This window comes from Streptomyces sp. NPDC058751 (genome assembly GCF_042746485.1).
Lineage (GTDB): Bacteria > Actinomycetota > Actinomycetes > Streptomycetales > Streptomycetaceae > Streptomyces.
Map to the genome: position 1 here is coordinate 12434 of NZ_JBHYPZ010000044.1, position 57671 is coordinate 70104.

Here is a 57671-nt window from a genome sequence, read left to right on the forward strand (position 1 = left end):
GCCCGGCCCGGCGCCGCCGCCCCCCCCGTCAACCGGGTGGGGGCGCGCGACGGCACGGGACACCACGCCATCAGGGAAGAGGCAACGTCATCGCGCGGTGACACCTGCCTGCGAGAAGCCCCAAGAGAAGGAACGGATGCGCTCGTGTACGGAGCACTCGACATCGGTGGTACCAAGATCGCCGGAGGAATCGTCGACGCCGACGGTCACCTGGTGGCCCGGTCGCAGTGCGCCACGCCCGCCCACGGCACGGCCGAGGACATGATGGCCGCGATCGGCGAGGTCCTGGACGACCTGGCCGTTCACCCGGAGTGGGCGTCACTCTCCCGCCTCGGCATCGCCAGCGCGGGCCCGGTCGACACCGCGGCCGGGACGGTCAGCCCGGTCAACATTCCGGCCTGGCACACCTTCCCGCTCGTCGACCGGGTGCGCGCGCATCCCCGCGCCCCCCGCGGCGTCGAGCCCGTCGTGGTGGGGGACGCGGTCGCGATGGCCGCCGGTGAGCACTGGACGGGCGCCGCCGGAGGAGTCGACAACGCCCTGGGCGTGGTGGTCTCCACCGGCATCGGCGGCGGCTTGATCCTCAACGGGACGTTGCATGCCGGCCCGTCGGGCAACGCCGGACACATCGGCCATGTCAGCGTCGACCACACCGCAGGGCCCGAGTGCCGGTGCGGGGCGCGCGGCTGCGTGGAACAGTTCGCCAGCGGCACCGCGATCGCCGCCCACGCCGTGGGATCCGGCTGGGTGCCGCCCACCGGTGTCGCCCCGACGGCCGCAGCGGTCGCGCATGCCGCCCGCGCCGGTGATCCGCGAGCCGTTGCGGCGTACGACCGTGCCGGACGGGCCCTTGCCGCCGCGATCGCCGCCACGGCCGCCCTCGTCGAGCTCGACCTGGTCGTCATCGGCGGCGGTGTCGCCCAGGCCGGTGGAACACTGTTCGAGCCCCTCCGACGCCACCTTGCCGACTACGCCTCCCTGGATTTCACCCGCGACCTGCCCGTCGTGCCCGCCGAGCTCGGGACGGACGCGGGACTCATCGGAGCGGCCGCCGTAGCCGGGCTGAAGCATTCCGGACGCGGGGCGCCCCGGCCGTCCGCTGTCCATCCGTAGCCGACCGGAGCCAGGATCTCGTGGATCTGCTCACCACCACCATCCAGCCCTACGCCTGGGGCTCCACCACCGCCCTCGCGGAGTTCATGGGTCTACCGCCCACCGGCGAACCCCAGGCCGAACTGTGGCTGGGCGCCCACCCCGCCGCCCCGTCCCGCATCGACCGGGGGCGAGGGCCCCTCGCCCTCGACAAGCTGCTCGCCGCCAGTCCGTTGCCGGAACTGGGGCCTGCCCTCACGCGCCGGTTCGGCCCACGGCTCCCGTTCCTGCTGAAGGTACTGGCCGTCGATGCCCCCCTGTCGGTCCAGGTGCACCCCGACCAGGCCCAGGCAGCCGCCGGCTTCGCGCGGGAGAACGCCCAGGGGATCCCTCTCGAGGCTCCGCATCGCACGTACCGCGACGACCAGCACAAACCCGAGATGATCGTCGCCCTGACCCCGTTCCGGGCCCTGTGCGGCTTCCGGTCTCCCGAACGCTGCGGCGACCTCCTGGAATTCCTCGACGTTCCCGGCCTCGGGCAGTATGCCGCGCTGCTTCGCTCCCACCCGGGAGAGACCGCCCTCCGACAGGTCTTCACCGCATTCCTTTCACCGCCGTGCGGCCTCCTCACCGCCGTCACCGAGGCCGTGCGGCGGGCGTCCGCACGCGGCGGGCCGTTCGAGGCGGACCTTGCCGCGTACGCCGCCATCACTGACGCTCACCCGGACGACCCCGGCCTGCTACCCGCCCTCATGCTGAATCACGTGGAGCTGGAACCCGGGCAGGCGCTGTTCCTCGGCGCGGGCATCGCACACGCCTGTCTGTCCGGCCTCGGCGTGGAGATCATGGCGAGTTCCGACGACGTCCTGCGCTGCGGACTGACATCGAAGCACGTGGACACGGCCGAACTCCTGAAGACCGTACGTTTCACCACGCGCCCGGTCCGAGCCGTCGCCGCACGACGGGACGCGGAGAGCGGCGAGCACGTATACCCGGCGCCTGTCGACGACTTCAGACTCTCGCGGTTCGATCTCGTACGAACAGACGCGCCACACACGCTCACGGCCGCCGCGCCGCAGATCGTGTTGTGCGTCCGCGGTGAAGCGACCACCGCTTCGGAAGGGCGCTCGGTGAAACTCGGTCCAGGCCGCGCCGTATACGCCCCCGCAGGCGACGCCCTCCGACTCGGCGGAGAGGCAGTGGTGTTCCGCGCCACGGTCGGACCCGCTCGCCCGACCGCCTGAGGACCCGGCCCGCGCTCCAGCCGCGCACCTGCAGTGACATAACCCCTGAGAAAGGACATCGAAGGCGGAAGGGTCGGACTGGACGCTCCTGCCCTGCACTTTCGAGACGGCCGTCTCCCGGCCATTTCGGTCACCCAAGGGCTTGCCCCTGGTCGTCTGCTCCCCGGCCGCGCTCCGGTATGCGCCTGACCTGCGAAGAAGTGCACCACGTGTGCTTTGTGGTGGAACTTCATCGGCCGCGCCCAGGAGGAGATCGAGCAGGCCCGCGACGCCTGGGCCAAGGGCGCGCGCTTCGGTGAGGTGAAGGGGTACGACGGCCCGCCGCTGTCCGCGCCGGAACTGCCTCCGCTGCCGCTGAAGCCGCGCGGAAGGGTGCGCTGACCGAGGCCGTCCGGGTGGGGCGGTGAGAGGCTCAGCGGGCCCCCACACCCTGGGCGAAGCCGAAGAACCCGTACGGATCGTGCGTGGCCTTGACCGCCGCGAGCCGTGGGTAGTTCTCGGCGTACCAGGACTGCTTCCAGTCCTCCAGGTCGGGGTCCGTCCAGTTCTGGTAGCTCTCTCCGTTGGACAGCGGGTCCACGGTGGCGAAACCGTTGTCCACCCAGGTCCTGGCCGCCGCCCTGCCTTCGGGGGTGGCGTGCTCCGGGGCGTCGATGAACACCCGGTAGTTGACGGAGAAGAGCGAGGCGCGGTGCACGTACGCCGTGTCGGTACGGGCCGGATCGTTCGCCGCACCGCCGAACATGTGCAGGTCCAGGAAGCGGGCCTGGCCTGCTCGGCGGTCGGAGTCGAAGGCGGTCATCACGTCCGCCCAGCCACCGGCAGGGAACGGGGTGCTGCCCAGCCGCGTGCGCTCCAGCGCGTGGGCGGGCCGCGGGAGCCGTCCGCCGGGTGTCTTGCCCGCGCGACGGCACTGGTCCTCGGTGAGCCTGCCGCCGCCGAAGACGAGCGTCATCAGTTCCCGGTAGGTCAGCCGGGCGTCCTGTCGGGTCGTGGGCGCTCCGGTCAGCGCGAGAAGCCGGCCGGCCTCGGCGGTCAGCTCGTCACCGGTGCCGCGCGAGGCGAGCATCACGTTGAGCGTCGGGACGGTGCCCGGTGCGGCGTCGGGCTGCGTCACGTAGGCTCCGCCGCCGATGGTCCGCGGGGCGTCCACGAGCCAGTCGGCGACACCGCCCAGCACCTCGGGCGCCTTGTCGTAGGCGAAGACCAGATTGGCCATCACCATCTGATCACCGGTGTGCGGCGTGACCGTGTAGCGCGTCACGACGCCGAAGTTGCCGCCGCCCCCACCGCGTATCGCCCAGAACAGGTCACTGTCGACCGTCGCCGAGACGGTGACGGTCCTGCCGTCGGCGAGCACCATCTCGGCGGATTCGAGGGCGTCGCACGCCATGCCCGTCGGCCGGGTCAGGAAGCCGAAGCCGCCCCCCTGCAGGAACCCGCCCGCGGCCACGGTGGGGCAGCCGCCCTGGCTGACCACGAGGTGGTGGGGTGCCAGCACGCTCAGGATGTCGACGTTCATCGCACCGGGACCGATGTCCACGGTGCCGCGGCCGACGCTCACCGCGTTCAGCCGCGAGACGTCGATGACCAGGCCCGGTCCGGTGGAGTAGCCGCCGTAGCCGTGCCCGCCGCTGCGCACCGCCACCGGCAGCGCGTTGTCCTGGGCGAAGCGGATCGCCAGCGACACGTCCCGCGCCCCGGCGCAGTAGGCGACCCCCTGCGGGGTCACGTCGTCGAAGTTGCCCAGTTCGAGCTGCCGGGCCATGGCGTAGGAGGGGTCGTCGGGGAGCACGAGCCGTCCCGCGAGGCCATGGGCCAGCCGTGACCAGGGTGTGTGCGAGTTCCGGCCGGTCAATCGAGCTCCTTCGGTGGTTCGGACCGTGGGCCGGACCGCGGGAACCGGTCCGTTCGGGATCGGCGCCGGGCCCGGGCCGCCCGGGGGAAGGGCACGGCAGGGGCCCGGCGCCGAGTCGTGAGCGCGGCAGCCGGGGAGTTACGTCGCCTTCTTGCCGCGCAGACCGGATTTGACGATGCCGGAGACCATGGCCCGCCCCAGTTCCTTCATCTCCGAAGGAGCCTGTGTGTTGCACCACCACAGGAACTTGATCATGGTGGGTGTCGTGGCCCGGTAGAAGCGGTGCTCCTCGCCGTCCTTCCAGCCGAAGGGGGTGTTGACCGACTCGCAGTCGCGAATCGCCTCGAAGAGGATGTCGGCGGCCTTGTCCCCGTCGATCACGCCGGCCTCGTACTTCTCGCAGGTCTCGGTGGTGACGTCGAGCAGGTGCTTGAAGGCGTGGCTGTCGGGCCACCACAGCCCCGGGTAGGCCGACTTCTCCATGTCCCTGAAGACCTGGTCGTCCTTGCCGCGCAGCAGGTAGTCCTGCCGGGCCTGGAGCAGCCGGATGGTGGCCGGGGTGGTGAAGCAGGCCCACACCCGGAACACCGCGTTCCACAGCCGGAAGTGCGAGAAGGAGATGTAGGAGCTGTTGACCATCTTGTCGTTGTAGTCGAGCAGACCCTGTTCCAGGCGCTCGACGTACTCGTAGCGCTCCACCGAGAAGTCGTCGTCCCGCAGGGACTCCAACACCCGCCAGGCGAGCGCGTCGACGACTTCGAAGGTGTTGGAGAGACCGCGCGAGTACAGGGGGTCGACGAAGCCGGCCGCGTGGGACATCAGGCACCAGCGGTGCCCGACCGTCTGCTTGGAGGAGTACTGGATGCGGTCGGTCGACACCCATTCGCGCACCCGGCTCGCACCCTCGAACTGCCGCTTGACGGCCGGATACATGTCGAGGAACCTGTCGAACTCCTCGTCGGGCGTCATGTCCTTCGGCCGGGGGTACAGCCGCTCGTCCATGGTCAGGCCGACGCTGCACACGGGGTTCCTGGAGTCCTGGTGGTTGTCGAACGGGATGATCCAGAACCAGCCGCGTTCGATCAGGTGGTGCAGGGTGCCGCCGTGGAACGGTGCCTCGGCCGGCGCCCCCAGCCCCTCGGGGTAGTTGTGCACGTCGTCGTACGGCTTGATGCCCACGTAATGGGTGAACATCGACCGGGCGTGGTGCTTGAGCCGGCTGGGCTGCTCGCGCAGGTCGAACTTCTCGGCCAGGGGAGAGCGGAAGCCGGACGCGTCGATGAAGTACTTCGCCCGGAACACCTCGCCGTTGTGACCGGTGACGGTCACCCCGTCGTCGTCGAAGTCCAGGTCGGTGGCGCGCCAGTCCTGGCGGACGGTGCAGCCGTACTTGGCCGCGACGTTGACGTAGAAGGAGTCGGTGTCCTGGCGGAACATGTGGGTGGCTTCGGTGAGCATCTTGGGGATGACGAACATCGTCGCCTCGCGCGGGTCCGGCTCACGGTTCGGCCGGTGTTTGACGAAGCCGAAGCTCTGCTTCCTGCCGTGATGCGGACCGATGTGCTTGGTCACCGCCTTGATGTCGAGGAGGTACTTCAGCTCCGGCACGTCGTAGCGGACGGCGAGGATGTGCAGCCACTCGACGAGCTGGGGGTTCTGCGACTCGCCGACCGCGAATCGTGGGTGGTGGCCGGCGTCGATGAGGACCACGTTCGCACCCTGCCGTGCCAGGATCGCGCCCGTGATCGAGCCGGCCAGGCCGGCGCCGAGGATGACCACGTCGCACTCGGTCCGTTCGTCCCGCCGGCCGGCCGCCTTGGTCTCCTGCTCCTTGGTTTCCTGGGCCTTGCTGGTCATGCGAGCACTCCTTCCTGCGTCGGGTCAGGCGGCGGTGACGGGTGCGCCGAACCAGCGGCTCAGCTCCCCGGTGAGCCCTTCGGGCGTTCCGTCGGTGGACACCCAGGCGACGTAGCCGTCCGGCCGGACCAGCAGGCTCGCGGCAGGTGCCGAGGGGTCGAGCCGGGAGGCGGTGACGATGTCCACGCGGTCGGACCAGCCGGCGGCGCTCGCGCGCACCTCGGCGCTGTCGTGCATGTCCAACAGGACCGCGCGTCCGGAACGCAGCAGTTCGAAGGTCGTGGTCTTGGCGTCGTCGACGGCCAGTTCCTGCTCCGGCAGCCGGCGGCCGAGCAGAGGGTGGCCGCCGTCCGCCCCGCCGCCGTAGACGATGTCCAGGCCGGTGACGGCTCCCACCAGTCGGCGCTGCACCTGGTCGAGCCGGATCAGGTCGCCGAACACCTCGCGCAGCGCCTGCATCTCCGGGCCCCCGAGGTACAGCGAGCGCTGGACCAGGGTGTTGGCCACGATGCCCGCGCCGACCGGGTGGCGCTCGGCGTGATAGGTGTCCAGCAGGCCCTTCGGAGCGTGGCCGTTGAGGGTCGCGGCGAGTTTCCAGCCGAGGTTGACGACGTCGCCGACGCCGGCGCTGATGCCCTGGGCGCCGATCGGCAGGTGGATGTGGGCCGCGTCGCCGGCCAGGAAGACCCGGTCCTTGCGGTAGGTCTCCGCCTGCCGGCTGGCGTCGGTGAAGTAGCTGGTCCAGATCGGCCGCCCGGCGTGGATGTCCTCGCCGGTCACCCGCTGGAAGGCGTCGGCCACCTCCTGGAAGGTGGGCGGCTCCTGGGTCGGGCGTACACCGGCGCCGCGTTCGAAGACCACCGCCCGGATCGCCTCGGGGCCCAGCGGCAGTACGACCACCATGCCCGCCTCGCCGACCTGGCCCGTGGGGCGGATCGGAACCCGCACCCCCGTGAAGTCGGCCATCTTCATCTCCATCGTGGCGTCGGTGCCGGGGAACTTGATCCCCGTCAGCCGGCGCACCGCGCTGCGCGCACCGTCGCAGCCGACCACGTAGCGGGCCCGCATCCGGACGCTGCCGGAGGGAGCGTCCACCTCGACCGTGACGCCGTCCTCGTCCTGTTCGAGGCCCACGATCTCGTGCGAGCGGCGCAGGTCCGCGCCGAGTCCGAGCGCCCAGTCGGTGAGTATCTTCTCGGTGAGCGACTGGGGAACGCCGCGGACCCCGAAATTCCCGCCTTCGATGATCCGGTAATCGAGCGGTATACCGCCGAAATGGCCCATCGGTATGGTGTCGAGTTCGCCGAATTTCGTGAGGAGACCCCGCTGGCCGAACTCTTCGAGGGTGCGGGCGGAAAAACCGAGCGCACGGGACTGCTGCATCGGTGCGGCGAGCCGGTCGACCATGACGACCGATATTCCCGCAAGTCGTAGTTCACCTGCCAGCATGAGTCCCGAAGGGCCCGCCCCTGCGATTAACACATCGGTGTCGAACGTGTCCATCGTCCCTCTTCCTGTCGGGGTTTTCTCCAGTATTCCGATGGAGTGTGCAGAACTGAACGGCATCCGCTACAGAACTCTGACAAGTTCTTCAGGATTTCCTCCGCCGCCACGGCGGAACTACTCGGTGCCGGGCAGGGAGCGCATCGAACCCCGGTAGAAGATCAGGGGAGCTGCGGCCGTGCCCGACTCGGGTTCGGGCACGCCGAGTTCGACCACCTCGCCGAGCACGATGAGGTGGTCACCGCCGTCGTACTCGGAGTCCAGCCGGCAGACCAGATGGCCGAGCGCGTCCTGGAGCACCGGCAGCCCCTCGGGCGTCCGGTGGTGCGGGACCTCCTCCACCCGCGCGGTGTCGCGGCCGGCGAAGGCCCAGGCCAGCTCCTGCTGGTGGTGTGTCAGGAAGTTCACGACGAAGCCGCCGGACTCGCGCAGCACCGGTTCGAGCCGTGACTGCCGGTGCAGGCAGAACAGGACGAGGGGCGGGTCGAGGGAGACGGAGGTGAAGGAGTTCACCGTCGTACCCTCGGCGCGGCCGGACACACCGGTCGCCGCGGTGATGACGGTGACTCCGGTGGCGAACGCGCCGCAGGCGTCACGCAGTGCCTTGCCGTCGACGGCCGGCCGCGGATACGGCACGGACGGGACGGCGGAGAACGGTGCGGGTATCACAGGAGGCCTTCCGTTCGTCGGACAGCGGATTCTGACTGTGCGGCCGGATGGGGGGTCACAGGCGGACGGCCTTCGGCTTCTCGGAGGTCACGGCGACCAGGGCGTCGCGGCCGGACAGCAGCGGCCCCGCCATCGCCGTGGTGACCAGTGCCATCACCACCATCATGGTGAACATTCGCACGTCCAGGACGCCGAGGGTCATCGCCGCGTTGAGGATGACCAGTTCGGTGAGCCCGCGGGTGTTCATCAGCAGCCCGAGGTCCTTCGACTCCCGCCACCCCAGCCCGGCCAGGCGGGCCGGAACGATCGCTCCCAGCAGCTTGCCGACGCAGGCCACGGCGATGATGAGCAGCATCGCCACGGTGTCCTCGGCGGTGAGGGCGCCGAGATCCACGTTCAGCCCGGTCACGACGAAGAAGACCGGAAGCAGGACCAGGTTCATGTCGTCCAGCGGCTTGCGGACGTGGGAGGTGAGGAGGGCGGCCGGTTCGCGCGGCGTGATGAAACCGAAGAGGAAGGCGCCGAAGATCGCGTGCACACCGATCCACGAGGTCAGCCAGGCCGAGACGAGCGCGCCGGCCGCGAGCACGGCGAGCAGCTGCCCCCAGCGTTCGGCCGCCGCCCACCGCCACACCAGTGCGTCCAGCAACGGCCGCACCACCAGCAGCATGCCCGCCGTGAACAGCAGCCCGAATCCGGCGACCCTGACGAGCTTGGCGTAGTCGCCGTCGGCGCTCACCATCGCCGAGACGTACGCCAGCAGGCACCACGCCAGCACGTCGTCGATGGCCGCGCTGGCCAGGGCCAGCGAGCCGACCCTGGTGTCGAGCAGTTTGTTGTCGTTGAGGATGCGGGCCAGTACCGGGAAGGCCGTCACCGACATCGCGGTGCCGAGGAAGACCGCGAAGGTGGCGAAGGAGACGTGGTGTCCGGCGACCGTCGAGTGCTGCGGGTGGAGGTAGACGGCCAGGGCGACTCCGAGGCCGAAGGCCACCGCGATCGACGACAGCGACACGCCCGCCGCCAGCCCGGCGTGCGGGCGCACCAGCCGCTTCTCGAACTCCCAGCCCACCACGAACATGAACAGCACCAGCGCGACCTGGGAGACTCCGTTCAGCAGCGGCCGGATGTCGGAGGGGAACAGGCGCTGCGTCAGATCGCCGGGCAACTGCCCCAGCACACTCGGTCCGAGTGCGATTCCCGCGGTGATCTCGCCGATCACCGCGGGCTGGCGTATCCGGCCGAAGAGACGGCCGAGAACCAGTCCCAGCAGGATGACGACGGCGATGTCGGCCAGCATGATGCCGGTGACCATGTCGGCGGAGCGGGCGGCCAGCGGAGTTCCTCCAGCGGTCTGACCGGACAGCAGCGGGGCTGCGGCCGCCGTCATCGCCGTGCCCCGGAGGGCGGGGGAGGCGTGCCCGTCGTCCACACCACACGGAACCGCAGGGTGCACAGGCGCCACCCGTCCGGTGTGCGCCGCGCTTCGCCGTTGACGAAGGTGCCGGTGGTGAAGAGCGGGTGCTCCCCGGCACCGGGATGATGGACATGGGTGGACTGCAGGTTGGCCCGCAACAGCAGTCGGTCCGGTTCGCCGTCCTCTCCGCCGGCGCGGTCCACCACCGCCGGACTGCCCAGGTGCTGGGTGCCGGCGAACGCGGACAGGGCGGCGCGGTGCCAGTCGGCCAGACCGCTCAGCCCGCGGTGCCGGCTCATGGGGAATTCGACGAGGGCGTCCTCGGTGAACAAAGACCGCGCCCACTCGTCGTCGATTTTCTGGTCGTCGAGGTCGATCAGATAGCGGTCGAGCAGCCCGGCCGCTTCCGCGGCCGCTGATTCGTATTCCATTGTCCGAGGATGGCAACCCGGGCGTCGGCAGACCAAGACTGCTTTTCACAGACCTGACGAAGCTGCTCAAGACTTGACGAAGCTCGGAAAGAGTTGACCAATCCGCAAGAAGTCCTGAACTGGCCCTACTTCCACGCTCGGTATCGGCAGAGTGATGCTGGTCGCAGCACGATCCGATCCGTCGTTCCCGAAATGGAAGGCAGTAACAAAATGCCGAAGATCGCAGCCGACGGTAAGTACCTGACCGTTCTCAACCTGTTCTCGACCGACGCGGCGGAAAAGCAGGACAGCCTGCTGGGGGCCATGCGTGAGATCGTCGACGCGGCCGCATACCCCGGCTGGATCTCCAGCACCGTGCACAGCGGGACGGACAGGTTCGGCACCGCCAACTTCATCCAGTGGCGCAGCACCGAGGACCTGGAGAAGCGCTACGCCGGCGAGGAGTTCAAGCACCGCACCCTGCCGCTGTTCTCCGAGATGACCACCGCGATCCGGCTGCTGCAGAACGAGGTGGTCCACACCCTGCAGGCGCCGGAGCTGGGTGGCGTCACCGAGATCTCACCGACCCGCGACGACCACACCGTCATCGAGGTGCTCAAGGTCGCCGAGGAGAACCAGGACGCCCTGATCGACGCGCTCGGACCGTCCCAGGAGTGGCTGCTGAAGGTGCCCGGTTTCCGCAGCCACACCGTACTGCGCGGCCTGCGGGCCCGAGGTCTGGACGGCACCTTCGTCGTCACCTACGCCCAGTGGGCCGACAAGGCTTCCTACGACGCCTTCAGGACGACTCCGCAGTCCGAACAGCCCGCCGACCGGCTCGCCTCGGAGGCCCGTGCCGACGCGCTGGTCGTCGAGCGGGACTCGAACACCTACCGGGTCGTGCACACCCGCACGTCCGCCGCCTAGGACCTGTCCGGTCGATCACGGTGGAGGAAACCGGCGGCTCCTGACTGATACCGGCGAGCGGGGTGTGGTGCGTGCGGCTGCAAGGCGGAGGAGGGAGTCGACGCGGTGGGGGCACCTCCCGGCCGAAGGCTGGGGGACGTCGTCGACCGACAACAACGCCGCTGGGGGTCCCCCCTGCTCGCAGAGCTCGGGGGAGTGCGTGCCACACCCCGCGTCTCCGCCGTGATCGACCGGACAGGTCCTCGCACCTTCCGGGCGGCGCACGGACGAGGGGGCCGGGTCACAGGGCTGTTCCTGACGGACCGATACGGAGCGAATCGTGAAGACGCGCGTTCTCGTGGTCGACCCGGACGAGGCGGCCGCCGCCGTGCTGGCCGAGCGGCTGGGGCGCAACGGCTACGAGGTCGACAGGGCGGCCGACGGCCAGGCCGCCCTGTCCGCCTGGGAGCGCGCCGACCTGGTGCTGCTCGACCTCGAACTGCCCGACGTGGACGCCTTGGAGGTGTGCGCGCAGATCCGTGCCCGGAGCGCCACCCCGGTGATCACGCTGGCAGCCGGCGACACCGAACTGGAGCGCGTCCTCAGCCTCCAGTCCGGTGCCGACGACTGCCTGATCAAGCCCTACGGGTACCGGGAACTGGTGGCTCGCATGCGGGCGGTCATGCGTCGGCTGACCACGCCGAACAGCGTCTCCGCGCTCTCCCACGGCGCCCTCCGGATCGACCCGCGGGGCCGGCAGGTACAGGTGGGGGACAGGGTCGTCCACGTCACCCGCAAGGAGTTCGACCTCCTGTACCTGCTGGTCCTGCTGCCGCAGACCGTGGTCTCCCGCCGGGACCTGATGGCCAAGGTCTGGGCGGACGAGTGGTCCGTCTCCAGCCGCACGGTGGACACCCACATCAGCACCCTGCGCCGCAAACTCGGGCCGGGCGACTGGATCGTGACCGTGCGGGGGGTCGGCTACCGGCTGGGATCGGGTGGCACCGCTTCCCGCTCCGAGGACGCGGGGCGCTGACGTCCGGGCCGGACTCACGGCGTCGCCTCCCGCACCTCGGCCCGTACGTAGGGGGAGACGGCGACGGCGTCGGCGACCACCGAGTCCCGCCCGGTCGGCTTCAGCCGGGCGGCCACCTCCGGTCTGGCCAGACCCGGCAGGAAGACCTGCCAGAACCCGGTGAGCGCGTTCTGCGCCCGCTTCTCCGTGCCGTCCTTGATCTGGAGCCCGATTCCGGTGGTCGCGGTGAGCACGGCGCAGGTGACCTCCGTGAGGCGTACATGGGCGGCCAGCTCGTCGTTGCGGGCCGCCTCTGTCAGCAGGCGTTCGACACAGGTGTGCCACTCCTGGTCGAGCGCCTGCTTTCGCGTCCGGCCGGTGTCCGTACCGAGCCGGAAACTCGCACGGGCGAGCACGTCCCATCGCAGCAGACGCGCGAACGCCTGTGACATGTCGGTGAGTGCCTGGAGGGCGTCGGCGTTGGCGCGGTAGGCGACACGTCCGGCCGACCAGAGGGTGTCCGCACCGGCCGTCTCGACGGCCGCGGCGACCGCCGCCTTGTTCTCGAAGTGGAAGTGGAGAGCTCCCGGGCTGACGCCGGCTCCGGCGCTGATGTCGTGCAGCTTGGTGACCGCGTAGCCGTACCGGTCGAAGAGGCAGGCCGCCGAATGGAGCAGGGCATGGCGGGTGCGGAGGGCGCGCTCCTGTCGTTCTGCCAGCATGTGATCTCTCCTTGGTCCGGCCCGCGCGTCCGGCGGCGAAAGCCCGCGGGAAGAGTCGTCGAGTGGTTTTCCGTGTCTGCGGTTCGTTCTTGTCGTGCGCTCTCGGTGTCAGGTCCTGCGGCGACGCACCGGATCGACGGTCCGTCAAGACGGACCAGCACCGCTCAGCGGTGCTGGTCCGAGGTACGTCACCCGCGATGCCGTGACCGGCTCAGGGCTGCCGGCCGTACCACGCCACGAGCTGGTCGATCGGCGCGGCGTCGGGCGCCACCTCGACGACCGGCCCGAACGGCACCGGGCCGCCGCGGGTCTCGGCCGGCACGGCGAACCGCATGGCCCCGATCGGAGGAGCGAGAACCTCCGCGTCCCAGGCCGGTTCCTGCCCGGTCGCCTTGGCGAGGTCCCAGGTGTGAAGGGTGATCTCGGTCGTGTACACCACGATCGCGGCCGCCCCCGGCAGGCTGACGAAGCCCAGCTCGATGGTCTTGCCCAGGATCGCCGGGTCCGACCAGACCGACTCCGCGTCGCGGACGGCGTTCTCCCACACCTTCGACCAGTCGTCGTTCGACACGTCGTCGGCGAAGGACTCCACGCTGAAGGGATGACCGCCACTGCCGGCGACGGAGACCCGCCGCAGTACGGAGATCAGGTGGCGCGCCAGCTGCTGGGCGCTGAAGTCGGGGCAGGGGCTGGCGGCGTCGTACTGGTCCGGCCGCACGGCGGCGATGGTCTCCCCGGCCAGGGCCACGGCCTTGAAGAATCCCGGACGCGGGTCGGCGGCGGAGTGGTTCTCGGTGTTGCTCATGATTTCCGTCCTTGGAAGCGGTATCGGTGCGGGGCCCGGCGGGCTTACCAGAGCCCCATGACGCGGTTCACTGCGATCTCGATGACGACCAGTCCCGGGAGGTTCGGCGGCGGCGCCGTGTACCGCTGGGCGTACCGGCGTACTCCTTCGGCCACGTGCTCCGGGTCCTTGGAGACGGTCGCGATGCCTTCGAGGGTGATCCAGTGGAACTGGACCGCCTGACAGATCGCCACGGGCCGGTCGGGGTTGGCCAGTACGTTCCTGGTCTTCGCCCGCGAGTCGGTCGTCATGACCCGGACCAGCCCGGACTCGTCGTCCCAGCTGAACCGGACCGGCGCGAGATGGGCCGAGCCGTCCGGTCTCAGGGTGGTGAGAACGCCGACGTGGGGTGCTGCCAGCAGGCGTTCGGCACCTGGCGGCAGGTGCCGGGCCCGCTGGGTCTCCTGCGCGTCCAACTGCCGGCTATCCCGCATTGGCGCCCGCTGCCTCGCTCGAGAGTTCACCGCTCGCGGGTGCGGGCTGGGCCTTCAGCATGGGAAGCAGCAGCGAGAGGGCGAGCGCGACCAGCATCAGGCAGTACCCGACCTGGAAGGCGTGGTGGAACACGTCCGTCAGGGTGTCCGCGATCCGCGTCGGGTTCCCCCCGGCGGCTGCGATCTTCTGGGGGAGGTCGTGCAGGGCGATGGTCGCGGCCACCGCCAGGCCGAGGGCACCACCCAGTTCCTGGCTGGTGTTGATCAGACCAGCCGCCACACCGGCCTGCTTCTCGGAGATTCCGATCTGAGCGGCGATCTGGAGGGGCACGAACGAGAAGCCCATGCCCAGCCCGAAGATCATGAACGCCGGCAGGACGTCGGTGAGGTAGCTGGCGTCGGAGCCGGCCCGCGACAGGAGGAAGAGGCTGAGGCTGCAGAGGAACAGGCCCGTGAGGAGCACGGGCTTCGCCGCGGTCTTGGTGACCAGCTGAGAAGCGACGCCCGCGCCGACGCCGGCCATCAACGCCTGCGGCACGTAGGCCATTCCGGTCTTGATCGGGCTGTAGCCCAGGACCTGCTGCATGTACAGGCTCGCGAAGTAGAACAGGCTCACCACGCCGCCGAGGAAGAACACGGTCGCCATGTTCGCCGTCCTGAGCGTGGGCGCCCGGAAGATGGCGAACGGCACGAGCGGGTCCCGCCTGCGCTGCTCGATCACGATGAAGGCGATCAGCAGGACACCGGAGGCGATGAGCGTGGGGAGGACCCGCGCGGAGCTCCACCCGTAGGTGATCGCCTCGTCGAGCGAGTAGATCAGCAGCATGAGACTGCTGGTGATGACGATGGCACCGGGGATGTCGAAGGGCCTGCGCTCGCCCCGGCTCTCGGGCAGGACCCTGGGTGCCAGGAGCACGGCGGCGGCGGCGATCGGCACGTTGATGAAGAAGATCCACCGCCAGCCCGGCCCCTCGGTGAGGAGCCCGCCGAAGACGACTCCGGCGATGGAGGCGATGCCGGCCAGCCCGCCCCAGATACCGAGCGCCTTGTTCCGGGCCTCGCCCTCGGCGAAGGTGACGGTCAGCAGGCTGAGGGCCGCCGGAGCGATCAGCGCGGCCCCGAACCCCTGGACGCCACGGCTCACGAAGAGCAGGACGGCGTCCTGAGACGCCCCTCCCACCAGCGAGGCCAGGCCGAAGAGCGCGAGTCCCACCTGGAGAATCCTGCGCCGTCCGTATTTGTCGGCCAGACGTGAACCCATAAGAAGGCAGCCGCCGAGAATTGTTCCGTATGCCGTCACCACGTAAGTGAGATCAGCCGCGGAGATTCCGAGGCCCTTTTGCAACGACGGCAGCGCGACGTTCACGATCGACACGTCGAGGAACACCATGAACTGGGCGACGCAGAGAAATGCCAGGATAAGGCCGGGACTCTTGGCAGTGGTGACGGCGGGTGCCGGCGCACCCGCGGATGAAGTGCTCATTGAGCGTCTCCTCAGACTGTTTCGGAGCGACGCCGCGACGCTAGCACCCGGCTACTCGTGGTTACCAAGCAGAAAGTGCCTGGCAGAGTCGGTTTCCGGTGGTGGTCGAGCGGGTCGGGTCGGCTCTCCGCGTGTCCGGGGACCCGAACGCGGGCCGCGTCGCGCCCCGGCCCGGGCCGCGCCGGCCGACGGCGACACAGACTTAACAAACTTGCGGGATTCCTGACACTGGAGATCTGTACCGGTCTCGGACGCGCCCGCAATGATGTGGATACGCGCTTTCCTCCTCACCCGGAGAGAGAAAGCCCCCCACGACTTCGTCCGGCGGCGCGGCAGCACGTTTTCCAAAGCCCGTCATGTCGTCGCGCTCCTCTCTCGACGTCACTTTCCTCGGGTGCTTCCCACGGACGGTGCGGCGAATCGCCGGAAAGCGCGGGGCCGGTGCGCTCAACAACAAAGGAGACACGAATGAGCGAGCAGCAAGGTGTGGACGTCGACCTCGGATCCGTCGACTTCAACATCGTGTACGACGGGGGCGAGCTGGTGCCCGGGCTGATCACCAAGGGTGTTCCCTGGGACATCGAGGAGGTCCAGCCGGGGGTCGTCGAGTTCGAGCGCCGGAACCGGTTCCGCGGTGCGGTTCTCGACGCCGGATGCGGTCTCGCCGACAACGCCGCCTATCTCGCCCAGCGCGGCCACAAGGTCGCGGCGTTCGATGCCTCGTCCTCCGCGATCAGGCAGGCGAAGGAGCGTCACCAGGGGATCGACATCGAGCTCTTCGTCGCGGACGCGACCAAGCTGACCGGGTACGAGAACCGTTTCGACACGGTGATGGACAGCGCGCTCTACCACGTCCTGGACGCCGACGACCGGCGGCTCTACCTCGAGGCGCTGCGCCGCGTCACCAAGGAGGGCGCCTGGCTCAACATGCTCGTCTTCGCGGACGTTCCGGGCGGGATGCCGGCCCCCATGTCCGTTCCGGAGGACACCCTGCGGGCGTCCATCGCCGACGGCGGATGGGAGATCACCAGCATGGAGATGGGCACCTTCTCGGGTGTGGAATCCATCATGGATGTTTTTCTCAAGCAGTTCGGTGTGGTCCCCAACACCGACGAGAAGGGCGTGATCCACGTACCGACCTGGCTGATCGAGACCAAGCGGGTCTGATTCCGGCCGATCGCGCGAAGCGCGCCCGCCCCCTGCCCACCGGTCACCGGTTCGGGCGGGGGGCGGGCGCGCTGTCGCGGGCCGGCCGCCTGCTACCGGGCCATGACGACCGGTCCCGCGGCCGGTCTCAGCGGCGCACGCGCACGAGGTCGCGGTCCTCGTAGTCGAGCCTGGCCTGCCGAACCTTGACCAGGTTCTCGCCGGACCAGTTCGCGAGCACCTCGAAAACCCCCGCCAGGCTGCTTCCCAGTTCGCTGATCTCGTACTCGACGCGCGCCGGTACGCCGGGGTGAGAGGTGCGCACCACCAGGCCGTCACGTTCCAGCTTCCGCAGCGTGTCGGTCAGCACCTTGGGTGTGATCGTCATGATCCGGCGTTCCAGTTCCCCGAAGCGCTGCCTGCCGCATGCGTGAAGTGTCCACAGGATCGGTGTGGTCCACCGGCTGAACACGATCTCGACCACCGGGCCGATCGGGCAGGCTTCCTCCGGACGCCCGACGTGAACTACCTCGACTTCACTGCTCATTGCTGTATCCCTCCCGGATCGCGAGCATCCCGATCGTAAGCGCCGAGCCTGCGCGGGTGTGAATGGGCGACTCCGGCACATCGGAGTCCTTGCTTGCCGGATGAGGCTAATTCCCTTGGGTGGGGCCCAATTTACCGTTGTCGGCTGAGCAGTGTCCATCGCGGACCTGCGGGCCGGCCGATGATTCGTTCCGACGGGCGCGTGACGACGCCGTGCGCCCGGGCGACGCGGGTGCGCCACCGCCGTCGAAGGCCCGTCGGCGCGCCGGGGCCGATTCCGGTACTGCCTCTTTTCGCCACGGATGGCTTGTTCCTTGCGGACCAGACACGCCGGTCGGCCACTATTCGTTGTCCGGCGCGGCCTCTGTTGATGGACTGCGTGTGCACCGGTGGCCATCGGGTGGACGGCAGAAATCTAGAAAAGCCCTGTCCGGCGAAGCTTTCCAGGAGGTAAGCATTACGCGCGGTGGTATACGGACTGCATAAGGAGTGTGACCCAGTTCACGCCGCTCCTGTGCTGTTCACCCTTGGCCAGTAATTTATTGACAAACCGATGAACATGTTTGTAAGGTTGCTTGCGTTGGCTTGAACTGTGCAATTGAACTGGGCAACCAATATGGGGGAGTAAATGGGTCACCGCACTACAACTTCCGAGCCCCACAGTCCAATCTCGCTGAGTTCTTCGGAGTCCTGGCGTGTCCTTGTCGTGGAGAAGGACAGAGGGGCCATGGAGACCCTGCGGGGAGACCTGAGTCGACACGGTCATCAGGTCGAGGGGGTCCATACGGGTGCGGCGGCGCTCCAGGCGTGCGAGGACGCCGACATCGTACTGATCGACTTCGACCTGCCGGACATCGACGGCCTGGAGGTCTGCCGCGGGATCCGCACGCTGTCGGACGTCGCGCTGATCGCGGTCACCTCGTGGGGAAGTGAGCTGGACCGGGTGCTCGGCCTGCAGGCCGGCGCCGACGACTACGTGGTCAAACCGTACGGCTGCCGGGAGTTGATCGCCCGGATGGAAGCCGTCATGCGTCGCGTCCAGGCCGGGCCGCAGACCGGCAAGGTCATTTCGCACGGACCGCTCCGGATCGACGTCAGTCTGCGCGAGGTGAGCCTGGAGGGCCGCGAGGTCGACGTCACGCGCAAGGAGTTCGACCTGCTCTGCCTGCTCGCCTCCCATCCGCGTACGGTGATCCCGCGCAAACGGATAATGCAGCAGGTGTGGGGCGACTCCTGGTCCCGGCGGACGGTCGACACGCACGTCAGCAGCCTCCGTACGAAACTCGGCGGAAGCGACTGGATCGTGACGGTCCGGGGCGTCGGATTTCGGATCGGCTACAACTGAAAGTCAGTCGAATTCCGGCGGAACCAGTGAATCGAGCGCTCGGAATTATCGGCACGGGGAACAGCGTGGAGAACATCGGCAGTAATGCGGACGGTAAGTCGCCGGAATGAGCGCAGACTGCCGCCGTCGATAATCGGTACGTCACCAGGGGCGGGCTCCGCAAAACGGAGCCCGCCTTTTCGTATTTGAATCCGGTGAGGGTGCCGGCTCGGCCGTCGTGGTGCCGCCTGACGGTTCCCTGACGTCTTCCTGGCGAAGTGCCGACAAAATGTCCCTGTCCCTGCAATTCCTGACCGAAGGCTGAATCGGAGCACCTTGAACGGTGTCCTGCCGGTGTCTGACCATGGATTCCACACCGATATTCCGTTCGGCAGGAGGGGGCCGTCGTGCGCAAGGTACTCATCGCCAACCGCGGTGAAATCGCGGTTCGCGTCGCCCGTGCCTGCAGGGACGCGGGGATCGCCGGCGTGGCGGTCTACGCGGACCCGGACCGGGACGCGCTGCACGTCCGTGTGGCCGACGAGGCCTACGCCCTGGGCGGCGACACACCGGCCACCAGCTATCTGGACACCCGCAGGGTGCTGTCGGCCGCCGCCGAATCCGGCGCCGACGCGCTCCACCCCGGTTACGGATTCCTCTCGGAGAACGCGGACTTCGCCCAGGCCGTCATCGACGCCGGTCTGACCTGGATCGGCCCGCCCCCACAGGCCATTCGCGAGCTGGGCGACAAAGTGGCGGCCCGTCGCATCGCCCGGCGCGCCGGCGCTCCCCTGGTCGCCGGAACCCCCGGCCCGGTCACCGGTGCCGAGCAGGTCGTGGCCTTCGCCGAGGAACACGGCCTGCCCGTCGCCATCAAGGCCGCTTTCGGCGGCGGCGGCCGCGGTCTGAAGGTCGCCCGCACCCTTGCCGAGATCCCCGACCTCTACGACTCCGCCGTCCGTGAGGCGATGACCGCCTTCGGCCGCGGCGAATGCTTCGTGGAGCGTTACCTCGACCGGCCCCGGCACGTGGAAACCCAGTGCCTGGCCGACACCCACGGCAACGTCGTGGTCGTCTCCACCCGTGACTGCTCCCTCCAGCGCCGCCACCAGAAACTGGTCGAGGAAGCCCCCGCGCCCTGGCTGACCCCCGAGCAGGACCGGCAGCTCCGCTCCGCCTCCAAGGCCATCCTCGGGGAGGCCGGCTACGTCGGGGCCGGTACCTGCGAGTTCCTCGTCGGCCAGGACGGCACCATCTCCTTCCTCGAGGTCAACACCCGTCTTCAGGTCGAACACCCCGTCACCGAGGAGGTCTCCGGCATCGACCTGGTCCGCGAGATGTTCCGCATCGCCGACGGCGAACCACTCGGCTACGACGACCCCCCGCTGCGTGGCCATTCCTTCGAGTTCCGTATCAACGGAGAGGACCCGGGACGGAACTTCCTGCCCGCCCCCGGCACCGTCACCCGCTTCGACCCGCCCTCCGGCCCCGGAGTGCGGCTGGACACCGGCGTGACCTCCGGCAGCGTCATCGGGCCGGCCTGGGACTCCCTGCTGGCCAAACTCGTCGTCACCGGAGCCACTCGCCGACAGGCCCTCCAGCGCGCCGCCCGCGCGCTGGACGAGTTCCGCGTCGAGGGCATGGCCACCGTCCTGCCCTTCCACCGCGCCGTCGTCACGGACTCCGCCTTCGCCCCCGAGCACGGACCGTTCACCGTCCACACCCGCTGGATCGAGACGGAGTTCACCCACACCATCCAGCCGTTCTCCGGACCGGCGTCCGACGAGGAGGAGGCGTCCGACAGGGAGACCGTCGTGGTCGAGGTCGGGGGGAAACGCCTGGAGGTGTCCCTGCCCTCGCGCCTGGGGGCCGTCCTGTCCCGCCCCGGCCCGGCCGTCGGCACCAGACCCACCCGCCGGGCCCCCGGCCGCGCGGGCGCCACCATCTCGGGCGACACCCTGCCCTCTCCCATGCAGGGGACCGTCGTCAAGGTCGCCGTGGAGGAGAACCAGCAGGTCGCCGAGGGGGACCTGATCGTGGTCCTGGAGGCGATGAAGATGGAACAGCCTCTCAACGCCCACCGCTCCGGCACCGTCATCGGCCTCACCGCGGAAGTGGGCTCCTCCATCTCCTCAGGCGCCGTCATCTGCGAGATCAAGAACTGACCGTCACCGCCGGACACCAGGCCACCGCACAGGACCGGCCCCACCGACAGCAGCCCCCACGGGCCCGAGAGCGCGAAGAACCCAAGGAGACAACCTCATGCACAGCACTCTGATCGTGGCCCGGATGCAGCCCGAATCGGAGGTGGACGTCGCACAGCTCTTCACCGACTTCGACCGGACCGAGATGCCCCGGCTGATGGGCACGCGCCGACGCCAGCTCTTCCACTACCGGGGCCTGTACTTCCACCTGCAGGACTTCGACGCCGACAACGGCGGCACCCTGATCGAGAAGGCCAGGACCGACGAGAGGTTCGTGCGGATCAGCGAGGACCTCAAGCCCTACATCGAGGCGTACGATCCGGCCACCTGGCGCTCCCCGGCCGATGCCATGGCCACCCGCTTCTACAACTGGGAGGCCGGCGCGTGACCGGCCGCCGCGTCGTGATCACCGGGATCGAGGTCCTGGCCCCCGGCGGGGTCGGAGCCGACGCCTTCTGGGACCTGATCAGCAACGGGCGCACCGCGACCCGGGGCATCACCTTCTTCGACCCGTCGCCCTTCCGCTCCCGGGTCGCCGCCGAGATCGACTTCGACCCGGAGGCCCACGGGCTCGGTCCCCAGGAGATCCGACGGATGGACCGGGCCGCGCAGTTCGCCGTGGTCGCCGCCCGGGGCGCGGTGAAGGACTCGGGCCTGGACCTCGCCGGGCTGGACCCCTACCGGGTCGGAGTGACCGTGGGCAGCGCGGTCGGCGCCACCATGGGCCTGGACGAGGAGTACCGCGTCGTCAGCGACGGCGGCCGACTGCACCTCGTCGACCACACCTATGCCGTGCCGCACCTCTACAACTACCTGGTGCCCAGCTCCTTCGCGGCCGAGGTGGCCTGGGCCGTCGACGCCCAGGGACCCAGCACGGTGGTCTCCACCGGCTGCACCTCCGGCATCGACTCGGTCGGCTACGCGGCCGACCTCATCCGCGAGGGAACGGCCGACGTCATGATCGCCGGATCGTCCGACGCGCCGATCTCCCCGATAACGCTCGCCTGCTTCGACGCGATCAAGGCGACCACCCCTCGTGACGACGATCCGGGCACCGCCTCCAGGCCCTTCGACGGTACCCGCAACGGCTTCGTACTCGGAGAGGGCGCCGCGGTGTTCGTCCTGGAGGAACTGGAGCGGGCACGGGCACGGGGCGCGCACATCTACACCGAGATCGCCGGCTACGCCACCCGCAGCAACGCCTACCACATGACCGGACTGCGCCCGGACGGCGCGGAGATGGCCGAGGCGATCCGGGTCGCGCTCGACGAGGCACACATGAATCCCGACCAGATCGACTACGTCAACGCCCACGGCTCGGGCACCAAGCAGAACGACCGGCACGAGACCTCCGCGTTCAAGAGGAGCCTCGGCGAACACGCCTACGACGTCCCGGTCAGCTCCATCAAATCGATGGTGGGCCACTCGCTGGGCGCGATCGGCTCCATCGAGATCGCCGCTTCCGCACTGGCGATGGAGCACTCGCTCGTGCCGCCGACCGCGAATCTGCACACCCCCGATCCCGAATGCGACCTGGACTACGTGCCGCTGACCGCGCGCGAGCAGCGCAGCGACGCCGTACTGACCGTCGGCAGCGGCTTCGGCGGCTTCCAGAGCGCGATGGTGCTCGCCCGGCCGGAGAGGAGCGCGGCATGACCGGGAAGGCGGTGGTGACCGGTCTGGGGATCGCGGCGCCCAACGGCCTGGGCACCGCGGACTTCTGGGACAGCACCCGAAGCGGCAAGTCCGGCATCGGTCTGATCACCCGGTTCGACCCGACGGGCTATCCGGCCCGGCTGGCCGGCGAGATACCCGGTTTCACCGCGGAGGACCACCTGCCCAGCCGGCTGATTCCGCAGACCGACCGCATGACCCGGCTGGCGCTGGTGGCGGCGGACTGGGCACTCGAGGACGCCGGGGTGCGCCCGGACGAACTGCCGCCCTTCGACATGGGTGTCGTCACCGCCAGTTCCTCGGGCGGATTCGAGTTCGGCCAGGGCGAGTTGCAGGCGCTGTGGAGCAGGGGCAGCCGGTATGTCAGCGCGTACCAGTCGTTCGCCTGGTTCTACGCCGTCAACAGCGGCCAGATCTCCATCCGCAACGGGATGAAGGGCCCCAGCAGCGTCGTCGTGAGCGACCAGGCCGGCGGTCTCGACGCGGTGGCCCAGGCCCGTCGGCAGATCCGGCGCGGTACCCGGCTGGTCGTCTCCGGCGCGATCGACGCGTCCATCTGCCCCTGGGGGTGGGTGGCCCAACTGGCCGGTGAGCGGCTGAGCACGAGCGAGTGCGTCAGCCGGGCGTACCTGCCCTTCGACGCGGCGGCCACCGGCCACGTGCCGGGCGAGGGCGGTGCGATCGTGGTGCTGGAGTCGGAGGAGTCCGCGCTCCGGCGCGGCGCCCGCCGCTACGGCGAGATCGCCGGCTACGGCGCCACCTTCGACCCTCGGCCCGGCAGCGGGCGGGAACCGGGCCTGCGCAAGGCGATCGAGCTGGCGCTCGCGGACGCGGACGCGGAGCCCGGTGACGTCGACGTGGTCTTCGCCGACGCCGCGGCCGTCCCCGAACTGGACCTGGTCGAGGCAGAGGCGATCAGCGCGGTGTTCGGACCGCGCGGGGTACCGGTCACCGCGCCCAAGACCATGACGGGCCGTCTGTACTCCGGAGCCGGGCCACTGGATCTGGCCACGGCGCTGCTGTCGATGGACGCCGGTCTCATCCCGCCGACGGTCAACGTCGACCCGGCGCCCGGATACGGCCTCGACCTCGTCGTCGAGCGGCGAACCGCGCGGGTGCGCTGCGCACTGGTGCTGGCCCGGGGCGAAGGCGGCTTCAACTCGGCGCTGCTGGTACGTGCGGCCTGACCCGGCCGTCCGCGGACCCCACACCTCGCGCACGGCCACCGGCACTTCCCGAACGGACCACCACGGACCCACGAAAGGCAGGGAACACCCCATGGAGACCCGACTCTTCACCCTCGACGACCTCAGGCGAATCCTGACGGAGGGCGCCGGCGCGGACGAGACCGTGGATCTCGACGGCGACATCCTCGACCTCGGCTTCGGCGACCTCGGCTACGAGTCGCTGGCACTGCTGGAGACCGGCAGCCGGATCGAGCGCGAGTACGGCATCACGCTCGACGACGACGAGCTCACCGACGGCGCCACCCCCCGGCGCCTCATCGACGCGGTGAACGCCCGGCTGTCGGTTCCGGCCGACGCCGCCTGACCCCCAACTCGCCGGGAGCGCACCGCGACGCCTCCCGCTCAGGACGACCCGCCGGGCGGGACACGCCCGGCGGCTCGCCCCTCCACGACCGCACGACACGTCACGACGCACACGGGAAAGCGGGTACCAGCATGTCTCGACAGCCACGGGTCGCTCTTGTCACCGGCGCCACCAGCGGCATAGGACTGGCCTCGGCCCGGCAACTCGCCGGACAGGGGCTGCGGGTGTACGTCGGCGCGCGCAGCGCGGACGGTGTGACCGCCACGGTCAAGGAGCTCCAGGCCGAGGGCGCCGACGTGGACGGCAGCACCCTGGACGTGCGTTCGGGGGACAGCGCACGCGGGTTCGTGCAGGCGGCGGTGGACCGTTTCGGCGGCGTCGACGTCCTCGTGAACAACGCCGGCCGCAGCGGTGGCGGCGTCACCGCCGACATCACCGACGAACTGTGGCTCGACGTCATCGAGACCAACCTCAACAGCGTCTTCCGCATGACCCGGGAAGTGCTCACGACCGGTGGTCTGCGGGACAGGCCGTGGGGCCGCATCATCAACATCGCCTCCACCGCCGGCAAGCAGGGCGTGGTGCTCGGCGCCCCCTACTCGGCGTCCAAGCACGGCGTGGTGGGCTTCACGAAGGCGCTCGGCAACGAGCTGGCCCCCACCGGTATCACCGTCAACGCGGTCTGCCCCGGCTACGTGGAGACGCCGATGGCGCAGCGCGTACGCCAGGGCTACGCCGCCGCCTACGACACCGACGAGGAGACGATCCTCGAGCGCTTCCAGGCCAAGATCCCACTGGGTCGCTACTCCACCCCCGAAGAGGTCGCCGGCATGGTCGGCTACCTGGCCTCCGACGCGGCCGGCTCGGTCACCTCCCAGGCGATCAACGTCTGCGGCGGCCTCGGCAACTTCTGACCGTTCCGCCGTGGAACCGTCCCCGCCCGGCGTCCGCCCGTCCCTCCTCCACAGCCAAGGAGTCAGAGCATGCCCACGCACGCCCCGCGCCAGGTCGAGCACACCATCACGGTGGCCGCTCCGCCCGAAGCCGTCTACGAGCTGATCGCCGACGTCCGCAACTGGCCGCGGATCTTCCCGCCGACCATCCACGTCGACTACACCCAGCGGGGAGAGCACGACGAGTACATCCGGATCTGGGCCACCGCCAACGGCACGGCCAAGAACTGGACCTCCCGCCGCATCCTCCAGCCCGAACAGCGCCGGATCAACTTCCAGCAGACCGTCTCGGCCCCGCCGGTGGCGTCGATGGGCGGAGCCTGGCTCATCGAGGAGCACGCCGACGGCTCTCTGGTGCGGCTCCTGCACGAGTACCGCTCCGTCGACGACGATCCGGAGGGCCTGGCCTGGATCGACCAGGCGGTCGACCGCAACTCCCGCTCCGAGCTGGCCGCCCTCAAGAAGAACGTGGAGACGGCGCACGCGGCCGGCGACCTCACGTTCTCCTTCGAGGACTCGGTGGACATCGAGGGCCGGGCCGAGGACGTGTTCGCCTTCGTCGACGAGGCCAACCTGTGGTCGGACCGGCTGCCGCACGTGGCCAAGGTCCGGTTGGAGGAGGTCGAGCAGGGCCTGCAGGTACTGGAGATGGACACCGTCGCCAAGGACGGCTCCACGCACACCACCAAGTCCTTCCGGGTCACCTTCCCCCACCACGGCATCGCCTACAAGCAGGTCACGCTGCCCGCGCTGCTGACGCTCCACACCGGCTACTGGACGTTCGCCGAGCGAGAGGGCGGCGGTGTCACCGCCACCTCGCAGCACACCGTCGTACTCGATCCCGACGCCGTCGCCGGTGTTCTCGGCCCGCAGGCCACGGTCGCGGATGCGCGCGCCTACGTGCGGACCGCGCTGAGCACCAACAGCCTGGCCACGCTCCGCCACGCCAAGGCGTACGCAGAGAAAGCCCGCTGACGATGCCCTCCGGCCCCGCACCGGCCCGGCCGCCCGCCGCCGAGGACGCACAGGTCGTCGTCGTGGGCGCCGGCCCGGTCGGGCTGATGCTCGCCGGCGAACTGCGCCTCGGCGGCGCCCAGGTGGTCGTCCTGGAGCGGCGGGAGACGCCGACCACCCAGTCACGCGCCTCGACACTGCACGCCCGCACGATGGAGATCTTCGACGCCCGCGGCCTGCTCGCCGATCTCGGCTCGCCGCCGAACGAGCCGCGCGGCCACTTCGGCGGCCTGCCGATGGACCTGACCCTGTCCTCCCCCCACCCGGGCCAGTGGAAGGTGCCGCAGACCAGGACCGAGGAACTGCTGCACAAGTGGGCGCTCTCCCTGGGCGCGGACCTGCGGCGCGGCTGGGAGGTCACCGAGCTCACCGACACGGGCGACGGGGTCGAGGCGGTGGCGGCCACCCCGGCCGGTGAGCGACGGCTGCGCGCGTCCTGGCTGGTCGCCTGCGACGGACAGGACAGCACGGTCCGCGCACTGCTCGGGGCGGACTTCCCCGGCACGGGCGCCGTCCGGGAGCTGCTGCGGGCCGACGTCGGCGGAATAGCCGTCGCCGACCGGCGCTTCGAGCGCCTGCGGAACGGCCTGGCGATCGCCTCCCGGATGCCGGGCGGGCTGACCCGGGTGATGGTGCACGCCTTCGGCCGCCCCGCCGGGCGGCGGACGGGCGCGCCCGGCTTCGCCGAGGTCGTCGAGGCGTGGAGGCACGTCACCGGCGAGGACATCGGCCACGGCCGACCGGTGTGGGTGAACGCCTTCGACGACGCCAACCGCCAGCTCGCCTCGTACCGTCACGGGCGGGTGCTGTTCGCCGGTGACGCCGCTCACGTGCAGATGCCCAGCGGAGGCCAGGCCCTCAACCTCGGGCTGCAGGACGCGGTCAACCTGGGCTGGAAGCTCGCCCTGGAAGTCGGCCCGCGGCCGGTCGACGGGCTGCTGGACACGTACCACGCCGAGCGTCACGCGGTCGGCGCCCGGGTGCTGGCCAACATCCGCGCACAGGGACTGCTGCTGCTGGGCGGCCCGGAGGTGCGGCCGGTCCGGGCGCTGCTGGCCGAGTTGCTCGCCGCCGAACCGGTCCGGACACATCTGGCCGGCATGATCACCGGCCTGGACGTCCGCTACCCGGTCGGTGCGGCGGCCGGCCATCCGCTGGCGGGTGCCCGCCTGCCGCATCTGGAGCTGGACACCGGCCGCGGCCCCGCCACCACCGCGGAGCTCATGCGGGCCGGCGGTGGGCTGCTGCTCGACCTGGCCGGCCGCAGCGACCTGCGCTGGACGGGGAAGCTGTGGTCGGACCGGGTCACCACCGTCGCCGTACGGCCGGGAGCCGCCGCCGCGGCCCTGGGCTCCGATGCCGTACTGGTCCGGCCCGACGGCTACGTGGCCTGGGCCGGCGGCGGGAAGGAGGCCGCGCTCGACGCACTCAGGCGGTGGTTCGGCCCGCCCGAGCCGGGGCTCTGAGCTCACTCCGGCGACGACGGGAGCGGAACGGAACGCACCACCGCAAGGCAATCAGGAAGGTGGAGGACGTATGGACCGCTTGGACACTGATGTGATCGTGATCGGCGCGGGTCCGGCCGGATTGATGGCCGCCGGCGAACTGCGCCTGGGGGGCGCCCGGGTGATCGTCCTGGAGCGCCTGGCACAGCCGACCGGACAGTCCCGCGGCCTGGGCTTCACCGCCCGGGCGATGGAGGTCTTCGACCAACGCGGGCTGCTTCCGGGGTTCGGCCCGCTGGAGCGGAGCCCGCTGGGCCACTTCGGCGGAGTGCGCTTCGACTACACGGTGCTGCCCGACGCCCACTTCGGGGCCCGGGGAGTGCCCCAGTACCAGACCGAGGCCGTACTTGAGGACTGGGCCACGGGGCTGGGCGCGGACCTGCGGCGCGGCTGGGAGGTCACCGCCCTCGCCGACAGGGGCGACGGGGTCGAGGTGGTGGCGGCCACCCCGGAGGGCGGGCGGCGGCTGCGCGCCTCGTGGGTGGTGGGCTGCGACGGCGGGCAGAGCACCGTCCGGCGCATGGCGGGCTTCACCTTCTCCGGGACGTCCGCCACCCGTGAGATGTACCTCGCGGACGTGGTCGGCGGCGGCATACGGCCCCGCTTCCTCGGCGAGCGGCTGCCCGGGGGCATGGTGATGGCCGCTCCGCTGCGCGAGGGCGTCGACCGGATCATCGTCTGCCCGCACGGCACCCCCGCCCGGGACCGCGCCGAGGCGGTCGGCTTCGCCGAGGTGGCCGCCGCCTGGGAGCGGATCACCGGCGAGTCCATCGCCGACCGCTCCGCGGAGTGGGTCAGCTCCTTCACCGACGCCTCGCGGCAGGCCGACGAGTACCGTCGCGGCCGGGTACTGCTCGCCGGCGACGCGGCCCACATCCATCTGCCGGCCGGTGGGCAGGGCCTGAGCACCGGAGTGCAGGACGCGGTGAACCTCGGCTGGAAGCTGGCCGCCGTCGTCCAGGGGTGGGCACCGGCAGAGCTGCTCGACACCTACGAGGCCGAGCGCCACCCCGTGGGCGCCCGGCTGCTGATGAACACCCGCGCGCAGAACCTGGTCTTCCTCGGCGGCGACGAGTCCGAGCCGCTGCGCGAGCTGTTCGCCGGGCTGATCGCCATCGACGACGTGAAACGGCATCTGGCCGGTGTGGTCAGCGGGCTCGACGTGGTCTACGACATGGGCGGCGACGCGGCGGCGGCAGGGCCGCTGTACGGGCGCCGCCTGCCGCCCCGCCAGCTGACCGCCGAGGGCGGGACGACCACCACCGCCCGCCTGCTCCACCCCGCTCAGGGAGTGCTGATCGACCTGGCCGACGACCCCGGGGTCCGGGCCGTCGCGGCCGGCTGGAAGGACCGGGTCGTGCTGACCACCGCCGAACCCGTGGAGCCGGACGCGCTCGACGGAGCCACCGCCCTCCTGGTGCGGCCGGACGGCTACGTCGCCTGGTCCCGGCCCGGGGCACCCGGCGGGACCGACGGCCCGGACGGGCTGGACGCGGCGCTGAGGCGCTGGTTCGGCGCCCCGACGGCGGGCTGACCGACCCGAGCGTCCGTGTCCGCGTCCACCGCATTCGACCAGAGGAAGGAGGGTGGGATGACCGTCACCGACCACGAGTCCGCGAGCCCGCCGCCCGGCCCCGGCTCACTGGAGGAGCTGCAGGCGATCCGGGAACTGGCGCGCAACGGCCCCGACGGCAAGGCCACCGAACGGCAGCACGCCAAGGGCAAACTCACCGCGCACGAGCGGATCGAGCTTCTGCTCGACAAGGACAGTTTCACCGAGATCGAGGCGCTGCGCCGGCACCGGGCCACCGGTTTCGGCCTGGAGGCCAAGCGCCCCTACACGGACGGCGTGATCACCGGGTGGGGGACGGTGCACGGGCGGACGGTGTTCGTGTACGCGCACGACTTCCGGATCTTCGGCGGCGCGCTGGGCGAGGCCCACGCCACGAAGATCCACAAGATCATGGACATGGCCATCGCGGCCGGCGCCCCGCTGGTGTCGCTGAACGACGGCGCCGGCGCCCGTATCCAGGAGGGCGTCTCCGCGCTCGCCGGCTACGGCGGCATCTTCCAGCGCAACACCAAGGCCTCCGGCGTCATCCCGCAGATCTCGGTGATGCTCGGCCCCTGTGCGGGCGGCGCGGCCTACAGCCCCGCCCTCACGGACTTCGTGTTCATGGTCCGCGAGACCTCGCAGATGTTCATCACCGGCCCCGACGTGGTGCAGGCGGTCACCGGCGAGGAGATCACCCAGAACGGCCTGGGCGGCGCCGACGTCCACGCGACCGTCTCCGGCGTGTGCCACTTCGTGTACGACGACGAGCGGGCCTGCCTGGAGGAGGTGCGCTACCTGCTGTCGCTGCTGCCGCAGAACAATCGCGAACTGCCGCCCCCCGCCGTCGCGTCGGACCCGGCGGACCGGGCCGTGGACGCGCTGCTCGACCTGGTGCCCGCCGACGGCAACCGCTCCTACGACGTCCGCGGTGTGATCGAGGAGGTCGTCGACGACGGCGAGCACATGGAGGTGCACGCCGGGTGGGCCCCCAACCTGGTGTGCTCGCTGGCCCGGATCGACGGCCACGTGGTCGGGATCGTGGCCAACCAGCCGGCCGCCACCGCCGGCGTGCTGGACATCAGGGCCAGCGAGAAGGGGGCGCGGTTCGTGCAGTTCTGCGACTCCTTCAACATCCCCCTGGTCACCCTCGTCGACGTGCCCGGCTTCCTGCCCGGTGTCGACCAGGAGCACGACGGGATCATCCGGCGCGGCGCCAAACTGCTCTACGCCTACTGCAACGCCACCGTGCCCCGGGTGTCGGTGGTACTGCGCAAGGCGTACGGCGGCGCGTACATCGTGATGGACTCCCGCTCCATCGGCGCCGACGTGTCGCTGGCCTGGCCGACCAACGAGATCGCCGTGATGGGGGCCGAGGGCGCGGCCAATGTCGTCTTCCGCCGGGAGATCGCCGCCGCCGCCGATCCGGAGGACATGCGGCGGCGCAAGATCGAGGAGTACCGCAAGGAGTTGGTCCACCCGTACTTCGCCGCAGAGCGCGGACTGGTGGACGACGTGATCGACCCCCGCGACACCCGGGCCGTGCTCGCCAGCGTCCTGGCGATGCTCACGGCCAAGTCCTCGGCGCTGCCCAGCCGCAAGCACGGCAACCCACCGCAGTGATCCGGCGCCGCGTCCGTGCCCGCGGCGTCCGTGCCCGTTCCACCCCGTGACGCGTCACGCCCAGCCGACCCGGAAGGACCTGCCCATGGACCCGTCGACCCCCCGTTCCGCCGGCGCTCTGCGCGTGCACCGGGGCCACGCGGACCCCGAGGACCTCGCCGCGCTCATGGCCGTGCTCCACGCACGCGCCGCCGCCTTCGACGCCGAGCCCCGTCCGCCCGCCGACGGGGTCCACCCGGCCGCGGGATGGCACCGCCCGGAGCGGCACACCCCCTACACGGACCCGCGCTCCTGGCACTCCCCCCGTCCCTGACCCACGCCCCGGTGCTCACGGTCCGGCACCCGCTCCTGTCGCGGTCCCGCCGGGCCGGCCGACGGCGCCCGGTCCCGTGCGCCGAGAGGAACCACCCCCGTCACCGCCGACAACCGGAGGAACGACATGTCCCGTCGCCCGTTCACCGCGCAAGGCCGCGGGGGTGTGAGGTGCGCGTAGCGGTCACCGGCTCGATCGCCACCGACCATCTGATGCGCTTCCCCGGCCGCTTCACCGACCAGCTCGTGCCGGAGGAGCTCGACCACGTGTCGCTCTCGTTCCTCGTGGACGACCTGCACGTACGCCGCGGCGGCGTGGCCGCGAACATCGCGTTCGGCCTCGGGTGCCTCGGCATGCGCCCCGTGCTCGTCGGGGCCGTGGGCCGCGACTTCGAGGAGTACGGTGACTGGCTCCGCCGCCATGGTGTGGACACCCGGTGGACGCACGTGTCGCAGACCCGGCACACCGCGCGGTTCCTGTGCACGACGGACGACGACGGCAACCAGATCGCCTCCTTCTACCCCGGCGCGATGGACGAGGCCGCCACGATCGACCTCGGCGCGGTGGCGGAACGTGTCGACGGCCTCGACCTCGTGGTGATCGGGGCGAACGCCCCGGAGGCGATGCTGCGGCACACACGGGACTGCCGTGCGGCGCGGCTGCCCTTCGTGGCCGATCCGTCCCAGCAGCTCGCACGACTCGGGGGAGAGGAGATCGAGGACCTGGTCGTCGGCGCCGACCACCTCTTCACGAACGAGTACGAGAGCGGCCTGCTGCTGCGCAAGACCGGGTGGACGACGGCCGACGTGCTCGCTCGCGTCGGCACCTGGGTCACGACACTGGGCGAGAAGGGCTGCCGGGTCCAGCGGACGGACGAGCCGCCCGTCGAGGTCGCGGCGGTGCCCGTCGCCGGACCGGGGGATCCCACCGGCGTCGGCGACGGGTTCCGCGCGGGTTTCCTCGCGGCGCTCGCATGGGGACTCACACCGACCCGGGCCGCCCAGCTCGGCTGCGCGGTGGCCGCGAACGTGCTGCGGGCGGTCGGGCCGCAGGAGTACCGGCTGCGGGGTGAGGAACTGCTGGCGCTGTGCGGCTCGGTCTACGGAACCGAGGCCGCCGACGACCTCGGTCGCCACCTGGTCCAGGAGCGCTGATCCGCGCCCGGCCGCTCCGGCCGGGCGCGTCCGTCACCCCTCGCCCACCAGGACCACCTCCAGGGTGCGCGGGCCGTGCACCCCCTCCACCCGGTCCAGTTCGATGTCGCTGGTGGCGGACGGGCCGGAGATCCAGGTCATCGGGCGCGCCGGGTCCAGACGTTCCAGCGCCCGGGGGACGGAGGCCACCACCTGCCCGGGGACGCGGACCACGCAGATGTGGTGGTCAGGGACCAGGGTGATCCGGCGGCGGCCCTGGTCCGGACCGCCGTCGAGGACGATCGTGCCGGTCTCGGCGACGGCGACGGCGCAGCCGGTCACCACGCTCTCCACCTCGTCGAGCTCACGGGGCGTGCTCGCGGCGCGGTCGTGGACCCGCACGCAGTCCGCCGCCGACATCCACGCGGGCGGGAGCCCCGGCGGCACGAGCACGCGCCGGGACCCGCGTTCGGCGAGCAACCGCTTCACGACGTACGGCAGTTCGCCCTCGGTGGTGCGGTGCACGACCGCCCGGTAGCCCGCCAGGTTCTCCGCGAGCAGGTCCACCGTCTCCGCGACGCTCCGCGTGCCGTGCTCCCGCAGATAATCCCGGCCGACCACCTGCTCGTACCGCGTGTCCCTCCCCGGCGGTCCGGGCACCGGGGGAGTGCCGTCCCGGGGCACGTCCGCGAGAGCCCGGCGCACCCGGCCGAGGACCAGATCCCTGCTGCTCACCCCGTCACGTCCTTTCCGCCCCGCGTGCGCTGCCACCACACGCGGAACGACTCCGCCGGGACCGCGGGCAGTTCGCGCGTCCCGCTCCACGCCCTGCCGGGGCCCGGCAGGGTCCGCGGATGGAAGCGGCGGGTCCCCGACGCCAGCCGCTGCCCGGCGCGCAGGACGCCGGGACGGCTGAACGCCCAGCGCGCCGCGCGCATCGCCGCCCGCTCGGCGGCGTGTCCCCCGGCCGGCTTCAGCACGACCGTGTCGCCCTCCCGGGTCGTCCGCCCGCCCTGCGCGACCCTCTCCCGCAGATGGACGAGCACTTCGGGGATGTCGATGGCGACCGGACAGACCTCGTAACAGGCCCCGCACAGCGAGGAGGCGTACGGCAGGGAGGCGTCGATCTCGCTCGCGGTGCCCCGGAGCTGCGGACTGAGGATCGCGCCGATCGGGCCCGGGTAGACCGAGCCGTAGGCGTGGCCGCCCGCCCGCTCGTACACCGGGCAGACGTTGAGGCACGCCGAGCAGCGGATGCAGCGCAGCGCCTGGCGTCCGACCTCGTCGGCGAGCGTGTCGGTGCGGCCGTTGTCCAGCAGGACCAGATGGAAGGCCCGGGGGCCGTCCCCGTCCGTGGTGCCCGTCCACATCGAGGTGTACGGGTTCATGCGCTCGGCCGTCGAGGAGCGCGGCAGCGTCTGCAGGAACACCTCCAGGTCCCGCCAGGACGGCACGGTCTTCTCGATGCCGACGACCGAGATCAGGGTCTCGGGGAGCGTCAGGCACATCCGGCCGTTGCCCTCGGACTCGACGACCACGAGGGTGCCGGTCTCGGCGACCATGAAGTTGGCGCCGGAGATGCCGACCTTGGCGCGCAGGAACTTCTCCCGCAGATGCAGGCGGGCCGCCTCCGCCAGTTCGGCCGGCGTGTCGGTGAGGCCTTCGGGGGCCGCCCGACCCCAGGCGCCCATCTCGCGGACGAAGATGTCACGGATCTCGCCGCGGTTGCGGTGGATCGCCGGGACGAGGATGTGCGAGGGCCGGTCCTCGCCCAACTGCACGATGAGTTCGGCGAGATCGGTCTCGTACGCGCGGATGCCCGCGGCCTCCAGCGCCTCGTTGAGCCCGATCTCCTGCGTGGCCATCGACTTGACCTTGACGACCTCGCTCTCGCCGGTCGCCCTCACCAGGTCCGTGACGATCCGGTTGGCCTCCTCGGCGTCGGCGGCCCAGTGCACGATACCGCCGGCCGCGGTCACCGACTCCTCCAACCGCACGAGGTAGCGGTCGAGATGACGGAACGTGTGGTCCTTGATCCGCTTGCCCGCCTCGCGCAGCTCCGCCCAGTCGGAGACCTCGGCGACGGCCCTGGCCCGCTTGGCGCGGATGGTGTGGGTGGCGTGGCGCAGATTGCCGCGCAGCGTCGCGTCGCCGACCGCCTCGCGCGCCGCCTCGGGGAAGGCCGGCATACCGACGAACGTCCCGCTCACGCCGTCGCCCCCTCGGCCGTGCCCGCCAGGATCTCCGCGATGTGCACGGGCCGCATCCCCGTCCTGAGGCGGCCCATCGTGCCGCCGATGTGCATCAGACACGAGTTGTCCGCGGCGCACAGCACCTCGGCGCCCGTCGACTCCGCGTTGCGCACCTTGTCCGCGCCCATCGCCGCGGAGACGGCGGAGTTCTTGAGGGCGAAGGTGCCGCCGAAGCCGCAGCACTCCTCGGCGCCGGGCAGCTCGCGCAGTTCGAGCCCCCTGACGGCCTCCAGCAGCCGGCGCGGCCGGTCACCCAGCCCCAGACCGCGCAGTCCGTGACAGGTGGGGTGGTACGTCACGGTGTGCGGGTAGTACGCGCCGACGTCCGTCACACCGAGCACGTCCACCAGGAACTCGGTCAGCTCGTACGTCTTCGGCACGACCGGTGCCAGTGTCCTGGCCAGGGCGTCGCCGCGTCCTTCGGCCCTGGCCCGTTCACCCATCCGCGGGTACAGCTCCCGCACCATCGCCCCGCACGATCCGGAAGGCGTCACGATCGCCTCGTACTCCTCGAACACCTCGGCGAAACGCCGGGCGAGCGGCTCGGCGTCACGGCGGTAGCCGGTGTTGTAGTGCGCCTGGCCGCAACAGGTCTGCCCCATCGGGAAATCGACGTCGACACCCAGTCTGGTCAGCAGGTCCACGACGGCGCGGCCGGTGTCCGGGTACAGCGTGTCGTTGACACAGGTCAGGAACAGGGCGACACGCATCGCGGCTCCTCGGGGTCGGTCACGGACGGTTGCAGGGTACGTGGCGGGCGCCCGCCGGGACGCGGTCCTCACGGTGTGCCGAGCCTCGCCCCGGCCGCGCGCCACGCCGACGTGTCGCCCCGCGGCTCGTAGCGGCGGAGCGGCTGGGTGCGCGCCACCAGACCACGCATCTCCGCACGGTCGCCGACGAGCCCCCGCGCCCGCGCCTGGACGAGGACGTTGCCGAGCGCGGCCGCCTCCGCCGGGCCCGCCACGACCGGCAGCCCGCAGGCGTCGGCGGTGAGCCGGCACAGCAGCTCGTTGCGGGCGCCACCGCCGACGACGTGCACGACGTCGACCGGATGCCCGGCCAGCGACCGCGCGTCCTCGACCGCCCGGCGGTGCGCGAGGGCGAGGGAGTCGAGGACGCAGCGGGTGATCTCGGCACGCGACTCCGGGACCGGCTGTCCCGAGGCCCGGCAGGCGTCCGCGATCCGCGACGGCATCCGGCCCGGCGCGAGGAACGCCGCGTCGCCCGCGTCCACGACGGACCGCAGGGGCGCCACCTCGGCGGCGGCCGCGAGGAGTCCGTCCAGACCGGGACCGCCCCACTCCCGTACGCACTCCTGGAGCAGCCACAGACCCATGATGTTGCGCAGATAGCGGACCGTGCCGTCCAGGCCCAGTTCGTTGGTGAAGTTGGCGGCCCGGCTCGCCTCGGTGAGGACGGGCGCGTCCAGCTCCAGGCCCGCCAGCGACCAGGTGCCGGTGCAGATGTAGGCGAACCGCTCCCCGGTCGCGGGAACGGCGGCCACCGCCGAGGCAGTGTCGTGCGAGCCGACCGTCGTCACCGGCACCGGGCCGGCCGTTCCGGTCTCCTCCAGCACGCGCGGCAGCAGGGTCCCCGCCGGGTCGCCGGGACGGCGCAGCGGCGGGAACAGCCGCAGGTCGACGCCGAGCCGTTCCGCGAGACCGTACGACCAGTCACCCGTCCTCGGATCGATCAGCTGCGTGGTGGAGGCGTTGGTGAGCTCGGTGCCCATCTCGCCCGTGAGCCAGTAAGCGAACAGGTCCGGGACGAGCAGCAGATGCCGGGCCGCCGCGAGTTGGGCGGAGGAGCGGGCCGCCGTGAGCTGGTACAGGGTGTTGAAGGGCGCGTACTGCAGCCCCGTCGCCGCGTACAGCTCCGCGGCGGGCACGCTCGCCCACACCTTCTCCGCGGCACCCTCGGTGCGGGCGTCGCGGTAGTGCACCGGGTTGCCGAGCAGTGCCCCGTCGGCGTCCAGCAGCCCGTAGTCCACCGCCCAGCCGTCGATGCCGACGGAGTCGACCGGTCCGGCCGCGCGCAGTCCGTCGAGGACGCCCGCGTACAGCCCGAGGACGTCCCAGCGCAGCCCCTCCGGGACGCGGACCGGCCGGTTCGGGAAGCGGTGCGCCTCGGTCAGGTCGAGCGTGCCGGGGCCGACGCGGCCGACCATGACACGCCCGCTGGACGCGCCGAGGTCGACGGCGGCGAACGACTTCGGCGCCGTCATCGCAGGAAGGCGGCGGCGACGCCGGCGTCGACCGGGACGTGGAGTCCCGTGGTGTGTGTCAGGTCCCCGCCCGTCAGGGCGAACACGGCGGCCGCGACGTGCTCGGGAAGCACCTCCCGCTTGAGGATGGTCCGCTGGGCGTAGAACTCGCCGAGCTCGTCCTCCTCGATGCCGTACGTCGCCGCCCGCTGCGCGCCCCAGCCGCCCGCGAAGATGCCGGAGCCGCGCACGACGCCGTCCGGGTTGACGCCGTTGACCCGGATGCCGTGCGCGCCCAACTCGGCTGCCAGGAGCCGTACCTGATGGGCCTGGTCGGCCTTGGTCGCGGAGTAGGCGATGTTGTTCGGCCCCGCGAAGACCGCGTTCTTGGACGCGATGTAGACGATGTCGCCGCCCAGCTTCTGCGCGGTCATGACCCGGGCCGCCTCGCGCGAGACGAGGAAGGAGCCGCGCGCCATGATGTCGTGCTGGAGGTCCCAGTCCTTCGCGGTGGTCTCCAGGAGCGGCTTGGAGATGGAGATGCCCGCGTTGTTGACCACCAGGTCCACGCCGCCGAAGGCGAGCGCCGCGGCCTCGAACGCGGCCGCGATCTGCTCCTCCGAGGTCACGTCGACCGTGACGGCGACGGCCTTGTCGCCGCCGCCGAGCTCCTCGGCGACGGCGGCGGCGTTCTCGCCGTTCAGGTCCGCCACGGCCACGCAGGCGCCCTCGGCGACCAGCCGGTGCGCGATCGCCCGGCCGATGCCGCTTCCCGCGCCGGTGACCAGGGCGACCCGGGTGGCGAGCGGCTTGGGCTTCGGCATCCGCCGGAGCTTGGCCTCCTCCAGGGCCCAGTACTCGATGCGGAACTTCTCCGACTCCTCGATCGGCGCGTACGTCGAGACCGCCTCGGCCCCCCGCATCACGTTGATCGCGTTGACGTAGAACTCGCCCGCCACCCGGGCCGTCTGCTTGTCCTTGCCGAAGGAGAACATGCCGACCCCGGGGACCAGCACGATCGCCGGGTCCGCTCCGCGCATCGAGGGGGAGCCGGGCTCGGCGTGCCGCTCGTAGTAGGCGGCGTACTCCACGCGGTACTCGGCGTGCAGCTCCGCGAGCCGGGCGACCACCTCGTCGAGCGGGGCGGCCGCAGGGAGGTCGAGCACGAGCGGCCTGACCTTGGTGCGCAGGAAATGGTCCGGGCACGAGGTGCCGAGGGCCGCGAGGCGCCCGTGCCCGGCGCGGGAGAGGAAGTCGAGCACCTCGTCGGAGTCGGTGAAGTGGCCGACCTGCGGGCGGTCCTGGGAAGCGATGCCGCGCACGTACGGCGCGAGGGCGGCGGCCCGCTCGCGGCGGTCCCGCGGGGCGAGCGCCTCGTACCCCTCGACGACGGGCCCGAACGGCTCCGGCTTCCCGCGGTCGGCGAGGAACGCCTCGGCGGTGCGGATGATGTACAGCGAGTTGCGCTCGCACTCCTCGGCGGTGGCGCCCCAGGCGGTGATGCCGTGGCCGCCCAGGACACAGCCGACGGCCTCCGGACTGGCCTCCTTGACCGCCGCGATGTCCAGCCCCAGCTGGAAACCGGGCCGGCGCCACGGGACCCACACCACCCGGTCGCCGAAGCACTCGGCGGTCAGCTTCTCCCCGTCGGCGGCGCAGGCGAGCGCGATCCCGGAGTCGGGGTGCAGATGGTCGACGTGCGGGGCGTCGACGAGCCCGTGCATCGCCGTGTCGATGGAGGGCGCGGCGCCGCCCTTGCCGTGCAGGCAGTAGTCGAACGCGGTGACCATCTCGTCCTCGCGCTCGACACCCGGGTACACCTCGGTCATCGCGCGCAGCCGGTCGAGGCGCAGCACCGCGAGCCCGTCCTCGGTGAGGGTGCCGAGGTCGCCGCCGGACCCCTTCACCCACATCAGTTCCACCTCCCCGCCGGTCACGGGGTCGGTGCCGGTGCCTTTCGCGGAGGCGTTGCCGCCCGCGTAGTTGGTGTTGCGGGGATCGGCGCCGAGCCGGTGGGACCGGCCCAGCAGAGCGGCGGCTTCGGGATGGAGTGCCATGTTCCGGGTCCTTCATGAAGAGGGGGAGGTGAAGCGCCCCGTCAGGGGCGCGGGGAACTGCGCGACCGGCCACGACGCCACCCGCGTCCCGCGGGCCACTGCGTGGGGCAGACCGCGACGCGGGCTCGCACCGAAGCGAGGAGACGAGAAGCGCCGGTCAGGGGCGCGGGGAACTGCGCGCCCGGCCACGACGCCACCCGCGGCCCGCGAACCACCGCGTGGGGCAGACGCGACACGGAGGACCGACCAGCCCGGGGAACCCGGAAAGCGGGCCCTGCGCAAGGGGCTAGGCCCCCCACCCGGCCTGGGTACCCCCCACCCGCTCCGCGGCGATCCGCTCCGCCCACCCGGACCGGTGGTACGCGGCCACCGGATCGGGGTCGAGCCCCGACTCGGTGCGAACCTCTGCGAGCAGCGGCCGCACATCCGTGCTGTAGGCGTCCATGAGCACCGCGTTCGCGCCCAGCACGTCCCCGCCGAGCTGGGCCTCGGCGAGCGCGGCGCGGTCGACGAGGAGCGCCTTGGCGGTGGCCTCCTGCACGTTCATCACGGACCGGATGATCGCCGGGATCTTCGCCTCGATGTTGTGGCACTGGTCGAGCATGAAGGCGACGTCCGGGGCGAAGCCGCCGCCGCGGATCACCTCGTACATGATCCGGAACAGCTGGAAGGGGTCGGCGGCGCCCACCATCAGGTCGTCGTCGGCGTAGAAGCGGGAGTTGAAGTCGAAGCCGCCGAGCCTGTCCTCGCGCAGCAGGGTGGCGACGATGAACTCGATGTTGGTGCCCGGCGCGTGGTGCCCGGTGTCGACCACGACCTGCGCCTTGGGGCCGAGCTTGAGGCAGTGCGCGTACGCCGTGCCCCAGTCGGGGACGTCGGTCGCGTAGAAGGCGGGCTCGAAGAACTTGTACTCCAGCAGCATCCGCTGGTCGCCGCCGAGCCGTTCGTAGACCTGCGCCAGCGCCTCCGCCAGCCGGTCCTGGCGCTCGCGCAGGTCGTCCTGGCCGGGGTAGTTCGTCCCGTCGGCGAACCACAGCTTCAGGTCCCGCGAACCCGTCGCGTCCATGATGTCGACGCACGCGAGCAGGTGGTCGACGGCCTTGCGGCGCACCGCCGCGTCCGGGTGGCAGACGGAGCCGAGCCGGTAGTCGTCGTCCTGGAAGGTGTTGGAGTTGACCGCGCCCAGCCTCAGGCCGCGCTCCTCGGCGTACTTCGCCAGCGCCGCGTAGTCGTCCACCCGGTCCCAGGGGATGTGCAGCGCGACGGTCGGGGCCGCTCCGGTGAACTCGTGCACCCTGGCCGCGTCGTCCAGCTTCTCCCACGGGCTGCGGGGCACACCCGGCTGCGCGAACACCTTGAATCTGGTTCCCGAGTTCCCGTACGCCCACGACGGCGTCTCGACGGCCTGGGTCTTGAGCGCGGCCTTCACCGCGGCGAACTCGGTCACTTCGGGACTCCTACGACTTCGAATGGAACAGCTTCTCTGAAACGATTCAGGGGCGAAGCTATGAGTGCCTCGAAGGGCTGTCAACCCCTCCGGCATGGACCGATCGCCGTGATCCTGTTGTGACAAGGGGGCGTCGAAGAATTTCGATACGAACCCATTGACGCGACCTGGGTGGCGTGCCTAACGTCCCGGCAACCCAATTGAAACCTTTCACGACGCTGTGAGGGCCGTCCCGCCGGCGTCGTCGAGGAGCCCCTCATGACCCACCCGTCCGACACGGCACCGGCCCCGGTGCTGGCGCTGAAGGACGTCTCGAAGTCCTTCGGCGCCGTGCGCGCCCTGCGGGACGTGTCCCTGGAACTGTTCCCCGGCGAGGTGCACGCGCTCGCCGGAGAGAACGGCGCGGGCAAGTCGACCCTCATCAAGACGCTCGCCGGCGTGCACCGACCGGACGCCGGCCAGGTACTGCTGGACGGCGAGCCCACCGTCTTCCACGGCCCCGCCGACGCCCGCGACGCGGGCATCGCGGTGATCTACCAGGAACCCACGCTCTTCCCCGACCTCTCCATCGCCGAGAACATCTTCATGGGCCGCCAGCCCCGGCGGGCCCTTCGCCGCATCGACCACAAGGCCACCCGCGCGGCGACCGCGGCCCTCATGAAGCGCCTCGGCGTCGGACTCGACCCCGAGCGCCCGGCGCGCGGGCTGTCCATCGCCGACCAGCAGATCGTCGAGATCGCCAAGGCGCTCTCCTTCGACGCCCGCGTCCTGATCATGGACGAGCCGACCGCCGCACTCACCGGAAGCGAGGTGGCCCGGCTGTTCGGCGTGGTCAGGGCGCTGCGCGAGCAGGGCTCCGCCGTGCTGTTCATCTCGCACCGGCTGGAGGAGATCTTCGAGATCTGCGAGCGGGTCACGACCCTGCGCGACGGGGCGTGGATCGCCTCGGAACCGCTGGAGGGGATGACGGAGGACGACCTCGTCCGCAGGATGGTCGGCCGCGACCTCGACGAGCTCTACCCCAAGCAGGACGTCGAGGCGGGCGAGGTCGCCCTCAGCGTGCGGCGGCTGACCCGGGAGGGCGTCTTCACCGACGTCTCCTTCGAGGTCCGGCGCGGCGAGATCGTCGGTCTCGCCGGCCTCGTCGGCGCCGGCCGCACGGAGGTCGCGCGGTCGGTGTTCGGCGTGGACCGCTGGGACGCCGGAGAGGTGGAGGTCGAGGGACGCAGACTGACCAACGGCGCCCCCTCCACCGCGATGGCCGCCGGTCTCGCGCTCGTGCCGGAGGACCGGCGCGCCCAGGGCCTGGTGATGGACATGTCCATCGAGCGCAACATCGGCCTGACCGGACTGCGTACGACGGTCAGGGCGGGCCTGATGGACCGCGGGGCCGAACGCAGCCGCTCCCTCGACTGGGCGGTCAGGCTCCGGGTGAAGTACGCACGGATCGCCGACACCGTCGCCACGCTCTCCGGCGGCAACCAGCAGAAGGTGGTCCTCGCCAAGTGGCTGGCCACCGGCCCCAGGGTACTGATCGTCGACGAGCCCACCCGGGGCATCGACGTCGGCACCAAGGCCGAAGTGCACCGGTTGCTCAGCGAGTTGGCGTCCGACGGGGTGGCCGTCCTGATGATCTCCTCCGACCTGCCCGAGATCCTCGGCATGGCCGACCGCGTGCTCGTGATGCACGAGGGCCGGCTCACCGCCGAGATCCCCCGCTCCGAAGCCACCGAGGAATCCGTGATGGCCGCCGCCACTGGGAGGGCTGCCGCATGACAGCCGTCGGGAAGGCCGCCCGAACGATCACGACCGTCCCCCGGAGGGCCGCCGCATGACCACGACCATCCCCCGGAGGGCCGCCGCATGACGGTCACCGCGCCCACCCCCGCCCCCGCCGCCGAGGCGCCCGGGGCCGACGGCTCCCGGCTGGTGGACCGCGTCTTCAGGATGCGCGAACTCGCCATCCTGGCCGTGTTCCTGGTGATGATCGCCGTCACCCAGACGGGCAACAGCGAGTTCCTGTCCGAACAGGGCGTCAAGGACCTGCTGCTGAACGCCACGATCCTGGTGCTGGTCGCCACCGGCCAGTCCCTCGTCGTCATCACCCGCAACGTCGACCTGTCGGTCGGCTCGACACTCGGCATCAGCGCCTTCGCGGCCGGCACCTGCCTCCAGGGCGGCGGCAGCCCCGTCGTCGCGGTCCTCCTCGCGGTCCTGCTCGGCGTCGGCTGCGGACTGGTCAACGGGGCGCTCGTCAGCCTCGGTCAGGTACCCGCCCTCGTCGTCACCCTCGGCACGCTCTACATCGTCCGCGGCGTCGACTCCGTCTGGGTCGGCTCCCGGCAGATCACGGCGGCCGATCTCCCCGGCGGATTCGTCGACTTCGGCTCCGGCGGCATCTCCGCGGTCCCGTACCTCGCGCTGATCGCGCTGGCCGTCCTGGTGGTGGCCGCGTACTACCTCAAGCACTTCGGCAGCGGCCGCGAGCTCTACGCGCTCGGCTCGAACCCGGAGGCCGCACGGCTCGCCGGCATCCCGGTCCGCAGGCGCGTCCTGACCGCGTACGTCGTCTGCGGCGGCCTCTCCGGACTGGCCGGCGCCCTGTACCTCGCCCGGTTCGGCAACGTCGACTCCGGTACCGGCAACGGCTACGAACTCACCGTCGTCAGCGCGGTCGTGGTCGGCGGCGTCGTCTTCACCGGCGGCTCCGGCAGTGTCTACGGAGCCGCGCTCGGCGCCCTGCTGCTCACCTCCGTCAACAGCGTCCTGCCCGCCCTCGGCGTCAGCTCCGTGTGGGTCCTCGCCATCAACGGAGTCCTGCTCATCCTCGCCATCGCGGTCGACCGGATCGTCGCGCTGCGCGTGGCCTCCGCACTGAAGAAGAGGAACGCCCGCCATGGCTGACTCCGCCCTCGCGCGCGCCGTCCGCTGGGACACGGCCGTCGGAGCCCTCCTCGTCGTCCTGCTGCTCTTCTCCTTCTCCTTCGTGGACGGCTTCGGCAACGCGCTCAACCTGTCGTTCCTGATCGGCAACACCCTGCCGATCGCGCTGATCGCCCTGCCCATGACCCTGCTCGTGGTGGCCGGCGAGATCGACCTGTCCGTCGCCTCCACGGCCGGGCTCTCCGGATCGGTGATGGGCGCGCTGTGGAACCAGGGCATGGCGATCGAGACGATCATCCCGCTGTGTCTGGTGCTCGGCGTGGTGTGCGGGCTCGTCAACGGCCTGCTGGTCACCCGGCTCGGACTCCCGTCGCTCGCCGTCACCATCGGCACCCTCGCCGCCTACCGGGGCATCGCGCAGATCGTGCTCGGCTCCGACGCCGTCACCGACTTCCCCGTCCAGTACCAGGAGTTCGCGGCCGGACGCATCGGGGACACCTTCGTGCCGCAGGCCCTCCCGCTCTTCCTGGCGCTGCTCGCCGTCGCCGTGACCGTGCTGCACGCCACCCCCTTCGGGCGCTCCGCGTTCGCGATCGGAGCGAGCGAGGAAGCCGCCAGGTTCGCCGGCATCCGGGTCAAGCGGCAGAAACTGCTCCTGTTCGTCGCGACCGGATCCATGGCCTCCCTGACCGGGGTGTTCTGGGCCCTGCACTACGCCAGCGCCCGCTACGACAACGCCACCGGACTCGAACTGTCCGTCGTGGCCGCCGTCCTGCTCGGCGGCATCGACTTCGACGGAGGCAAGGGCACGCTCGGCGGCGCGATCGCGGGCGTCTTCCTGCTGGGCTCGCTCCAGAACGTGATGAGCCTGCTCAACGTCTCCGCGCAGTCGCAGATCGTCGTCACCGGCGTCCTGCTCGTCGTCTCCGTGCTCGGCCCCCGGGTCGGGCGGCAGATCTCCGTGGCGAGGGCGGGCCGCAGGGCCGCCGCCCCGACTCCGATCCCGTGACCCCGCTCCACTCACCCTCGTAAAGGAACCCTCACCCATGCGCAAGTCATCGATCCGCCGCACCTGCGCGGCGCTCGCCGCCGTCACCTCCCTCGCCCTGGCCGCCACCGCCTGCGGCGGCACCACCAAGGACGACGTCAAGGACTCGGCCGGCTCCGGCGCCGCCGCCGGCGCGAAGGCCGACCCGGACGCGGCCACCAAGAAGGGCCTCACCGTCGGCTTCCTGCCCAAGGCGGTCAACAACCCCTACTTCACCTCCGCCGACAAGGGCGGCGAGAAGGCGCTGACCGAACTGGGCTCGAAGTACAAGGAGGTCGGCACCAACAGCGCCACCGACACCAGCGGACAGGTGAGTTACGTCAACACGCTCACCCAGCAGCAGGTCGACGCGATCGCGGTCTCCGCGCAGGACCCGGGCGCCCTGTGCACCGCGCTCAAGCAGGCCATGACCAACAAGATCAAGGTCGTCACCTACGACTCCGACACCAAGGCCGACTGCCGCAACGCCTTCGTCTCGCAGGCGAGCGCCGAGGACCTGGGCCGCACCGAGGTGCAGCTGCTCGCCGAACAGATCGGCTACAAGGGCGAGATCGCGATCCTGTCCGCAGGGCAGACGGCGACGAACCAGAACACCTGGATCGACTACATGAAGGACGAGCTGAAGGACCCCAAGTACAAGGACGTGAAGCTGGTCGAGGTCGCCTACGGCAACGACGAGGCCCAGCAGTCCTTCCAGCAGACCCAGGGCCTGCTCCAGGAGCACCCGGACCTCAAGGGGATCATCTCCCCGACCACGGTCGGCATCAAGGCGGCCGCGCAGTACCTGTCCGGCTCCAAGTACAAGGGCAAGGTCAAGCTCACCGGCCTCGGCACCCCCAACGACATGCGCAAGTACGTCAAGAACGGCACCGTCGAGGCCTTCGAGCTGTGGGACCCGGCCAAGCTCGGCGAACTGGCCGCCCGCACCGCCGTGGCGCTCGCCTCGGGCCAGATCACCGGAAGGGAGGGCGAGACCTTCAAGGCCGGCGACATGGGCTCGTTCACCATCGGCAAGGACGGTGTGATCAGCCTCGGCAAGCCCACCGTCTTCGACGCGAAGAACATCGACCGGTTCGACTTCTGATGTCCCGCCGGGCCGGTGCTCCACCGTTCGCGCCGGCCCGGCCCCAGGCCCCGGAGGGTCATCGATGCAACGCGTGTGCTTCCTGCTGAAGGTCCGTGCGGAGCGCCTCGACGAGTACCGCGAGCGGCACGCCGCCGTGTGGCCCGAGATGCGTGCCGCGCTCTCGGCCGCCGGATGGCACAACTACTCGCTCTTCCTGCGCGAGGACGGCCTGCTGGTCGGCTATCTGGAGACCGAGGACTTCGCGGCCGCGCGGGCCGCCATGGAGGCCACCGACGTCAACGCCCGCTGGCAGAAGGAGATGGCACCGTTCTTCACCGCGCCGGCCGGCACCCGCCCCGACGAGGCCATGAAGCCCCTCACCGAGGTCTTCCACCTCGCCTGACACACACCGCCCGGCCCGCGTGTCCCGGTTTGTGCACCCCGGCAGGGGCGGTCCCGCGCGTCCCGTCCCGCCCGTACCACCGTCCCACCCGTCCCGTCCGTCCACCCGCAGCCCGCTTGAGGAGCCCGCACATGAGACGACGCACCGTACTGACGACGGCCCTGCTGGGTGCCGTGGCGGGCCCCGCTCTCACGGCCGGGGCCGCCCGGGCGGCCGCCCCCGGTCCCTCCGTCACCCGGGCCGGCACCACCCTGCTCGACGCCCAGGCCCTCTACTTCGTCTCCTACGACGGGCTGGTCAACAACAACTCGTTCCAGAAGAACGGCCTGCTGACCCACCGCGGCCACCAGTACGCGGCCTGGTACACCGCCGACCGCGGCGCGGTCGTCGCCCGCCGCGCCCTGGGCGCCGCCACCTGGTCCACGATCAGGGTGGGCCACAGGCTCAAGAGCGACGACTCCCACAACGTGATCTCCATGGGCGTCTCCAGGACCGACGGCCGCCTCCACCTGAACATGGACTCGCACAGCGACGGCTTCTTCTACGTCAAGTCGGTGGCCGGGCTGCTCGACGACCCCGCGTCGACGGCCTGGACCCCCGCCGTCCTCGGGGCCGTCCAGACCTCCCTGGACGGCCTCGCGCTCACCCCGCGGTTCACCTATCCGCAGTTCGTCGCGACGCCCGAGGGCCGCCTCCAGCTCAGCTACCGCGCCGGCGTCTCGGGCAACGGGCGCAACGGCCTCGCGGAGTACGACGGCTCGTCCTGGACCGCGCTCGGCGAATGGTCCGCCTCCACCGGGACCTACACCGGCGCGCACGGGTCGAGCACCGCCCGCAACATGTACCTGCACGGCATCGACTACGACGTCAACGGCCGGCTGCACTCCTTCTTCACCTGGCGCGAGCAGAACGCCGCCGTGATGTGCAGCGGCGGCGGCATCACCAACCACGACACCGGCTACGTCCACTCCACCGACCGGGGCCGCACCTGGCGCAACGACGCGGGCACCGTCGTCGGCACCACGGGAACCGCGAACACGGTCGCCGTCACCGACGCCGGACTCGTCGTCGACCCCCTCGACCCCGACCACTCCCTGATGAACCAGGAGAGCCAGGCCACCGACTCCGCGGGGCTGCCGCACGCGATCATCAGCTATGTGCCCGGACGCTTCGGACAGTGCACCACCGACTACGTGAAGGACCGCACGGCGAACGGCCGGGCCTTCCACCTGCGCAAGGGTGCCTCGGGCGGCTGGACCAAGACCGAGATCCCCTTCGCCCTGAACTCCAGCCAGCGCACCAAGCTGGTCCTGGACCGGTACGACAACGCCTACGCGATCCTGCCGTTCGGGCGGATCGCGGGCGCCTCGAAGGCATCCGGGCACACCGACTGGAAGCTCCTGTTCGACGGCGGCGGCCTGAACGCCTTCGGCGAGGTCGTCGTCGACGAGACGCGCGTCCCGCAGGACGGGACGCTGTCCGTGATGTACCAGGAGAAGGCCGTCGGGACCACCCCGTCGGCCCTGCACGTCGTCGATTTCCGGCTGCCCTCATGACCACGGCCCCCGGTCCGCCCGCGGGTAATGTGAGGGTCTGCCCGCCGCTACTCGCTCTTCTCCTGGAGGTTCCCGCCTGATGGCCCAGTCGGTGGGTATCAAGGACGTCGCCCGTGCCGCCGGAGTCTCCGTCGGCACGGTCTCGAACGTGATCAACCGCCCCGAATCGGTGGCCTCCGAGACGAGGGCGCGCGTCCTGTCCGCCATCGACCGGCTCGGCTACGTACGCAGCGAGTCGGCGCGCCAGCTCCGGGCCGGACGCAGCCGGATCATGGGGCTGCTCGTCCTCGACATGGGCAACCCGTTCTTCGTGGACGTCGCGCGCGGCGCCGAGCGCGCCGCGCGGGAGGCCGGTCTCGGCGTGATGGTCTGCAACAGCGCGCAGTCCCCGAGCGAGGAGGCCGACTACCTGTCGCTCTTCGCCGAGCAGCGGGTGCGCGGGGTGCTGCTGACGCCGTCCGACGCGAGCGGGCGCAACATCGAGGCGTTCCGCCGCAACGGCATCCCCTTCGTGCTGGTCGACCGGGTCGCCGAGGGCACCACCGAGTGCTCGGTCTCGGTCGACGACGTGGCGGGCGGCGCGCTGGCCGTCCGGCACCTCGTGGACGCCGGACACCGCTCCATCGCGTACGTCAGCGGACCCCCCGGTCTCAGCCAGGTGAGAGACCGCCGTACGGGTGCGCTGAACGCCCTGCGCGAGGCGGGCCTCGGCCCGGAGAACCTGCGCGAGCTGCCCACCGAGCGCCTCGACGTGGCCGCGGGGCGTGACGCCGGCGCCCGGCTCCTCGGCCTCGCCGAACGGCCCACCGCCGTCTTCTGCGCCAACGACCTGCTCGCCCTCGGACTCCTGCAGGCCATGTACGCGGCCGGTGTCGGCGTGCCGGGCGACCTCGCGATCGTCGGCTACGACGACATCGAGTTCGCCGCCGCCGCGGCCGTCCCGCTCACCTCCGTGCGCCAGCCGGCCGTGACCATGGGGGCCCTCGCCGCCGAACTGCTCCTGGAGGAGATCGACGCGGAGACCGCGCCCACGCCGCACGAGCACCGCCGTGTCGTGCTCCAGCCGGAACTGGTCGTGCGCCGCTCCAGCCTCCCGGCGCGCTGACCAGCGGTTCAGTTTCCCGTCACCGGTCTGCTGAGTCACTGTTCAGTCCGTCTTCCTGATCCCCGGGCCGCGGAGGCGGGGCTGGATGTGCTCAACTGGGACGCATCCTGGAATCCGTACGTCTCGGGAGACCCGTTGACCGTCAGCTACCGCCAGCCCGGTGTCGTCCTCACCGACCACCGTTTCACCGTGCCCCTCGACCACGACCGACCGGCGGGCGAGACCATCGAACTGTTCGCCCGCGAGGTCGTCGCGAGCGACAAGGCACACCAGAACCTGCCGTGGATGGTCTACCTCCAGGGTGGCCCCGGCTTCGGAGCGAATCGTTTCGTCGGCCGTCAGGCCTGGCTCGGCCGGGCCCTGGAGGACTTCCGCGTGCTGCTGCTCGACCAGCGCGGAACCGGACACTCCACGCCCGCCAACCGGCAGACGCTCCCGCTGCGCGGCGGCGCCCGCGAGCAGGCCGACCACCTCGCGCTCTTCCGCGCGGACTCCATCGTCCGCGACTGCGAGGCCATCCGGCCCGGGCTCACCGGCGGAGCGCCCTGGACGGTCCTCGGCCAGAGCTTCGGCGGCTTCTGCACCGTGCACTACCTCTCCAGCGCCCCCGAGGGACTGAGCACCGCCGTCGTCACCGGCGGCCTGCCCTCCCTCGACGCCCACGCCGACGACGTCTACCGCGCCGCCTACCCGCGCATCGAGCGCAAGGTCGCCGCGCACTACGCCCGCTACCCGCAGGACGTCGAGCGCGCCCGCCGGATCGCCGAGTACCTGCTCCAGCACGAGCCCGTGCTGAGCGGCGGCTACCGCCTGACGGCCGAGGCGTTCCAGTCGCTCGGCATCCTCCTCGGCGGCGGCGAGGGCAGCCACCGCCTGCACTACCTGCTGGAGGACGCCTTCGTCCGCACCCCGCAGGGCCACGTGCTCTCCGACGCCTTCCAGGAGGAGGTCCAGGGGCTGCTCTCGTACGCCGGTCATCCGCTGTACGCCCTGGTCCACGAGGCGTGCTACGCCCAGGGGGACCGCCCCACCGCCTGGTCCGCCGAGCGGGTGCGCGCCGAGTTCCCGCAGTTCGACGCGGCCAAGGCGCTCGCGGACGACGGGCCGCTGCTGTTCACCGGCGAGTCCGTGCACCCCTGGACGTTCGAGACCGACCCGGCGCTGCGCCCGCTGCGCGACACCGCCGAGGAGCTGGCTGCCCGCACCGACTGGGCGCCGCTGTACGACCCGGCCCGCCTCGCCGTGAACGAGGTGCCGGTCGCGGCGGCGGTCTACCACGACGACATGTACGTCGACGCCGGCCACTCCCTGGCCACCGCCCGTGCGATCCGGGGCCTGCGCACCTGGGTGACCGACGAGTTCGAGCACGACGGGGTCCGGGCCGGCGGGCCGCGCGTACTGGACCGGCTGCTGGCGCTCGCGCGCGACGAGGTCTGAGCCGTCCGTCCTCCTCTAGGATTCTGACGGACCGTCAGAATCCTGAGGGGGTACGGATGATCGACACCACCCGCACGGACGTCCCGGAGGGCGAGGAGCGGCTTCGCCTCGACGTGGAGGACGGGATCGGCGTCCTCACCCTGTGCCGGCCGGCGAAGCTCAACGCGTGGAGCTGGGAGTCCACCCGCCAACTCGGCCTGTTCGCCGACCGGATCCGCTTCGACCCCTCGGTCCGGGCGGTGCTGCTGCGGGCCGAGGGACGCGCCTTCTGCGCGGGCATCGACGTGAGCGCCCCGGGCGGAGCGATCACCGGCCGCTCGGGTGCCGAACGCGCCCGCGCCTACTACGAGGGCATCCGCTGGGCCCACGAGCGCTTCGCGGCCTTCGCGCGGCTGCCGCAGCCCGTGGTCGCGGCCGTCCAGGGCTACTGCCTCGGCTTCGGCTTCGAGCTCGCGCTGATGGCGGACATCAGGATCGCCTCCCGCGACGCCGTGTTCGCCCTGCCCGAAGCGCAGTTGGGGCTGGCCGTCGACGCCGGCGGGGACCTGAGGATCGCCCGCGAGGCGGGCGCGGGGTGGGCGAAGTTCCTCGCGCTGACCGGGCGACGGCTGGACGCGGCGACGGCCGAACGCCTGCACCTCGTCCAACTGGTCACCGAAGAGGAGGCGTTGGACGGGACGGCCCGGGCCGTCGCCGCGGAGATCGCGGCGAACGCGCCGCTCGCCGTGCAGGGCGTCAAGCACGACATCGACGCGTACGCCGAAGCCCCGCTGGCCGCGGCTCTCGATCGGACCGCCCTGTCCGCCGCGCTCACCCTCACCTCCGACGACGCCGGTGAGGGGTACGCGGCCAAGGGCGCCCGCCGCGCGCCCCGCTTCGAGGGGAAGTGACCCACGTGTTTTGATCGGTCACTGTTGTGTACGACGAGACAGGCAGGGGGGAACCGATGCGCGACAGTGAACTTCTCGCGGGCAGGTTCGAGGAACACCGGGGCCGGCTGCGGGCGGTGGCCTACCGGATGCTGGGATCGCTGAGCGAGGCGGACGACGCCGTCCAGGAGACGTGGCTGAAGCTCGGCCGCACCGAGCCGGACGAGATCAGGAACCTGGGCGGCTGGCTGACCACCGTGACCGGCCGGGTGTGCCTGGACATGCTGCGCTCCCGCACCGCGCGCCGCGAGGACCCGCTGGAACCCTCCGGCACCTTCGTCCCCGACCCCGTCGTCAGCCCCCTGGACCGGGTCGACCCCGAGCAGGAGGTGCTGCTGGCCGACTCCGTCGGGCTCGCCCTCCTCGTCGTCCTGGAGACCCTGGAGCCCGCCGAACGGCTCGCGTTCGTGCTGCACGACATGTTCGCGGTGCCCTTCGACGACATCGCGCCCGTCGTGGGCCGGAACGCCGCCGCCACCCGGCAGCTCGCCAGCCGGGCCCGCCGCCGGGTCGCGGCGGCCACCGTCGAGCCCGAGCGGGACGCCGCCCGGCAGCGGGAGGCCCTCGACGCGTTCCTCGCGGCGTCACGCGACGGGGACTTCGAGGCGCTCGTCGCCGTCCTCGATCCCGATGTCGTGCTGCGCGCCGACGCGGGCGCGCTGGTCGGCGGTGTCACCGGGTCCAAGCTGCTGCGCGGTGCCGAGGCGGTGGCCCGGTCGGCGCTCGCCTTCCGCCGGTTCGCGGCGAGTTCGCGGCTCGTCAGGGTCAACGGGGAGGCGGGCGTCGTCGCGGTCGTGGACGGCCGGCCGCAGTCGGTCATGTCCGTCACCGTCGTCGACGGCAGGATCGTCGCGATGCACATCCTGGCCGACCCCGAACGGCTCGCCCGCCTCGGCCTGGCGGGGGAGAAGCCGGGGGAGTGAGGGCGGTGGACGACGGTCAGCCGGTGAAGGGACCACGCCCCAGCTGGTCCCGCACCGGCCTGACCGGCGGGGCGACCAGGTCCCGGCGCTGCCAGTTGGCGCCGTCGACCACCAGGGTGTGGCCGGAGACGAAACGGGCGTAGGGGGACGCCAGGAAGGTGGCGGCCCAGCCGAGTTCGCGGGGCGCGCCGACGCGCAGGGCCGGCTGCCGCCGGCCGAGCCCGTCGGCCGCCCCGCCGCGGGCGTCCCCGTCGTCCGCGGCCCGCAGGCCGTCCCTGCTGTCTTCGCCGTCCCCGTGTTCCTCGCCGTCCCTTCCGTCCTCGCCGTCCCTTCCGTCCGTGCGGTCCTCGCCGTCCGCGTCGGCCGCCGCGCGTGTCAGGTTGCCGCGGATGTCCCGCGTCATGTCCTCGTGCGGCATCAGTCCCGGCACCAGGCCGTTGACCTGGATGCCGTACGGTCCCCACTCGACGGCCAGAGTCCGTACGAGGCTCTCGACGCCGGCCTTGGCCGCCGCGCTGTGCGCGTGGCCGGGGCCGCCGGTCCAGGCGTAGGACGCGCCGACGTCGATGACCGACCCCGGCGTGCCCGCCGCCAGATGCCGCCGCCCGAACTCACGGGTCATCAGGAACGTGCCCGTGAGGGTGATGTCGACGACCGCCCGCCAGGCGTTGGGGGACATGTCCTCGCTGGGGACGGGGAAGTTGGCGGCGGCGTTGTTGACCAGCACGTCGGGCAGCGGGGACCCGTCGAACACCTCGCGGACGCGCCGAGGGTCCCGGATGTCGCAGACCGCGGACCCGACCCGGGTGCCCAGCTTCGCCAACTCCTTTCGGGCGGGTGCCAGATGGCGTTCGCTGCGGCTGACGATCAGGAGGTCGGCGCCCAGCCGGGCGAACTCCGCCGCGATCGCCCTCCCGAGCCCGGTGCCGCCGCCGGTGACCAGCACCAGCGAGCCGTCGTACGTCCCGGCCGGCAGGGCGCTCGCGCCCGGCGGGGGAGGGGCGGGGAGGCCGGGGAGGCGGGGGAGCGCGGTGTCATCCATGGCGCACTCGATACCCGGTGCGCCGTGAGACTTCCAGAGCGGGAGCACGAGGATCACGGCGCCGACCGCCGGGCCTCCCGGGGGTGAGGCGGACGGGCGCGGATCCACGGCCCGCCTTCGGACGGCGCGGCACGGTTGGCGTACGCCCCGATCTTCGATAGGTTAGGTGAGCCTTACCTAAGGAGGAAGCTGATGGGTGACCGCCACACCTGGACCGCCGCGCCCGCCGCGGCCGAGCACGCCCGCTCGGTGCTCGCCGCGGCATGGTCCTGCGCGGTGAGCGCCGAGGGCGGCCGGGAGGAGTTCGTCGGCTCGCACTCCGTCGCGGCCGACGGCCGGGTGCTCCTGCGGGTGCCCGAGGACAGCGCGCTGCTCGCCGCGGCCATCTGCTCCCCGCGCGGAGAACCCTCCGCCGTGCTGGAGTTCGCCGACGTCGCGCCGGTTCCCGTGCGGAACCGCATCCGGGCCCGGCTCTGGCTCGCCGGCTGGTTCGTCCCCGAGGACGGACAGCTCTCCTTCCGCACCACCCGGGCGGTGCTGCGCCGGCCCGGCGGGACCGCGGTGGTCGACCCGGACGAGCTGGCCGGGGCCCGGCCCGACCCGCTCGCCCTCGCCGAGGCCCAGCTCCTGACCCATCTCGCCGACGCCCACCCGGAAGCCGTCGAACGGCTCACCCGTCTCGTCGAACCGGACAGCCTGCACGGCGCGGTGCGCGTCCAGCCCCTCGCCGTCGACCGCCACGGACTCACCCTGCGCATCGAGCGGATGCGCGGCAACGGCGACGTGCGCCTGCCGTTCCACGCACCCGCCGACGACGTCTCCCAGCTCACGGAGCGCATGCACGTCCTGCTCACCCAGGCGAACCTCGCCTCCTGCCCCCGTCCCCTACAGCGGCAGCGCACAGACCGCGAGGGGTGAGGCGAACGGCGTTCCCGCGCGCCGCAGTTCACCGCTCTCCTGGTCGACCCCGAAGACCGTGACCGTGCCCGACCGCTGGTTCGCCGCGAACAGCAGCCGCCCGTCCGCAGAGAGCGCGACGTGGCGGGGGAAGTCTCCGCCGACCGGCACGGTGTCCAGCAGCCGCAGCCGGGCGCCGTCCGCCTCGATCGCGTACCGCGTCAGGCTGTTGTGGCCCCGGTTGGCGAGGAACGCGTACGCCCCGTTCGGCGTCACCACGAGCTGGGCCGGGTAACTCGTGCCGCCTCCCGTGCCCGTGGACCGCGGCTCACCGACCGAGAGGCGGCCGGTCGCGGGGTCGTAGCCGCAGACCGCCACCGTGTCGTCGACCTCGTTGGCGAGATAGGCGTACCGGCCGCCGGGGTGGAACGTGAGGTGGCGCGGGCCCGCGCCCGGCCTCGTCCGCGCCCGGGAGACCTCGGTGAGCGTGCCCCGGGTCTCGTCGAGACGGTAGGTGTACACCGTGTCCGTGCCCAGGTCGACGGCGAGCAGGTGCCCGCCGTCCGGAGCGGTGACGAACTGGTGCGCGTGCGGGCCCTGTTGGCCGGGACCGGGCGCCGGGGACGTGTGCCCGACCAGATCGGCGCGCTCGCCGAGCGCGCCGGACGCCTCGATCGGATGCACCGCGACGCTCCCCGAGCCGTAGTTCGCGCTCAGCAGCCACCGGCCGCTCGGGTGCACCGACAGGTGACAGGGCCCCGAGCCGCCGGTGGAGCGGCTGCCGAGCACCTCGTTCCCCGGGAGCCGCACGGCCGTCACCGCGCCCGCGTCCTGCTCGTCGACGGCGTACAGCGCCCGGCCGTCCGGATGCACCGCGAGGAAGGACGGGTTGTCCACGCCCGTCACCACGCCGCCGCCGGTGATCTCGCCGGTCTCCGGGTCGTACGTGGCGACACCGATCCCCTTCCCGCCGCCGTCGCCCGAGGTGTAGGTGCCCAGGAACAGCGGACGCGGACCCGGGGAGGGAGCCGGGGACGAAGGCGCCGAGGGGGACACCGACGCGGAGGGGCCGGCCGGCGGTGTCTTCGGGAGCGGCGCCTTCGGAGCCGGCGCCGCCGCGGCGGGGTCCGTCCGGGGCGCCGCGCACGCCGGGGCCGCCGCGATCGCGGCGGCCCCCGCCAGCGCGCCGACGAAACGGCGTCTGGTCCAGCCGCCGCCCTCGCCGCGCGACGGTCCTGCACCACTGTTCATGCCTGCACCTCGGGGTGTCGGTTGCCTCAGCCGGAACGGCCACCTTGGCGTGCGACACCCCGGACGTGCAAGAACGGCCCCGCGCGCCGCGCCCCGTACGACGCCGGGATCTACCAGTCGCCGTCCCCGACGGGCTTGCCCGCCGCGTCACCGAGCGGCTGGACCTGTTGGGGCGAGGGCTGCTGCCAGGGCTCGTGATCGTCCCCCAGCCAGTCGCCGACCGGCCGCACCGCACCGAGCTCGTCCGCGGGCGCCAGATCGGTGGCGTCCTGGTCGTAGTAGTCGAACCAGGGGAGTCCCGCGCGGGTGTACGCCGCCCGGTCCACCGGGGACGGCGGCGGCGCCTCGCCCGTGATGCGGCGCCACTCCGGAGGTGTCACGAGGTGGACGAACACGCGTCCGGCGGGCTCCCGCGCCCAGGCTTTCAGCGGCCGGTCGTCGCGGTAGACCTCCTGGCGCATCGAACCGCCGACGCCGAGGCCCATCGCCGGGGCGCTGCGCGGACGGGCGGCCCCGCCGGGCCTGGGAGCGGACCCGGGCGCGGGCGGCGCGGCCGCCATAGGCATGGCCGCGCCCGGCGCCCGGGGCATCCGCATGCGCTCCTCCGCCCGGCGGCGCTCCGCCTCCCGCCACGCCGCCAGTTCCCCGGCCTCCAGCGGGAACGACTGGAGCTGGACACCGCCCCAGACCTCCTCGCCGGTGACCTGGCCCTCGACCGTCGCCCCGAGCCCCAGCGGCACGGCCACGAACTGGCGGACCGTCCCCTTGCCGGAGTTGATCCCGTCGAGCCAACGCTGCCGGGGGAGTACCGCATAGTTCTGCGGGTCGCGGGTGAGCCGGGAGCTCCACGGCCTGCCGGAGACGGCGCACACCTTGCCGACGCCCACCTGCAGCGCGGCCGGCTCCGCCGTACCGGCGAAACTCAGCCACATGGCCTCGCGCAGGTACACCGGCAGCATCACACCGCCGCGCGCCCGCCACTCGGCGGGCACCCGGTCGCCGTAGTCCTCGACGCGCCGGACGGGGAACTCGCCGAGCCCCGGCGGCAACGCGTGCGTGCCCGTCTCGGGCAGGCGCAGCGTCCGTATGAACCTCACCTGCACGCCGCCCGGCAGCCGCAGTGCGTTCCCGTCGATCCGTACGGTGTCCTCGGTCATCCGCCCGCCCCCTCGCTCTCCTGCCTCCGGCCACGCCGTGCGGCTCACCGCCACGGCGTCGTGCCGTCGCCTCTCACGAACTCCTCACTTAGAACGCCCGGAGGCGGTGGAACGGTTCCGGTTCCGGTCCCGGCGGCGCGGCAGGCGCAGCCGGCCCCGCAACCGGGCCAGGCGCGGCCGGCGCTCGCGCTGCTCACGGGTGCAGCGGTCCAGTTCCTCGAACAGCCGACGGGTGCGGTGCTCGGTGTCGAGCTCGTCGATGATGCGGGTGGTCTCGGCGAGGACGGAACCGTGCAGCTGCCACTGGCTCGGATCGCGCTGGACCTCCTCCAGGAAGAGCCGGGCCAGCTTGTCGCGGGTGGCGGCGGCGGTGGCGAGTTCCGCGCTGAGCCGCTCCTCGGCGGACGCCGCGTTCTGGGTGACGTCGGTGGTCACCAGCACCGCGAAGCTGACGATCGCGTCGGCCACCTCGGACAGGAGCTCCTGGAGGACGGCTCCGGCCTGCTGCTCGAACAGCGGCCGGGGCTCGCGCTCCTTGGCCAGGTCGGTGAGGCTGCGCGCGATGACCCGCACCACGACCGTGCAGATCTCCAGGGTGTCCAGGCCCGTACGCAGCACGACCCGGTGCAGCAGCCCCTCGCGCACACGTGGGTTGAGCTTCAGGCTGTCCTCCGCCTGCCGCAGGGCCGCGTCCACCCCGGCGATGTCGTTGTCCAGCCGGCGGGCCTCGTGCAGCCGCTCGGCCGCCACATGGACGGGTGTCCGCGCGACGACGATCTCGCCGACCCGCAGCATGAGCTGCCGCATCCGGCGTGCCAGGTCCTCGATGGACTCACCGGCCACGCCCACCCACACGGGTGGCGCGAGCACGAAATTGCAGGCGAGGCCCACGGCCGCCCCGATCAGCGTCTCCAGCACACGGGCCCACGCGGTGCTGCCCACGCGGGTGACGCCGAGGACCAGCATGGCGCTGATCGCCACCTCCGGCACGAACTCGTCGACCCGGACGAGATGTCCCACCACCAGCGAGGCGAGGATGATCAGACCCAGACTCCACCAGGTCAGACCCACCAGGCTGCTGAAGCCGATGGCGATGACGACGCCCACCACCACGGAGTTCACCCGCCGGACGGCGGTGGTGATCGTCGAGTACAGGGTGACCTGCACGACCAGCAGCGCGGTCAGGGGTGCGGTCAGCGGCGCGGGCTCGGGACCGAGATGGAGGGCCACCACGTACGCGATCGTCGCGGCGGCCGTCGAGCGAAGCGTCTGGACGACCACCGGCTCGCGGCGCCGCTCCACGATCTTCGCGACGGACGCCGTCCACTCACCACGTGCCTCGTGCATCCCTTTCGCCTTCCCGTTTAACACGGGTACCGAACGTGCCGATCGCGGACCGTACCTGTCCGCAAGGGGTCCTAGATTGAAGACGTCAACCGGGACGGACCGCACCAGGAGGCACCGGAATGAGCGCAACGAGCAACGTCCAGGGCATCGAACTGCTGACGCTGTCGCACGACCGGCTGCGCGCCGTGGTCGCCGGTGTGCCGGAGGGCGCCTGGTCGGCCCCGACGCCGTGCGCCGAGTGGACGGCGGCCCAGGTGCTCAACCACGCCCGGCTCGACCAGCAGGCCTACGGCGCGGCCGTCACCGGCACCGGGTGGCCCGAGTCGGACGCCTTCCACCCGGACGGCGCTCTGGAGGCAGGTGTGACGGCGGAGCTCGACAAGGTCCTCGACCGTGTCGCCGACGTCTACGCGGGGCTGTCCGCCGACGCGGAGGAGGTGGCCACGCCGCTCGGGCCGCTGCCGTTCCGTGTGGCGGCCGCCGCGGCGGCCATGGACGCGGGCGTGCACGCCTGGGACATCGCGGTGGCGACCGGCCAGGCGTCCCCCCTCGACGACGACCTGGCCGACGGCATCCGGCTCGCGGCGGACCGGCTGGCCGACCACCTGCGCGACTCCTTCGGCGTGTTCGCCGCCGCGCGCGAGGTTCCGCGGGGTGCCGGCCGGGCCGAGGCGCT

General features: G+C 71.5%; 51 protein-coding genes and 1 pseudogene (1 of these 52 cut by a window edge). 31 read left to right on the plus strand and 21 right to left on the minus strand.

From position 1 onward, the window contains the following. The first annotated feature begins 144 nt into the window (after positions 1-144). The 3 genes and pseudogenes from ACFW6B_RS32240 to ACFW6B_RS32250 all read left to right on the plus strand — a co-directional run. Positions 145-1113 (plus strand): ROK family protein, encoded by a 969-nt coding sequence (locus ACFW6B_RS32240; protein WP_386601629.1) that lies wholly within the window; start codon positions 145-147, stop codon positions 1111-1113. A 20-nt stretch (positions 1114-1133) separates the two neighbouring features. Beyond that, a complete protein-coding gene (gene manA / locus ACFW6B_RS32245) occupies positions 1134-2336 on the plus strand; it encodes a mannose-6-phosphate isomerase, class I (protein ID WP_386601631.1) in 1203 nt (400 codons plus the stop codon). Positions 2337-2552: 216 nt separating this feature from the next. After that, positions 2553-2717: pseudogene (locus tag ACFW6B_RS32250) on the plus strand (pirin family protein); the annotation flags it as partial. A gap of 31 nt (positions 2718-2748) precedes the next feature. Here the strand turns inward: ACFW6B_RS32250 and ACFW6B_RS32255 are convergent. The 6 genes from ACFW6B_RS32255 to ACFW6B_RS32280 form a co-directional block, all read right to left on the minus strand. Then, entirely contained in the window at positions 2749-4194 is a 1446-nt protein-coding gene (locus tag ACFW6B_RS32255; protein WP_386601633.1) for an FAD-binding oxidoreductase, read from the minus strand. 138 nt (positions 4195-4332) lie between these two features. Beyond that, positions 4333-6051, minus strand: coding sequence for an NAD(P)/FAD-dependent oxidoreductase (locus tag ACFW6B_RS32260; RefSeq protein WP_386601635.1), 1719 nt, complete (start codon positions 6049-6051; stop codon positions 4333-4335). 24 nt (positions 6052-6075) lie between these two features. After that, positions 6076-7617 (minus strand): FAD-dependent monooxygenase, encoded by a 1542-nt coding sequence (locus tag ACFW6B_RS32265; protein ID WP_386601636.1) that lies wholly within the window; start codon positions 7615-7617, stop codon positions 6076-6078. A 54-nt stretch (positions 7618-7671) separates the two neighbouring features. Continuing rightward, positions 7672-8223, minus strand: coding sequence for a flavin reductase family protein (locus tag ACFW6B_RS32270; protein ID WP_386601638.1), 552 nt, complete (start codon positions 8221-8223; stop codon positions 7672-7674). Between the two features lie 55 nt (positions 8224-8278). Then, the gene (locus ACFW6B_RS32275) at positions 8279-9613 is read right to left on the minus strand and encodes a cation:proton antiporter (protein ID WP_386601640.1); all 1335 of its coding nucleotides are present in this window, start codon (positions 9611-9613) and stop codon (positions 8279-8281) included. Then, positions 9610-10071, minus strand: coding sequence for a nuclear transport factor 2 family protein (locus ACFW6B_RS32280; RefSeq protein WP_386601641.1), 462 nt, complete (start codon positions 10069-10071; stop codon positions 9610-9612). Before ACFW6B_RS32280 ends, ACFW6B_RS32275 begins: the two co-directional genes overlap by 4 nt. A gap of 210 nt (positions 10072-10281) precedes the next feature. Between ACFW6B_RS32280 and ACFW6B_RS32285 the strand changes: the two genes are divergently transcribed. Next, positions 10282-10977, plus strand: coding sequence for an antibiotic biosynthesis monooxygenase family protein (locus ACFW6B_RS32285; protein ID WP_386601643.1), 696 nt, complete (start codon positions 10282-10284; stop codon positions 10975-10977). Positions 10978-11296: 319 nt separating this feature from the next. Further along, on the plus strand, positions 11297-11992 hold the full coding sequence (locus tag ACFW6B_RS32290; RefSeq protein ID WP_386601645.1) for a response regulator transcription factor: 696 nt from the start codon (positions 11297-11299) through the stop codon (positions 11990-11992). A gap of 14 nt (positions 11993-12006) precedes the next feature. On the opposite strand, the gene ACFW6B_RS32295 is transcribed toward ACFW6B_RS32290, so the two are convergent. The 4 genes from ACFW6B_RS32295 to ACFW6B_RS32310 form a co-directional block, all read right to left on the minus strand. Continuing rightward, entirely contained in the window at positions 12007-12693 is a 687-nt protein-coding gene (locus ACFW6B_RS32295; RefSeq protein WP_386601647.1) for a ScbR family autoregulator-binding transcription factor, read from the minus strand. A gap of 211 nt (positions 12694-12904) precedes the next feature. Beyond that, positions 12905-13498 (minus strand): TIGR03086 family metal-binding protein, encoded by a 594-nt coding sequence (locus ACFW6B_RS32300; RefSeq protein WP_386601649.1) that lies wholly within the window; start codon positions 13496-13498, stop codon positions 12905-12907. Between the two features lie 44 nt (positions 13499-13542). Further along, a complete protein-coding gene (locus tag ACFW6B_RS32305) occupies positions 13543-13971 on the minus strand; it encodes a pyridoxamine 5'-phosphate oxidase family protein (protein ID WP_386601651.1) in 429 nt (142 codons plus the stop codon). Next, positions 13961-15454, minus strand: coding sequence for an MFS transporter (locus ACFW6B_RS32310; RefSeq protein WP_386601653.1), 1494 nt, complete (start codon positions 15452-15454; stop codon positions 13961-13963). Before ACFW6B_RS32310 ends, ACFW6B_RS32305 begins: the two co-directional genes overlap by 11 nt. Before the next feature lie 468 nt (positions 15455-15922). On the opposite strand from ACFW6B_RS32310, the gene ACFW6B_RS32315 reads away from it, so the two are divergent. Continuing rightward, positions 15923-16621 (plus strand): class I SAM-dependent methyltransferase, encoded by a 699-nt coding sequence (locus ACFW6B_RS32315; protein ID WP_386601655.1) that lies wholly within the window; start codon positions 15923-15925, stop codon positions 16619-16621. Positions 16622-16748: 127 nt separating this feature from the next. Here ACFW6B_RS32315 and ACFW6B_RS32320 read toward each other — a convergent pair whose 3' ends face one another. After that, entirely contained in the window at positions 16749-17147 is a 399-nt protein-coding gene (locus ACFW6B_RS32320) for a winged helix-turn-helix transcriptional regulator (RefSeq protein WP_386601657.1), read from the minus strand. A gap of 627 nt (positions 17148-17774) precedes the next feature. Here ACFW6B_RS32320 and ACFW6B_RS32325 point away from each other — a divergent pair. The 13 genes from ACFW6B_RS32325 (at position 17775) to ACFW6B_RS32385 (ending at position 32013) form a co-directional block, all read left to right on the plus strand. Then, positions 17775-18491, plus strand: a complete 717-nt coding sequence (locus ACFW6B_RS32325; protein WP_386601659.1) for a response regulator transcription factor — start codon at positions 17775-17777, stop codon at positions 18489-18491. Positions 18492-18877: 386 nt separating this feature from the next. After that, positions 18878-20635: a biotin carboxylase N-terminal domain-containing protein gene (locus tag ACFW6B_RS32330; RefSeq protein ID WP_386601661.1), complete on the plus strand. Its 1758-nt coding sequence runs from the start codon at positions 18878-18880 to the stop codon at positions 20633-20635. A gap of 97 nt (positions 20636-20732) precedes the next feature. Continuing rightward, on the plus strand, positions 20733-21062 hold the full coding sequence (locus tag ACFW6B_RS32335; protein ID WP_386601663.1) for a TcmI family type II polyketide cyclase: 330 nt from the start codon (positions 20733-20735) through the stop codon (positions 21060-21062). After that, complete coding sequence (locus ACFW6B_RS32340; protein WP_386601665.1) at positions 21059-22330, plus strand: beta-ketoacyl-[acyl-carrier-protein] synthase family protein; 1272 nt, start codon at positions 21059-21061, stop codon at positions 22328-22330. The genes ACFW6B_RS32335 and ACFW6B_RS32340 overlap by 4 nt, the downstream gene beginning before the upstream one ends. After that, the gene (locus ACFW6B_RS32345) at positions 22327-23535 is read left to right on the plus strand and encodes a ketosynthase chain-length factor (RefSeq protein ID WP_386601668.1); all 1209 of its coding nucleotides are present in this window, start codon (positions 22327-22329) and stop codon (positions 23533-23535) included. The genes ACFW6B_RS32340 and ACFW6B_RS32345 overlap by 4 nt, the downstream gene beginning before the upstream one ends. A 91-nt stretch (positions 23536-23626) precedes the next feature. Next, complete coding sequence (locus tag ACFW6B_RS32350) at positions 23627-23899, plus strand: acyl carrier protein (RefSeq protein ID WP_386601670.1); 273 nt, start codon at positions 23627-23629, stop codon at positions 23897-23899. A gap of 131 nt (positions 23900-24030) precedes the next feature. Beyond that, complete coding sequence (locus ACFW6B_RS32355) at positions 24031-24813, plus strand: SDR family NAD(P)-dependent oxidoreductase (protein WP_386601673.1); 783 nt, start codon at positions 24031-24033, stop codon at positions 24811-24813. Positions 24814-24882: 69 nt separating this feature from the next. Then, positions 24883-25827 (plus strand): aromatase/cyclase, encoded by a 945-nt coding sequence (locus tag ACFW6B_RS32360; RefSeq protein WP_386601675.1) that lies wholly within the window; start codon positions 24883-24885, stop codon positions 25825-25827. A gap of 2 nt (positions 25828-25829) precedes the next feature. Beyond that, entirely contained in the window at positions 25830-27332 is a 1503-nt protein-coding gene (locus ACFW6B_RS32365; RefSeq protein ID WP_386601677.1) for an FAD-dependent monooxygenase, read from the plus strand. A 70-nt stretch (positions 27333-27402) separates the two neighbouring features. Next, positions 27403-28905, plus strand: a complete 1503-nt coding sequence (locus ACFW6B_RS32370) for an FAD-dependent monooxygenase (protein ID WP_386601680.1) — start codon at positions 27403-27405, stop codon at positions 28903-28905. Between the two features lie 57 nt (positions 28906-28962). Next, positions 28963-30546: an acyl-CoA carboxylase subunit beta gene (locus ACFW6B_RS32375; protein WP_386601682.1), complete on the plus strand. Its 1584-nt coding sequence runs from the start codon at positions 28963-28965 to the stop codon at positions 30544-30546. A gap of 85 nt (positions 30547-30631) precedes the next feature. Further along, a complete protein-coding gene (locus tag ACFW6B_RS32380; protein WP_386601684.1) occupies positions 30632-30859 on the plus strand; it encodes an acyl-CoA carboxylase subunit epsilon in 228 nt (75 codons plus the stop codon). A gap of 170 nt (positions 30860-31029) precedes the next feature. Then, positions 31030-32013, plus strand: a complete 984-nt coding sequence (locus tag ACFW6B_RS32385; RefSeq protein WP_386601686.1) for a carbohydrate kinase family protein — start codon at positions 31030-31032, stop codon at positions 32011-32013. A 33-nt stretch (positions 32014-32046) separates the two neighbouring features. Here the strand turns inward: ACFW6B_RS32385 and ACFW6B_RS32390 are convergent, their stop codons facing one another. The 6 genes from ACFW6B_RS32390 to rhaI all read right to left on the minus strand — a co-directional run bounded on the left by ACFW6B_RS32390 (position 32047) and on the right by rhaI (position 39951). Further along, complete coding sequence (locus ACFW6B_RS32390) at positions 32047-32727, minus strand: lactate utilization protein C (RefSeq protein ID WP_386601688.1); 681 nt, start codon at positions 32725-32727, stop codon at positions 32047-32049. After that, positions 32724-34202, minus strand: a complete 1479-nt coding sequence (locus ACFW6B_RS32395; protein WP_386601690.1) for a lactate utilization protein B — start codon at positions 34200-34202, stop codon at positions 32724-32726. Before ACFW6B_RS32395 ends, ACFW6B_RS32390 begins: the two co-directional genes overlap by 4 nt. Next, on the minus strand, positions 34199-34954 hold the full coding sequence (locus ACFW6B_RS32400; protein ID WP_386601692.1) for a (Fe-S)-binding protein: 756 nt from the start codon (positions 34952-34954) through the stop codon (positions 34199-34201). Before ACFW6B_RS32400 ends, ACFW6B_RS32395 begins: the two co-directional genes overlap by 4 nt. Positions 34955-35022: 68 nt before the next feature. Next, positions 35023-36468, minus strand: coding sequence for a rhamnulokinase family protein (locus ACFW6B_RS32405; RefSeq protein ID WP_386601694.1), 1446 nt, complete (start codon positions 36466-36468; stop codon positions 35023-35025). Then, positions 36465-38504, minus strand: a complete 2040-nt coding sequence (locus tag ACFW6B_RS32410) for a bifunctional aldolase/short-chain dehydrogenase (protein WP_386601696.1) — start codon at positions 38502-38504, stop codon at positions 36465-36467. The genes ACFW6B_RS32405 and ACFW6B_RS32410 overlap by 4 nt, the downstream gene beginning before the upstream one ends. A gap of 286 nt (positions 38505-38790) precedes the next feature. Next, positions 38791-39951 carry an L-rhamnose isomerase gene (gene rhaI, locus ACFW6B_RS32415; protein WP_386601698.1) on the minus strand — a complete coding sequence of 387 codons (1161 nt, stop codon included), beginning with the start codon at positions 39949-39951 and terminating at the stop codon, positions 38791-38793. 258 nt (positions 39952-40209) lie between these two features. Between rhaI and ACFW6B_RS32420 the strand changes: the two genes are divergently transcribed. From ACFW6B_RS32420 to ACFW6B_RS32465, 10 genes are all read left to right on the plus strand, one after another. Next, the gene (locus tag ACFW6B_RS32420; RefSeq protein ID WP_386601701.1) at positions 40210-41727 is read left to right on the plus strand and encodes a sugar ABC transporter ATP-binding protein; all 1518 of its coding nucleotides are present in this window, start codon (positions 40210-40212) and stop codon (positions 41725-41727) included. A gap of 87 nt (positions 41728-41814) precedes the next feature. After that, positions 41815-42855, plus strand: coding sequence for an ABC transporter permease (locus tag ACFW6B_RS32425; protein ID WP_386601703.1), 1041 nt, complete (start codon positions 41815-41817; stop codon positions 42853-42855). Next, positions 42848-43843 carry an ABC transporter permease gene (locus ACFW6B_RS32430; protein WP_386601705.1) on the plus strand — a complete coding sequence of 332 codons (996 nt, stop codon included), beginning with the start codon at positions 42848-42850 and terminating at the stop codon, positions 43841-43843. The genes ACFW6B_RS32425 and ACFW6B_RS32430 overlap by 8 nt, the downstream gene beginning before the upstream one ends. Before the next feature lie 37 nt (positions 43844-43880). Then, complete coding sequence (gene rhaS, locus ACFW6B_RS32435) at positions 43881-44966, plus strand: rhamnose ABC transporter substrate-binding protein (protein WP_386601706.1); 1086 nt, start codon at positions 43881-43883, stop codon at positions 44964-44966. A 64-nt stretch (positions 44967-45030) separates the two neighbouring features. Next, on the plus strand, positions 45031-45351 hold the full coding sequence (locus ACFW6B_RS32440) for an L-rhamnose mutarotase (protein ID WP_386601708.1): 321 nt from the start codon (positions 45031-45033) through the stop codon (positions 45349-45351). Between the two features lie 131 nt (positions 45352-45482). Beyond that, on the plus strand, positions 45483-46907 hold the full coding sequence (locus ACFW6B_RS32445; protein ID WP_386601710.1) for a BNR repeat-containing protein: 1425 nt from the start codon (positions 45483-45485) through the stop codon (positions 46905-46907). Between the two features lie 79 nt (positions 46908-46986). After that, positions 46987-48012 carry a LacI family DNA-binding transcriptional regulator gene (locus ACFW6B_RS32450; RefSeq protein ID WP_386601711.1) on the plus strand — a complete coding sequence of 342 codons (1026 nt, stop codon included), beginning with the start codon at positions 46987-46989 and terminating at the stop codon, positions 48010-48012. Positions 48013-48147: 135 nt separating this feature from the next. Beyond that, positions 48148-49449, plus strand: coding sequence for an alpha/beta fold hydrolase (locus ACFW6B_RS32455; RefSeq protein WP_386601713.1), 1302 nt, complete (start codon positions 48148-48150; stop codon positions 49447-49449). A 56-nt stretch (positions 49450-49505) separates the two neighbouring features. Next, complete coding sequence (locus tag ACFW6B_RS32460; protein WP_386601716.1) at positions 49506-50339, plus strand: enoyl-CoA hydratase/isomerase family protein; 834 nt, start codon at positions 49506-49508, stop codon at positions 50337-50339. 56 nt (positions 50340-50395) lie between these two features. Next, positions 50396-51301, plus strand: a complete 906-nt coding sequence (locus ACFW6B_RS32465) for a sigma-70 family RNA polymerase sigma factor (RefSeq protein ID WP_386601718.1) — start codon at positions 50396-50398, stop codon at positions 51299-51301. 16 nt (positions 51302-51317) lie between these two features. Here the strand turns inward: ACFW6B_RS32465 and ACFW6B_RS32470 are convergent, their stop codons facing one another. Beyond that, positions 51318-52343, minus strand: coding sequence for an SDR family oxidoreductase (locus tag ACFW6B_RS32470; RefSeq protein ID WP_386601720.1), 1026 nt, complete (start codon positions 52341-52343; stop codon positions 51318-51320). A gap of 192 nt (positions 52344-52535) precedes the next feature. Here ACFW6B_RS32470 and ACFW6B_RS32475 point away from each other — a divergent pair, with 192 nt between their 5' ends. Then, on the plus strand, positions 52536-53261 hold the full coding sequence (locus ACFW6B_RS32475) for a DUF2470 domain-containing protein (protein WP_386601722.1): 726 nt from the start codon (positions 52536-52538) through the stop codon (positions 53259-53261). On the opposite strand, the gene ACFW6B_RS32480 is transcribed toward ACFW6B_RS32475, so the two are convergent. From ACFW6B_RS32480 to ACFW6B_RS32490, 3 genes are all read right to left on the minus strand, one after another. Continuing rightward, positions 53229-54491, minus strand: coding sequence for a lactonase family protein (locus tag ACFW6B_RS32480; protein ID WP_386601724.1), 1263 nt, complete (start codon positions 54489-54491; stop codon positions 53229-53231). The genes ACFW6B_RS32475 and ACFW6B_RS32480 overlap by 33 nt on opposite strands. 110 nt (positions 54492-54601) lie before the next feature. Continuing rightward, positions 54602-55648, minus strand: a complete 1047-nt coding sequence (locus tag ACFW6B_RS32485; RefSeq protein ID WP_386601726.1) for a hypothetical protein — start codon at positions 55646-55648, stop codon at positions 54602-54604. An 84-nt stretch (positions 55649-55732) separates the two neighbouring features. Next, entirely contained in the window at positions 55733-56995 is a 1263-nt protein-coding gene (locus ACFW6B_RS32490; RefSeq protein ID WP_386601728.1) for an aromatic acid exporter family protein, read from the minus strand. 119 nt (positions 56996-57114) lie between these two features. Here ACFW6B_RS32490 and ACFW6B_RS32495 point away from each other — a divergent pair, with 119 nt between their 5' ends. Further along, positions 57115-57671 carry the 5' portion of a TIGR03086 family metal-binding protein gene (locus ACFW6B_RS32495; protein ID WP_386601729.1) on the plus strand. It continues 49 nt past the right edge of the window, so the window shows 557 of its 606 coding nt (coding positions 1-557); it begins with the start codon at positions 57115-57117; its stop codon lies beyond the right edge, outside the window.

Coding starts and splice junctions, on each gene's coding strand:
- ACFW6B_RS32310 (WP_386601653.1), bottom strand. CDS start 15,454: ATGAGCACTTCATCCGCGGGTGCGCCGGCACCCGCCGTCACCACTGCC.
- ACFW6B_RS32355 (WP_386601673.1), top strand. CDS start 24,031: ATGTCTCGACAGCCACGGGTCGCTCTTGTCACCGGCGCCACCAGCGGC.
- ACFW6B_RS32375 (WP_386601682.1), top strand. CDS start 28,963: ATGACCGTCACCGACCACGAGTCCGCGAGCCCGCCGCCCGGCCCCGGC.
- ACFW6B_RS32485 (WP_386601726.1), bottom strand. CDS start 55,648: ATGACCGAGGACACCGTACGGATCGACGGGAACGCACTGCGGCTGCCG.
- ACFW6B_RS32405 (WP_386601694.1), bottom strand. CDS start 36,468: ATGACGGCGCCGAAGTCGTTCGCCGCCGTCGACCTCGGCGCGTCCAGC.
- ACFW6B_RS32430 (WP_386601705.1), top strand. CDS start 42,848: ATGGCTGACTCCGCCCTCGCGCGCGCCGTCCGCTGGGACACGGCCGTC.
- ACFW6B_RS32490 (WP_386601728.1), bottom strand. CDS start 56,995: ATGCACGAGGCACGTGGTGAGTGGACGGCGTCCGTCGCGAAGATCGTG.
- ACFW6B_RS32295 (WP_386601647.1), bottom strand. CDS start 12,693: ATGCTGGCAGAACGACAGGAGCGCGCCCTCCGCACCCGCCATGCCCTG.
- ACFW6B_RS32470 (WP_386601720.1), bottom strand. CDS start 52,343: ATGGATGACACCGCGCTCCCCCGCCTCCCCGGCCTCCCCGCCCCTCCC.
- ACFW6B_RS32440 (WP_386601708.1), top strand. CDS start 45,031: ATGCAACGCGTGTGCTTCCTGCTGAAGGTCCGTGCGGAGCGCCTCGAC.
- ACFW6B_RS32445 (WP_386601710.1), top strand. CDS start 45,483: ATGAGACGACGCACCGTACTGACGACGGCCCTGCTGGGTGCCGTGGCG.
- ACFW6B_RS32265 (WP_386601636.1), bottom strand. CDS start 7,617: ATGCCGTTCAGTTCTGCACACTCCATCGGAATACTGGAGAAAACCCCG.
- ACFW6B_RS32465 (WP_386601718.1), top strand. CDS start 50,396: ATGCGCGACAGTGAACTTCTCGCGGGCAGGTTCGAGGAACACCGGGGC.
- ACFW6B_RS32370 (WP_386601680.1), top strand. CDS start 27,403: ATGGACCGCTTGGACACTGATGTGATCGTGATCGGCGCGGGTCCGGCC.
- ACFW6B_RS32325 (WP_386601659.1), top strand. CDS start 17,775: ATGGGTCACCGCACTACAACTTCCGAGCCCCACAGTCCAATCTCGCTG.
- ACFW6B_RS32425 (WP_386601703.1), top strand. CDS start 41,815: ATGACGGTCACCGCGCCCACCCCCGCCCCCGCCGCCGAGGCGCCCGGG.
- ACFW6B_RS32450 (WP_386601711.1), top strand. CDS start 46,987: ATGGCCCAGTCGGTGGGTATCAAGGACGTCGCCCGTGCCGCCGGAGTC.
- ACFW6B_RS32320 (WP_386601657.1), bottom strand. CDS start 17,147: ATGAGCAGTGAAGTCGAGGTAGTTCACGTCGGGCGTCCGGAGGAAGCC.
- ACFW6B_RS32410 (WP_386601696.1), bottom strand. CDS start 38,504: ATGGCACTCCATCCCGAAGCCGCCGCTCTGCTGGGCCGGTCCCACCGG.
- ACFW6B_RS32335 (WP_386601663.1), top strand. CDS start 20,733: ATGCACAGCACTCTGATCGTGGCCCGGATGCAGCCCGAATCGGAGGTG.
- ACFW6B_RS32345 (WP_386601668.1), top strand. CDS start 22,327: ATGACCGGGAAGGCGGTGGTGACCGGTCTGGGGATCGCGGCGCCCAAC.
- ACFW6B_RS32315 (WP_386601655.1), top strand. CDS start 15,923: ATGAGCGAGCAGCAAGGTGTGGACGTCGACCTCGGATCCGTCGACTTC.
- ACFW6B_RS32480 (WP_386601724.1), bottom strand. CDS start 54,491: ATGAACAGTGGTGCAGGACCGTCGCGCGGCGAGGGCGGCGGCTGGACC.
- ACFW6B_RS32305 (WP_386601651.1), bottom strand. CDS start 13,971: ATGCGGGATAGCCGGCAGTTGGACGCGCAGGAGACCCAGCGGGCCCGG.
- ACFW6B_RS32280 (WP_386601641.1), bottom strand. CDS start 10,071: ATGGAATACGAATCAGCGGCCGCGGAAGCGGCCGGGCTGCTCGACCGC.
- ACFW6B_RS32275 (WP_386601640.1), bottom strand. CDS start 9,613: ATGACGGCGGCCGCAGCCCCGCTGCTGTCCGGTCAGACCGCTGGAGGA.
- ACFW6B_RS32260 (WP_386601635.1), bottom strand. CDS start 6,051: ATGACCAGCAAGGCCCAGGAAACCAAGGAGCAGGAGACCAAGGCGGCC.
- ACFW6B_RS32300 (WP_386601649.1), bottom strand. CDS start 13,498: ATGAGCAACACCGAGAACCACTCCGCCGCCGACCCGCGTCCGGGATTC.
- ACFW6B_RS32380 (WP_386601684.1), top strand. CDS start 30,632: ATGGACCCGTCGACCCCCCGTTCCGCCGGCGCTCTGCGCGTGCACCGG.
- ACFW6B_RS32285 (WP_386601643.1), top strand. CDS start 10,282: ATGCCGAAGATCGCAGCCGACGGTAAGTACCTGACCGTTCTCAACCTG.
- ACFW6B_RS32400 (WP_386601692.1), bottom strand. CDS start 34,954: ATGCGTGTCGCCCTGTTCCTGACCTGTGTCAACGACACGCTGTACCCG.
- ACFW6B_RS32365 (WP_386601677.1), top strand. CDS start 25,830: ATGCCCTCCGGCCCCGCACCGGCCCGGCCGCCCGCCGCCGAGGACGCA.
- ACFW6B_RS32475 (WP_386601722.1), top strand. CDS start 52,536: ATGGGTGACCGCCACACCTGGACCGCCGCGCCCGCCGCGGCCGAGCAC.
- ACFW6B_RS32420 (WP_386601701.1), top strand. CDS start 40,210: ATGACCCACCCGTCCGACACGGCACCGGCCCCGGTGCTGGCGCTGAAG.
- ACFW6B_RS32360 (WP_386601675.1), top strand. CDS start 24,883: ATGCCCACGCACGCCCCGCGCCAGGTCGAGCACACCATCACGGTGGCC.
- rhaS (WP_386601706.1), top strand. CDS start 43,881: ATGCGCAAGTCATCGATCCGCCGCACCTGCGCGGCGCTCGCCGCCGTC.
- ACFW6B_RS32460 (WP_386601716.1), top strand. CDS start 49,506: ATGATCGACACCACCCGCACGGACGTCCCGGAGGGCGAGGAGCGGCTT.
- ACFW6B_RS32350 (WP_386601670.1), top strand. CDS start 23,627: ATGGAGACCCGACTCTTCACCCTCGACGACCTCAGGCGAATCCTGACG.